Origin of the sequence: Celerinatantimonas diazotrophica (genome assembly GCF_004339545.1) — a bacterium.
In the GTDB taxonomy this organism is placed as follows: Bacteria; Pseudomonadota; Gammaproteobacteria; order Enterobacterales; family Celerinatantimonadaceae; genus Celerinatantimonas; species Celerinatantimonas diazotrophica.
Genome location: NZ_SMGD01000014.1, coordinates 235,877 through 293,547, shown reverse-complemented (window position 1 = coordinate 293,547; position 57,671 = coordinate 235,877). Strand labels below are relative to the sequence as shown.

Here is a 57,671-nt window from a genome sequence, read left to right as displayed (position 1 = left end):
ATTTTCAATCTCAAGGGGATGCTCGATGTAAATATTAGCCATGGGATTCCCCGCTTTTTATCTTGGACTTTAATCTAAACGGGGTTTTATCTGCGAAAAAAGATATAGCTCACAAATTCAAATACAAAGTCGGATTTGTCCTGTTTTTATGTTGATACATTCTCTATCTGAATTTCCAAAGACAAGCCACACTCGTTCTAAACAATAAAAACTAGACCCCTACAATAAGAATGAGGCAACATTATGTCCCAAACTGTAAAAGACACTTTAGTATTGGGTGATACACACAAAGTTGACCCTGCAACAGTACACATCGGACCGGGTGAAAAATTCGGTTATGGCTTAGGGGATGCGGGCGGAACAATTATTACCGCCTTAATCGGTAACTTTCTAACATTTTTCTATACCGATATTTTTGGTTTAACACCTGCCATTGTCGGTACGCTGTTTTTAGTATTAAGAGTATTTGATGCGGTTACTGACCCTATGATGGGCGTAATTTCGGACAAGACTCATAGTCGGTTTGGCCGATTTCGCCCGTGGCAGCTATGGATGGCCATCCCCGTCGCAATAGTCGGGATAATGACCTTCTCTGTCCCCGACGTTAGTTACACCATGAAGGTTGTTTATGCCTTTATCACTTACATGATGCTCTCTATCAGTTACACAGCGATTAATGTTCCGTATTGCGCACTTATCAGCACCATGACGACGAACCCTAAAGAAGTCGTGCAATGTCAGGCATGGCGATTCGTGTTAACAGGAATCGCCGGAGCAATGGTGTCTGTAGGGTTACCATGGTTTGTTGGGCTTTTTGATAAACAACAGACCGCTCTTGGTTATCGCTATGGCGTGATGATTCTCTGTGCACTTGCAGCTGTCATGTTCATTTGGTGCTTTGCCGCCGTTAAAGAGCGTGTGTCAATCAGTGCGATGGGAAACTTTTCGTTTAAAGAACATATTCACAATATTCGTAAAAACGACCAGTTGTTATTGATGTTATTCATGTCTTTTTTTCTGATCAATATCTTCAACGTTCGCGGCGGCGGATACATGTACTTTATCCATTATGCATTGCAAGGTAGTAGCTCATATACCGCCATCTTTTTTGCCATGGTCACTGCCGGTGGCGTTATTGGACCACTAACGGTCAATTATCTAACCAAAATGATTGATATTAAAAAGCTGTACATGTACCTGAATTTATTTTTGGCTCTCTACTCAGCAGCTATGTTTTTATTGCCGGTCGGTGTACACAGTCAAATGTTGTGGTTGGGGATCATCTTTATCTACCACATACTATTAGGCATTACCTTACCTTTACACTTTTCACTAATGGCATTCGCTGATGATTATGGTCGCTGGAAAACTGGCATTAGTTCATCAGGGCTTACCTTCGCTTTTAATCTGTTCTTTATCAAACTGGCCTGGGCATCTAGCGCCGCAATTATCAGTTTTACGCTCGTGATTATCGCTTATCACCCAGGGTTAGCGAACCAAACATCTAAGTCCATCACGGGAATCGTTTCTATTGAAACCTTTATCCCTGCGATTATTCATTTGATCTTGGCTCTTATCATTGCCCGAAGCAAATTGGATACTCATCTGATGGATAAAGTTTCTCAACAAATTAAACCACAACAAGCATAGAAAGAATAACGATATGAAAACTGATCATACAGAATCTCAATTTACTCATATTGCCATTACGGATTCATTCTGGATGCAATATCAAAAGTTGATTACCGAGGTTGTCATCCCTTATCAATGGTGTGCACTCAATGACACAATTGATGATGCCGAACCCAGCCATGCGATCGATAATTTCAAAATTGCAGCCGGTCAAATGCAAGGAGAATTTTATGGCATGATTTTTCAAGACAGCGATGTAGCCAAATGGCTCGAAGCTGTAGCATACTCACTCTCAAACCATCCTGATCCACAGCTTGAATCCATCGCCGATGATGTCATTGATCTAATCGGCAAAGCACAACAACCCAATGGCTATGTAAACACCTATTTCACGGTTAAAGCCCCCTCTGAAAAATGGACCAATGTTTGCGAGTGTCATGAGCTTTATTGTGCTGGACACTTGATTGAAGCTGGCGTGGCTTATTATTGTGCGACTGAAAAGACAAGGTTGTTAGATATAGTCTGTAAATTTGCAGACCATATTAACGAAGTCTTTGGTAAAAAACCGGGGCAATTACTAGGGTATCCAGGGCATCCTGAAATAGAGCAAGCATTGATGCGTCTTTATGAAGTAACGCAAGATACAAGATACAGCCAATTGAGCCAGTTTTTCATTGAACAGCGAGGTCAACAACCCCACTATTACGACATCGAATACGAGCGACGTGGCCAAACCTCATATTGGCAAACGCATGGCAGCGCGTGGATGATTAAGGATAAAAATTACTCTCAAGCGCATGCCCCAATAACTAAACAGTCCACCGCAACAGGTCATGCAGTCCGATTTGTCTATTTGATGGCTGGCGTTGCCCACCTAGCACGCATCAATCACAGCCAAGAAAAATTAACGGCTTGTCGAACCTTGTGGCAGAACGTCACTAACAAACAAATGTATATAACTGGAAGTATCGGTTCTCAGAGCCAAGGCGAGGCATTTAGTTGTGATTATGACTTACCCAATGATACAGCTTATACCGAGACATGCGCCTCGATTGGTTTAATCATGTTTGCCAATCAGATGTTACAACTTGACCCTAATAGCAATTATGCCGATGTCATGGAACGTGCTCTTTACAATACAGTTCTGGCAGGTATCGCACTGGATGGTAAACATTTCTTTTATGTCAATCCGCTTGAAGTCTACCCTAAAGCAATTGCTTATAATCATATTTACGAGCATGTCAAACCCATTCGACAACAGTGGTTTGGTTGTGCTTGTTGCCCTCCAAACCTGGCTCGTTTGATTGGCTCAATTGGTAATTATATCTATACGGTTAAAGATAATACGATATATACGAATTTGTACATTGCCAGCGAAAGTACCTTATACCTATCTGATGGTAATATGACGCTCCTACAGAAAGGGAACTATCCGTGGCAAGATACGATTACCTTTACAGTTAAAATGGCACAACCGTGTCAGGCTGATATCGCCCTGCGTGTTCCAAATTGGTGCCAACAACCACAACTAAGTATCAACCAAACTGGCTTTGCTGCTGAAAACATAGCTAGCGATGGGTATATTCATATCAAACGGCAATGGCAAAATGATGATGAAATCATTTTGCAACTCCCCATGCAGCCGATACTGGTTCGGCCAAATCCACTATTGCGCCATGATATGCGCAAAGTTGCCATTCAACGAGGACCGTTAGTCTATTGCATTGAACAAGCCGACAATGGTGAAGAGCTACATAATTTATTATTAGATTCAAGCAGTGAACTTAAATGCATTGCGGGCAGTGGCATTTTTGCCGGGAAAACGTTAATCAAAGCCACAGCCTACCGCATCGATTCAATTCACGCGCACAGCCAACCTTTATATTCATTTAATAGTGAAAAACCTGCGATGACAAAGTGTGAATTAACACTTGTGCCCTATTTTAGTTGGGCAAATCGAGGTGAAGGCGAAATGCGAGTATGGATTAACGAACTGTAATTATTCATAGAAACCTAAAGGTACTCTGTAGAGTACCTTTTTAATATTGCACTGCGTTTATTTTTTACGGCAGTAAGCTGCAATAACATACATAGACTGCCCGTTGACTTTTCCTGAGACTAGCGTTGGATCATCAGATAAATTGATCCCTCGGATCACTGTCCCTTGTTTAATCACCTGCTTAGTGCCTTTTACTGGCAAATCTTTAATGACGGTAACACTGTCACCTTTACTAAGTTCCGCACCATTAGCATCTAAGGTTTTTTCTTGATCATCGCCTAGGCCTAATTCAGCCCATTTTTGCACATCATCTTCCATGTACATCATATCCACGAGATCTTGTGCCCAGCCATTTTCAGCACTTAAGTGCTTTAACTGACGCCAAGCTAATACTTGAACCGGAGGGTGCTCACTCCACATGCTTTCATTTAAGCAATGCCAATGGTTGACGTCGGTTTGTTCTGGGTCTTCGAGTTGCACTTTGCAGTAGTCGCAGAGCATAACGCTGTGATCGACACTCAATTGCGTATGTGGTGGAACCACATAAGGACTTAGAGAAGTTTCAGCAGAGCAAAGCTCACATGTTGAGTTGCTGCGCGCTAATAAAGTTGCTTCGGTAGACATTATCGTGTCACTCAATACATAAGTTAAATGAGCCGCGTATTATCCATTTAATCCACAAAATGGAAAGGGAAATTTCTTTGATCATGCAGCTAACATAAGCGTTAAATCCCAAAAAAGCTGGAATTAGCACACTTATCAGTGCATTTTTGGTAGAAACAGCCTTGTTCGAGAACTGACTAATGAATAGTGCAGCTGATCTTCAAAATTCTTGTAATTTATGGATAGGTTGTTGGTTTGAGTGTCCATAGAAGCTAGTAATAATGGCCGTTACGTTTATATTCGTTTGAGTGGACCGTGAATATAGTGGCAGATAATACATTGCCCGCCTCGATATTGATATATCCTCTCGCGACCATTGTACTTGGGGAATCAGGAAGTCGGTAAATTAATTGATATTTATAGAGTTAAAACCACAACTTGCATTTGTCATTATAATTGTTTTAGTTAGCAGCTGTGTAGATAGGAGTTTATTATGGGAGATCTGATCGATCTCCCATAATCTAAAGTTTAGTTTAGTTCGGTCATCGTTGGTAATGCCGTCATCGCCCCTCTTTGGGTGACAACATAGCTGCCTACTTGGTTGCCGCGCGCTAAAGCTTGCTCGAGTATATCTTGTTTTCGCCAGTCAGGAGTACTCGCTAATACACTCAACATGCCTCCGACAAAACCGTCTCCAGCTCCTGTACTATCAATCACATTGACCTTTTTAGATAGCGAGCAGTGTAGCGCGATATTCTTGTCAAAAGCCTTCGCACCATCGGCTCCAAGAGTGACCACTAGTAAGGCATCTGTGTATGTTTTTAACTGTTCGAGCGCTAGTGTAACATCATCGTATCCTGTTAAAATTTGTGCTTCTTCTTCACTCACTTTAACAACGTCACATAAAGGCAACACGTCTCGAATGGTCTCGATCATGGTCTCATGGCTCGACCATAACGTAGGTCGAATGTTAACATCGAAAAACACAGAGGCTTGATTCGCTCTTGTGCGTGTCATTGCTTCTTTAGCGGCTTGTCGAGTCACAGGCCCAGCCAGAGCAATGGAACTCAATTGTAACCACTGACCCGCGACAAAATCAGGTAATTGGTCACTCGATAAAAACATGTCAGCACTCGGGTTCACCAAAAAAGTAAAACTACGCTCGCCGGTATCATCAAGTGTCACTAAAACAGTGGAAGTATGATGTTCATCATCTTGGAAAAGATAATCAGTAGCGATCTGCTCGTTGGCTAATACCTCACGCATATAGTCGCCCATCGGATCGGCCCCACATCGGCCAATAAATCCCGTTTTCACACCTAAACGACTCAGAGCAACCGCCACGTTAGCTGGGGCACCTCCAGGACATTTTTTATAATACGAAGACCCTTCTTCAATCAGGTCAACAACAACATCACCGAGACACCAAACTTGCGTATTCATCACTAAATTGCTCCTTCATTAACGTATTGATACAGGACGTATCCAAAAAGCGTACCTTTAACTCTCCAGCAACACCCAAGACTGTTGCATGAGTGACAGAGGTATTCGGAAATATTCGTCCCGTCATGACGGCTTCGCCATCATTAATGAACAACTCAAAACTGGAGTTATCAATAAACAGTTGCAGCTGCTTAATACAACCATCGCGACTTTTATATTGGCGTATCAAATCCATGCCAACGGTACAGAACTCGGTTCTATCAACAGTCGCTTCCCCATTTTCATCCCACGTAATCACTAACGATTCTTTAGGGTTGTCTACCGTCAACTGACCTGCACCTTTTAAGTTATCGAGCTCGATGTAACAGGTATTTGTACACTCAAACGATGCCATTTTAAAAGTGATCGGCAAAACGGTATTCGGTTCAGAAAAGGCGGCGAATAACTCGGCCAAAGGTCGCTGACGTAATGCGCCATTTTCCCATTGACAGACGCGGGGCATCGTTAACTGACCACACCATTGTTCATTAGCTACAGAAGGTTGCTCTGGATCATCAGGTAATCCCATCCATCCGATTAGGATGGTTTGCCCTTGTGGATCAACAATACTTTGTGGCGCATAAAACTCAAACCCATGATCTAATAGTAAATAATCACTAGTAAATCTAATTTCGCCATCCGCATCTTCTTCAATCTGAAAAAAGCCACTGAGATTTTCATTAGAAGAATAAGGATCGGAGCAATTAATCCCTTGTACACAACAAACTAATACAACTTGGTCACCAAACTGCAGTCGATCTGGACATTCCCACATATAACCGAGCTGGTCATTTGCCCAACCAATAGGGTTAAAATAATGCCCCCTTAATTGCCATGTTCCTTCTGCAGTTTCATCGAGTACGGCAACGCCCCCTTTTAAATCTCGGTTCTGAGCCGCAAGCCACATTCTTCGCTGCTGATTAACATAGAAAACCTTCGGATCTCGAACATGGCCTGTAAAATCTTCTAGTTGCTTAGTCCATAGCGGCCCTTGATTTAAATACTGCTGCCCATCTTCTGTGGTTACTAAGCATTGGTAACTTTCCCGAAGTTCTCCATGGCGAACATTCCCGGTATAAAAAAGAGATAAACCGCCTTTCTCTACTAGACCGCTTCCAGAATAACAACCATCTTTGTCAAACCAATGTGTGGGGGCCATTTTAAAGGGTTGCTGTTGCCAGTGAACTAAATCCGTACTTGTCATTAAGCCCCAGTGCTTATTGACATGTTCACAACCGCTTGGATTCCATTGAAAAAACAACCAATATTGATGATTAAAATAGCTAAATCCATTTGGATCATTCATTAACCCATAGGGCGGAGCAATATGGTAGCTGGGACGCCATGAAAAAGGTCCCTTGTGATTATCAGATTCAGAGTTTATCGACATAGAACAATCCAGAATAATACGAAAGAAAAATCGCACCTCGAAGTTTAATAAATTCTCCTAGATATGCAATCGGTTCCATCCTGACATTATTAATTCAGTGATATGCATCACAAAATACGTGATTAACTGCAGTTATATCTCCCGCAACATCACATTTTTCCACTGTTCTTTTTTACCAATTCAGATATTTCGAGCATCATTATGGAACCGATTCCAACTATAGTTTCCCCTCACAAAAAGGAACTTTATGATGCAACTAAAAAAAACCATACTCGCTTTGGCAATAACATTACCTTTTGCAGCTCATGCTGCTGAGGAAAATCCGCAGCTTACGACTAAAATTCAAGCAATTCAAAAACAATTACATGAACTAGAGAAACAACTGCAACAAACTAAAGCGGCTCAAGAAGCGGCATTTAAAGCACAAAAGCAGCAAGAGCAAAAAGAAGCTCACTCACATCACTTTGAATTTCATGGCTATGCACGCTCGGGCATTTTAACCAATGACCATTTTTCATCCACCTACGGACAAAAAGATCTAACCCCTGCCGGAAGCACCGGTGGTTACTTGGGACGACTTGGCGTTGAACAAAAGACGTATGTCGAAATGAACTTTGAAGACCACCAAAATTTAGTCAATGGCGCTCATGTCCGATACAAAGTGATGCTTGCCGACGGACAAACTAGTTACAATGATTGGACCGCGAAGACATCTGAATTAAATCTAAGACAAGCTTTTGTCGAAATGTCTGAACTTCCTTCATTTTCAGGACCATTTAAACACGCTTCTTTGTGGGCTGGGAAGCGATTTGACCGCAACAATTTTGATATCCATTGGCTTGACTCAGATATCATATTTTTAGCCGGAACAGGTGGCGGGATTGATAATGTGCAATGGAATGACCATGCCCACTCTAGCTTTTCGATCTATGGGCGAAGTTATGGCGACCTAGATAACAGTGGCATTGATAATTTTACCCTCACGGCCAATAACTATTATAACCATTGGCAATGGATGGTTAATGTCATGCGGGCGCAAAATAATAAGAAACGCTTAAACACAGGACTGTCTGAACACTATGCCACAGACAAAGGGATCCACACCATGCTCGCCTATCATGGCAGTAACTTTTACGGAATATCTAAAGGGACCTCCAAAATTGCTTTGTTATACGGCCATGGTTTAGGTGCTGAAGTTAAGAATATTGGCTCAGATGGTAATTTGATCAATCAGGCCAATACTTATCGATTAGCGACATACGGGACAACAAAACTCAATAAAACATGGGCAATCGCTCCTGCATTAATGGCTCAACGCAGTCACAACCGCTATCTTAAAAGTGACAAATATGACTGGTTAACGACCAATATTCGCTTAAATCAACAGATTACCTCTAACTTTTCAATGCAGTATGAAACGACCTACATGTATATGGATATAGACCCTCAAGGTTTAAAAGGTGATCAGGCCGTCAAAGGAAACGTCTTTAAATTTACGATTGCCCCGACGTTCCGTCCTCAGGCATTTACAAGTTTCTTTGAGCGTCCAGAAATTCGGTTCTTTGCAACCTACATGAACTGGTCTTCGGCACTGGATAAATATTCAACAACAGATGCCTTTGGCTCGGCAGGTTTCAAAAGCGGCGGAACAGTCAACCTAGGTGTACAGATGGAAACATGGTTTTAGAAATCGATTTCATGTCAAACCTCTTCCGAGGTCTGTTTTAATGTGATTTTGATCACAAATGACCTTATTTTTTATAATAAAAGTCAAAATAGAGACCTGATTTATGGTTATAAAAACCTTTATTACGTATTATTGCAAACCAAATGTGGAACCGTTACCAGTCAATCAAACTCATCGACATTGTGTGATGGCAAAGAGGAGTAATCCAAATGTCTGAAAAAAGTACAGCCCAACAAATATTAAAACTCATTGGGGGCAAAGAGAATTTAGCCAGTGCTGCTCATTGCGCGACACGCTTACGCTTAGTCCTTAATGATACGGATATCGCAGATACAGCAGCAATAGAAGACTTAGATCTGGTAAAGGGGGTCTTTACCAATAGTGGTCAGTATCAAATTATTATTGGTACAGGCATCGTCAACCGCGTATTCGAGCATTTTGCGGCTGCCGCAGGTATAACTGAAGCTTCAACAGCTGAAGTTGCCACTCAAGGGGCAAGTAAAAATCCAATTCAAGCCGTTGCTCGTACTTTGTCAAACATTTTTGTTCCGATTATTCCTGCGATTGTGGCCAGTGGTTTGTGTATGGGGGTCTTGGGTTACCTAAAAACAAACCATCTGATTGATACCCATAACTTCTGGTATTACCTACTGGATATGAGCTCGAGTGCAGCTTTCATCATTCTACCAATTCTTATTGGCTTCGTTGGAGCCAAAGTCTTTGGGGGAACCCCGATCTTGGGAGCTACATTGGGTGGGATCCTCACCCACCCCGATCTGGTCAATGCTTGGACCATTGGACACGGATTCCCTTCTGTCTCGCTTTTTGGCTTTCATATCGGTTTAGTGGGGTATCAAGGCACCGTGTTCCCAATGCTCATGGCCGTTTGGTTCATGTGTAAGATGGAAAAATTAGTTCGGAAGGTTGTCCCCAATACCCTCGATATTATACTCAGCCCATTTTTAGTCTTGACCATTACCGGGTTTGTATCCCTAGTCGCTATCGGTCCTTTTGGGCGTTTACTAGGGAATGGAATCTCAACTGGATTGATGTATTTATATACTCATGCCGGGGTTTTAGCTGGCTTTGTATTCGGTGGCACCTATTCAATGATTGTGATCACAGGGATCCACCAAAGTTTTCATGCAATCGAATTAGGGCTGCTAGGGGATCCTAAAATCGGATTCAACTTCTTACTTCCAATTTGGTCGATGGCCAATGTCGCTCAAGGCGGAGCTTGTTTCGCTGTGATCTTTAAAAAACGAGATAAAAAAGTAACTGCTTTAGCACTTCCATCTGCTATTTCGGCGATTCTTGGTATTACTGAACCCGCTATTTTTGGGGTTAATCTTCGCTATATGCGTCCATTCCTAGGTGGATTAGTGGGTGGAGCCATTGGTGGCGCCTATGTCGTTTATACCAAGGTTGGGATGACATCTGTAGGATTAACGGGAATTCCAGGACTTGCAATTGTCCGTAACGGTTCAGTTGTCGACTATATTACTGGCTTTGCCATTGCTTTCTTAGTTGGATTTATTGCCTCTTACCTATTAACCAGTAAAAAAACAGCGCCAGCTAGTTAACTCTCCTTTCCTGTCAGTGAGTCATTAATGGTGACTAACTGACAGGATGGACGCCAATGGAAAGAACCTTGATGAGTAAACGCAATTTGCTCAGATTTTTTTCCTTTGATCTGTGCGATCAATACACGGGCAGCTTCTCGGCCCACATCATGGTAATTGTAATGAATCGATGCCAATGAAGGTGTTAACAATTCACACAGTTCATCATCTCCGACCCCGACAATAGCAACTTGTTCTCCAACCGCCAAACCTGCATTACTCATCGCTTTACTCGCCCCCGCAGCAATTCGGTCCGTTACAGCAAAAATACCATCGGGTTGATAACCTGATTCGAGGACCGCTTGAGTTTGCTTTAAGCCCGACTGTGCATTAAGCTCACAGTCAGCAATAAATTGACACTCTACGTTAGCGAGGCTGATTGCATCTTCAAACCCCCTCCGGCGCTGTTTTCCGAGCGCAACATCCATTGCCGAAATTCCTAAAAATAACAACTTCGAAGCTCCGACTTGCAGCAATTGCTGCCCGGCCATATATCCACATCGGTAGTCATCGAAAAAGACACTCGGAACCTGATACATCGACAGATCTTGTCCAACCACAACCACTGGACATTCAGATTCATTAAATGCGCGAATCAATTCCTGATTATACCCTGCAACCAGCACAATCATGCCATCAACGCCTTTAGAATTGAGGGTTCGTACGTTCACAGAGGCCTTTCGAGTATCCATATTGGCATTCATTAGTAACAACTGAATACCATTTGATTCAAACTCAACCGACATACCATGTATATAACTCGCCACCGTTTTTGATGTCATGAGCGGTACGAGAACTCCAACCGTATCTGAATGGCCGGCTTTGAGATTCTTAGCGGCGATATTCGCCGTAAAATGACTTTGGTCAATTAAGGCTTGTATCTTTTCGCGAGCTTTAGGATTTACACCTGGACGATTGTTTAATACTCGAGAAACAGTTGACTTAGATACGCCTGCCGCATTAGCGATGTCCGAAATGGTTTTCATTGCTATCCTTTAGAATTTCTATAGCAGAATATTATCATACCATTGAAATAAAAGAATATGCGTTAAACAAGGCCTTATCTAAGGTACTAAGAGGGTGCTACAAGTTTAGGAGGTGTTTGGCTTGAACAAAATTCAACCACAAAAGTTCAACAATCCCGCAGAACTTTGCGCAACAATGAAATGAATTTAACAAGGAGAACGGTAAACGTTATTTTCTATGGCCTGCCCCGATGCCTCAAAAACGAAAGTCCCAATTTTTGTAAAACCAAGGTGTTGATAAAATCCATTAGATGCATTTTCAACCCAAGTATATAACCAAAATGGGTGACCAAATCGTTGCTCTACTTCACTTAGCAAGGCTTTCCCTATCCCTTGTTGTTTAAAGCGACTATCTATATAAAGCTTTTTGATTTCAAAACCGTTGGAGGGCGTTTCAAAATGAGAGTTGAGATCTAACAGCACATACCCTTGTAGAGCACCTTGGTGTTCACAAACCAAAACTCGGCAGCTTGCTTGATTCAGGATTTGCGTGAAGTGAGCTTCAGTGAATGTCGAAAAAATATATTCGGAAAACTCTCTTCGAATACCAACTATCGCATAGTTTTCCAGCCATACTTTAATTGATAATGCCGCCAAATTAATGCAATCACTTTCTTTTGCTTCTCTGATCACCTTTCCCCCAAATTCTATCGTGTCTTAACCTGATAATTTTACTAAAAGTAGATAACCGATAAAACCAAGAGCTGTCTAGACGATTACTAGAATATTAAAGAAGAACATCTGTAAACTAGCATCAACCATACAAATAAGGGTGTTACCTGTAACATATCAAGAAAGTGTTATGTTTTTGATTTGTAACGCTAAGAACAAAATGCTATTGGTTCAATTAGCAACCAAACCCATTGTTTACCGACTAAACAATAAAGCATGATGCCTATACACCTTGCTAATACAATACCTGCGGTTTTTCACCCAGATACTGGGTAAAACGTAGCAGATAACCATCCGGATCTTGGACTAAAAACTCACGCTGACCAGAAAGAACGTTACCTTCATCATACCAATTCTCGTTTGGCTCTCGATAAAGTACAACATTAGCAGCGTTTAAACGCTCTAGTATCGGTGAAATGTCCGTTAACTCAATTTGAAAATTAACACCTCGCCCTAGCGGGTATTCCAACTCTCCAGTTACCCAGCCTGTATCGTGAATTTGCTCAAGCATGATTTGAGCCTTTTCGTTTTCCAAGTATGCAAAGTCTGGATTCGAGCGTTGGTTCCTAATTTTAAAGCCAAGTAAATTTTGATAGAAGTTTAACGATTCTTCGAAATTGCTCACTGATAATTCAGGAACCATCGGATTCCAATATTCTTCCATTTTGTTCCTTTCTAATCGATGTACTCAAGTGTGTTATAATGCCCGCTTCAGCTGCACCAAAGCCGGAGTGTTTTTGTGTTAATGTTTGAGCGTGGCGAGTGACATAAAAACGTGGGGGTTTTGGCGTCAGACTGGAAGCGCTTGTTAGCCCTGTGCACAACTAGTACATGTAACCTAACCAGTCTACATGCCCAACTGACCAAGACTTGCCACTGATTGATTTCACAAATAGCTCATCAATATGGTCGACCGCTACACCATAGTTGGTATGCTCATGAATTCTTAACCACGAATTAATATCCTCTATTTTGGTGTAGCCTCTCTTTTGGTAAAAGTCCTCTAGTTCGGAAATAAGTATAATGAAATCAACATCTGTCCCCTCTGCGAACGAGGTAACTTCAGACAGCATCAACGAACCAATGCCTTTTCCTCGGTGCTCTTCGGTAACGCAGAAATCAATAATACCCAATACGCTATATACTTCGTTACTGACTTTAACCGCACGATAATCTAAACCCAAATAACCAACAAGGTTGTCACCCTCATATTGCAAAGCACGCATATGAGGTTTTTGTTTATAATAGGAGTAATCTGATTGGTGCTCTGGAAATGACTGATTTCTCAGAAGTTTGATTGACTCGTGCTGTTCTTTTGTCAGCTTAATTTCATACACGATATCCATATTCTTCCTTGTAAGGGCTAACGTTCGTATTTGCGGCTGGTTTGAAGCGCAGCTTAAAACCAGTCCGGCAACATACGCTCGTTAGATGAATTTCTATCGCATGATCAAGCCACCATCAACAGGTATTTCACTTCCCGTTATATAGGACGAATGTGGGGAAAGTAAAAAAAGGGCAACATTAGCAGCTTCTTGGGCAGTACCTGAACGCCCAAGTGGAACTTGATCAATTACGAATTTCTCGAACCCAGACTTTGCTTCTTCGGGCAGAAAGCGCCTAAAATTTGTCTCAATTGGCCCAGGAACAAGTGTATTGACCCTAATATTCCTTGGGGCCAGTTCTCTGGCCCAAGCTCGAGCTGCTGCTGATACAGCACCTTTTGAGGCAGCGTAAAGACTGGTTGCTGCTGCACCTTCATAAACTGAACTTGAGCTTGTAACAATAATGGAAGCACTATTGTTTAAATGCTTACTCAACGCTGCAACTTGCAATATCGGACCTTTTACATTGATGTCCATAACTTGAGCATATATCTCATCTGTTATTTCATCGAAATTACCCAGCCTTGCAATAGCAGCATTAAGCCATAAACCATCTAGACGTCCATGTTTCGCAACTGTTTCAGCAAGTATAGTCCCTGTTTCTGGGCTAGCTGAATCATTTTTCAAAGCAACTATATTCTGACCATATTTCTTTGATAACTCGGATAGCTTAGATTCATTTCTTCCTGTAACAATTACTTTTCCACCAAACTCAATTATATTTTCTGCTGCCACCAACCCCATTCCGCTGGTTGCACCAGTAATTAAAATAAGCTTGTTTTGAAAGTTATACATCTTAGCTCTCCTAAACATCTAACGTCAAATTAAGGGGTGAACAACGCCACCACCATACATTAAGAATTACACTTTAAATCACTAAATTTGATTCAAGCTAAAATTGCCGCGCGTTGTGAATCTGCTTGAATTGCTTGTTATAGACGTGCCAACTGGTTCCAAAACTTTTCAGCACTTGCTCTGGCACGTTTTTCTGAATCAGATATTGGATAACTAATACGTTGGAATAGCTTATTCAAACAAACCAAGATTGCTCTCATATGTGATAAAAGACTAAATACATCTTGAACTGTATGCCCATTATCAGCTACATCATAGCTGCCATCTTTATGCGCAAGTAGGCGATCCCTTAATAACTTAACTCTATCGACTATACCTGAGGAAAGTAATTCACTAATACATGTTACACAGTCGCTAAAGGTCTTATTAAACTCAAGCTTTCGGTCTTCAATGTATTGTTCATTCCACCCCCCACTTTCTCCACCAAGAGCAATAGTTGATGGTGGTTTTACATATTCCTCTAGCAAGTGCTTTGATTGGAAATTTCCGTCAACCAACTGGTCTAACAGTTGATGTAAGCTCAAATTCGATGATTTATTTGATTTATCAAATAACCAAGTATGAGTTTCAACAATCAAAGAGGCATACATTGTATCTTGTATAACAAGAATGCTCCTTTTAACCTGTGGATCCAAATTTGTAAAAGATTCATGTAAATCAATTGATGTTGATAAAAGTTCTTTTCGTTCGAGTAGATTGATATAGCCAATCATCGCTGCATTAACTTGCTTTTTAAACTTCGAAAGCTGTTCTTTTCGCATTTTACCCTCAAAGTACATAACGCCCGCGTAATAGGCGCGAGCTTGCAAGCGTCCTAGTTGACGCGTTGTTATAACGCTGTTTTCATGACTTAGACTTTTCACCAAGATATTGCGAAAACCTCAAAAGGTAACCATCTGGGTCTTGCACTAAAAACTCGCGCTGCCCAGAAAGGCTAAGGCCAACGTCATACCATGTATCTTTCTGTTCTTTGAACAATGATACCCCAGCTAACTTGAGACGTTCATAAACAGGCTCGATGTTCGATAGTTCAATTTGAAAATTTACACCACGCCCGAAAGGCGCTTCTAAGCTTCCAGTCACCCAACCGCTATCTCCAACATGATTTGTACTTGTTCAAATTCGATGTAAGCAAAATCTGGTTTTGTTCTTTGACTTCTAACCTTAAACCCTAAGATTTCACAGTAAAAATTCAGTGATTTTGAGAAGTCTGATACCGATAATTCTGGCACCATTGGATTCCAATATTCTTCCATACAATCCTTAATATGTGTGATGAACTCTACTGCGTTATAACGCTGCTGTTGCTTGCTTTTGTTATGTATTTATTTGTGGTTCTTCGTATTTTCCTTTGGACCCAAAGTAAATTTAGACTTTTTCCCTTTTCTAACTTTGTTTGCATCGGGAAATAATTCAACCATTTTGTCTGTAGAAATGTTTAGCCAATGAGCAGCCTTAATTAAAGAGAGAACTATATAAGATAAATCCGTTCGGTTTTGAACACCTGTACCTCGCCCATTAGCTTCGCTTCTATAGTAAGAAATTGGCAGTATATGCGTGAAATTTGAAACTAGATCATAAAACGCATTAAACTCGCCAATATCTAATCCTAATTTCTCTAGTAGCTCGTCTCGCGACGGGATCATAAGTGCATTTCCTTTTAATAGCTTTTTTTGAAGCTTAGACGGGAGTCCGTGAAAAAAACCAGAACCTTTTAAGCGCTCTTTCAGCTTGGTTTGCTGTTCACGGAAACCCGCTTCATCTTCCGTGCTTCTTATATTTTGATGAAGTCTTATTCTGCGAGTACAGTCATTGAGGTGCATGACGTTGAGTTTTACGTACCATTCATCTTCACTAATAGGGGCTTCAGACAAATAAAAGAACAGAAGATACCCCTCCATTAATGCACGAACATGAGGAGCTATAAGACTAAACTCCCAGCACTCGTAATCTCGTTTCGCCCATCGGGTTTTCGGTAATGCAGAAATAAGAGCCTGTGAATGTAAACACATTCTCGTAAAAATATTAGAAGAGTATCCTTTATAGTGAACAACATAGCGGCTTCCCGTAAAGTTACTTACAGCGCACGCCTCGCAAACAGCTTTATCAAATGTGCTTAAAGCAATATGAAAGTCGTCCATGTTGTAGCTAACTGATTCAGTTTCCACAGAACGTCCTCATAAACACATAACGCTTAGCTCAATGGTGCCCCACTGAACTTACAGCAAAATAGTAACTTCAAGCCGCGAACGCCGGACGTTAAATGCATCCATTGCAGCGCCTTGTTAGCTGCTTTGCTATAGAATATTTTTTTGAGCATCCTTTAATGCTTTTATTTTATTAACTGTATCCTCACCAATTCTACTCCATTCAAACCCTGATAGATTGATAGAAATTGTTTGATCAAGAATCTTCAGTTCATTTATTAAATTTATGGTTGAGTTATCATCGAAAGTCATTTCCTCGAAAAACTCAATGAACTCATTATCATTCATCGATTCAGGGTTTTTCTTAACAGATTCGTACAAAGAGTGTCGCTCTATTAACTGCGCAAGGATGATCAATTCCCTTTTCTTTAGAATCGAATACTTACTAAATTTGTATATTCGTTGGGCTGTAAACCATGAGCCAAAAGCTGCAACAGCGGCTAACCCAGTCGATACAGCAGCTGCTATTGCTGCCCAATTACTAGGAGTAAAACCTGTTCCACTCATATTGTACCTACCAGTAATAATAATATACATGCTTAAATATGTGCAGCTAACGCCGCTAGCACACGCGACTTTGTAGTGAAGGCGAAGCCGCAACGGAAAAGACGTCGCCGTGCCTAGCCTTGTTATAACAACTTACTTCCAATCGAGCTCGACGAAACCGACATCATCTACACCCGTAAGAAAACGAATAAATAAAGAATGTTGATAGCCTAACTGCTCTCTGAATGCTGCAAGCTTGGCCTGATCTTTAAAGCTATGCTCTTGATTAGTCGATTTCTTGATTTCAACAGCTAGTAAATTATCGTTTGTCATGCGTCTATGAATAATAATATCCGGAACTACATTTCGCTCGCGGGCCTCTCCGGTAGGCGAAACCGCATAAATCAACCTTTTCACTACTTCCATTTTTCGACTGTATTCGCAGTCAATGTCCCAAACAGGAAAATACGAAGCAAATTTCATCGCCAGCAGATGCGATATTGCTTGCTCGCTTACGTCATTCCTAAAAAGTTGAGCTTGTTCGTCCACAAACTCATCAAGCAAGGTTTGAATATTCACTTCGCCGATTACCACATGCTCTCCAGAGTTTTATAACGCCGCCATAAGTGGCGAAAAATAGTTGGCTACAATTTGTGAGGCACGAACAATAGCCAACTGTTTTTTGTCCGTTTTAATGGCCTTGTTAAGTGTCTACTCGATCAAACTTTCGCCATGAATTGCATACAAAACAAACAGGAACATCGAGAATACTTTTAGAGCATTAGCCTTAGAAGCATATTCTTTATGCATTCCATGTAATACACCGTGCCTATTTGGTGTTTTAAGAGCACTTTCAGGATCTGCTGGATCAATATTTTTCATAGGATCTGCCCCTATGACAGAGAACATTTCTTTGTATACTTCATTGAACATACGACGAAGCACCGAAGCATCTTTAAACTGACTAATTAGTTGTTCTAAAGACTCTCTTGCTATGACATCTTTTAAATGAACATCAGCTTCTGCCTTAGCTCTTTCACCTTCTTTTTTGTATAAACTCTTTCCGAAGTGGTCATGGAACACGCCATCAGCTTGGCTGAAAAATAGATGTATAGACGCACCATATAAACCAGACTCAAAGCATTCTTTTGCTTCGAAAAGCAATGAATATTGGGAAGGCTCAGCTTTGAAAGCTGCATCCCAAAAATCATCCCAGTTTTCAAGTAACAAAGACTCAATCATACTGGGAAAATCATCGTAATCTTCTATTTGGCTATAAATCCCAAATAGTAATACTTCATTTAAATACCAACCTTCAGATATAGCTGCTTTTGAAATCAGAGACATCTCATCGGTACGTTCTTTAGGCCAATGCTCGACCCAATTTTGGATATTATTAATAATTGTACTGAAATCCATATCACTCCATGACACTTAACATTTGTATATTGTGCACGCTCAAACACCACCTGCACATTTTCATCCTAAATTTCTATAATGTTTATTATATCAGATAGATATATGGTGCTACTTAAATACACCTCAAAATAAAGTTTGCGTGCACAATATCTTCCCAAGGTGATTTCATAACATTCTGTTTTACTTGATTTTATCAATACAAAGAAAAATAAAGTGTGCATATAAAATCAAAATATCCGCAATGTCGTCGCTTAGGGCAATAATACTGTTCATATTTACATATTTCTTTATTGACTCTACCGGGATTCATAAGCTATTTAGGTAGATGCCCTTGGCGATAGTCACCAATCTAATATGGCTAGTTTCCCAAGCTAGATGATTTTGGAGCATACCTGATGTATTAAAACACAACAGGTAACATATCCAACTCAAGAGATAATCACATCGATAATTGCTTTAGTGGCAACAAACTTACTCTTATATCGAACAATTTCTATGGAAGAACTTGATATTAGCGAGTGCCGCACTTCGAAGTTGAATTCGGGTTTATTGAAAAGATAAATGTAAAAAGCCAACTCATTGAATTGGCTTCTTGAAAGATGGCGCACCCTACAGGATTCGAACCTGTATATTAGGTTAAACGTTTCCAAGAATTTAATAGCAAATAAAGAATTACTATATCATATTGTTTTATAATAGAAAAATTTAATTTCAGATTAGATAACAACTTAGAATAGCCAATGCACCATTGGTGCATATATATAATATTGCAGATTATAAATTTCCAGCAAAATACCTCACCAACACAATTGAGACCAATCCATAAAATACATTTCTTACATAGGCATTCGATGACTTTGTCCACTTCCCCATTCGGCAATAGACCCGATAGACTCGCTTATGATTAAACGGATAGCCCTTGTATCGGAGTCGGCCAAAACACTTCCAAAAATCAGCTTGGTGTTTTCATCTTCTAACTCTTTCATTCGTCGCAGTTCTGATGCGTCCATTCCGCCGTATTTTGATTTCCATTTATAATAGGTGGCCGAACTCATGCCATGTTTGCGACAAATGTCTTCCACTTTCATCCCCGCATCCGCTTCTTTGAGGATATTGACGATCTGAGTTTCAGTAAATCGAGATTGTTTCATGGTTCTCTCCTACATCTATTAGTGTAGAAAACTCCATTTAATTTTGTGTCAGTTTAGGGAAAGTGGACATTAGGAAATCCATATTCCTCCCTGAATTCACTAAAATATAAAATTGTCTTAAATTTACCTACAGAATAGTTCAATGAACAGCGAAGCGAAGCAAGTGTAACTTGAAATGGGGCAGATTTAGTTAGTCCTAATTGATTAACTAAATTATGGACATAACTTACTTAAAGTAGATCGCCCATAATTCTGCTTTTAGATAACGTCTCTTATGCCAAAATATCAACGACTACCGTCGATATCTGTGGTCAATTTGCAAAGAAATGGTCAATTTCGTTCATCCCCTAACGTTAAGTATCAGATCTGATTTATGCAGAAGTTGGTAAAAAGTATTCGGTATTCCTTTCATGCCTGAAACGTTTGCCCACTATGTGTCAACATCGATTCACCCCCATATTTTACCAGGCAGTTATTTAGCCAAATTTTTACAGTCCTGTTTATGATATAATGTTGTATCTAATGACTAGTTTTGAATATCAGATAACACAAAGCATGAGTCGGCGTGGAAACTGTTGGGATAATTCGCCGATGGAGCGCTTCTTTAGAAGTTTGAAAACAGAATGGATGCCAGAGCAAGGCTATCGAACTTTTTTAGAAGCCAAGCACGTGATAACGGATTATATCGTAGGATATTTCAGCCAAGTTAGGCCACATCAACACAACAACATGTTGCCACCCTGTGAAGCTGAAGAGCTGTACTGGAAAAACTATAAAACCGTGGCCAGTTTTACTTGACCACTACAGAACTAATATATGAAAGAAAAGAAATTTCAACGTTATGACGCAGATGAACGGAAGAGTTCACTAATTAAAAGTACTTTAAACTGTTTAAAGTTAGATGGTTATGCTGGATTATCTGTACGTAAAATCACACGAGAAGCAAATGTTTCACAAGGAATGATCAATCATCATTTTGGTTCAATCGATTCACTTGTCATTAATGCCTATGATGCTATTTCGAATGAATTTTTTGATCAGACCAATGCCCTTATTGACTCTCACAAAGGTAGTGCATCAGAAAAGCTGATTATTTTCTTTCGCTCTTACATATCTGAAGACAACCTTGACCCTGATTTAATGAAAGCATGGTTAGTCTTTTGGAGTCTAATTAGAAATTCTCAGGATATGGCTAGCACATATGAATATGTTAATGAAAAAATTGAGACTTTACTAAATAACTTGTTGCTTAATATTAGTAAGGAAGAAGGCCTTGATATTACTGACACATCTTTAGCTGCTCAAAGCTTAATAGCTTTGCTAGATGGTGCTTGGGTTAGAACTTGTTTATCTGAAAAGAATTTGCCACCAGAAAATACAATGAAAATTTTTATGAAGTGGTTAGAGGCATATAAATTAGGCGTTTTCTCATAAAATAAAAGCCATCCACTATATAGAATGGCTTTTTTATAAGCATTTTTAAATTTATGCTGTAACAGGTTTCCTTTCGTTAAGTTGATTTTTTTTAACAAGAACAGTAGCTAGTATTAGTCCTAACAAAGACATTCCACCCAAGAAGCTAAATATCATGCTGTATCCACTATTACTGTAAGTATCGAGCCAATGGCCAAACATCGTAGAAAGGAATAGGTCAGGCGTATAACCTATAATAGAAGCAATACCAATAGCTGTACCAGCAACTTTCATTGGAATTCCGGTCTCACGTACAATAGAGAAAACTAAACCGTAAAGCATAAGACCAAACGCACCGGGAAGTAACGTATAAATACTAATCGAGGTTGCACTCATTGTTGATGGCAAGAACATCACACCAATAAATGTACCCGCTAGCAATGCAAATAAAACAACAAATAGCTTAGATGTTGATTTAAACACTTTGTCAGCCAAGTAACCACCAAAAGGAGCAATTAAGTAAAATAAATAACTTCTAATGATAGAGAACATACCTGAGTCATGTACTGATATACCAACAACATTTGTTAGATACGGGTTAAAGTAAGTCGTACTACTGAAAATGGAGTAACCAGTGAAAACGATGATAGAAAGACACCACAACATAGGGTCTTTGAGCAGTTCTTTCACATGAGAAAAATTAATTTTATCATCACTTGATGTTTCGTCAGATTTGTCAGATTTGTCTTTGAGTACAACAAACACCAACACCCCTGACAACAGAATACACCCAGCCATGACAATTACTGCGTAAAATAGGCTTTGTTTTGGATCCAGACCAAATGATGCTGCTTTTAAGGCTAATCCGTTGATTGCCGCACCTGCTAAGCCATTACCAGCATAATAGATACCATATAGCCTAGCATTCTCGCTACTATCACCGATTATGCTTATTGCTTTTAATAGTGATGTCCAAAAGACAAATGCTGTGGTTATAGCAAACAAGAACCAGAGAACCAGAGCCATACTGTATGACATTGTGTAGGCGTAAATTAAGCCTAAAATGGCAGTTCCAAACAGCGAGTAACTAATTGCTTTTCTGGGTGAAATTCTATCTGTAAGAATTCCTCCAGGAATATAAGTTAACATACCACCCAAAGCATACATTGTAATTAGAAAGCCTGATTGCATGTTATTAATATTCATCACCTCTATCTGTGTATCGTAAAATACATATTTGAGATATGGAAGTGTGTAAATTGATCCCCCTGCAAGCGATAAGACTAAAATCGTAAAGTATTTATAAAGTGTTTTATTCATAATTGTTCTCAATCATCCTTGTTAAAAAACATTGAAGGTCTACCTTCCTACTTGAAGTTGCAGCGGTGTTGTCAACGTCCATTATTCCCAGCCATATAGTTCTCTATGCTCATGTGGTCTCATTCACTTGCTGCCTGCCTGTAACTCCAAGTAGTTTGGGTATAGACGTTATGGTTCAATTAACTACAGGAATATCAGGGAAAGTAGATGGCTCGGGTTTGAATAGCTCTTTGGCTACTTCTCTAGTAGTTTTCCCACTAGTCAAAGCTTCTTCAAAAACTTTACGTGTCTGACGTCTAATAATGCTCATGGTATCTTCAGCAATTGCTTCTGGCTCTGGTTTAACCAGACCGAATACAACTACTTCATAAATGCGTATGCCGCCCATATTAGTAATGAAATCAACACAAATATCAACTCCATTTTCAGCAAGAATTTTATCTGCTTCTGGAGTCACAGGGATGTTTGCGGCCTCAACAACTAACGACGCTTTTACCTTATGCGCATTATCTTTATTAATAACGTCTTCCAAGGCCGCGGGAACTAGGATGTCGCAGTCAATATCGAGCCATTCAACGTTATCGTGAATACGGTATGAAGATTCGAAACTATCTGGATTAAGCTCTCCTTTAGGTTTACGAGTCTTAATTAGCTCTTTTACATTAAGTCCATCTTCACAAGTAACCAAGCAATTCGCATCAGCGATACCAACTACTTTGTAACCCCAATTATCCAGACAATTTGCCATGCTAGCACCGGCACAACCGAAACCTTGTAAAACAACGCGACTACCTTCTGGTATGTTTCCTTTTAACTTCCATGCCTCATCTAGTGCTGCTGCACTACCATAGCCAGTGATCATGTCGTACATTAAAAAGCCATCGTATTTCATAGAACAAACATCATCATGATCCTTGATTCGTTGCTGTTGTAATGGATCATTACGCATAGCTTGTGTTTGCGGAAGTCCAATACCGATTTCATCTAGAATTTCTAGCACATCGTTATAGTCGACACCTAGATCCCCACCAATAGACACACCACTGTTAATGTACGGACTCATTGCCTTAAGGTAGCGTCTTAGTACATCCTTTGCATCAGGAGCTTTATAGTCATACGCTATACCGCCTTTACACCCACCGGTAGTAACGGATTCACAGGCTTTGTATTTGTAACCCATAGCAGTAGCTAGTCGCACGACTTCTTCTGCAGTAACTGTTGGGTGCATACGTGTACCGCCACCACAATAATTATTTACGAAATTATATGCACACAGCCATCCTTTTGCATCCGTCTCTGTGTCATTCCATTCTACTAAAATATATGGCTTACTCATTTTTTCGTATCCTTATTTATAATCAAATTATGAATTAGTATTCAGCCTACAATACAATCATACGATCGTTCAATAGTAATTTTTTTATTTTAACAATAATAAATATTTGATTATTTTTGGTGCAACGAACCAAATTTGGTCACCAAAAAAGGACAAATGAAAAGAAAATAAATATCTTGCCCAGATAATCATACAATCGTATAGTTACATATATTGTTAACTATGAAATTTTCAGATAACTAATAAGGCGTGATTTTGAAAGTTGTTATATCAGATTATAAAGCATCACTGAACTTTGATACAAATTATGCAGTATCTTACTTAAGAGACACCTTAGGAAGTGATACTAAAATTATTATTTATGAATTTGATGGGAATAAGAATGAATTAATTAATGTATTAAAGGATGCAGATGCATTAATAACAGGATATTTAGAGGTTGATAAAGAAATAATACAAAGTCTAAATAATCTAAAAATAATTTCCATAATGGCTACGGGCTTCAACTTTATCGATATTGAGCAAGCAAATCATTCAAATATCGGCGTTGCTGTCAATCAAGAATATTGCACCCAAGAAGTATCGGAACACGTTATGTCACTCTTGCTTGCATTAAATAGAAAGTTAAAACACTATACAAATAATGTTGATACAAAAGGAATTTTTGATTATGGGACAACTAATAATCTGATCCGACTAGATGGTTCCACATTAGGTATTTTTGGCCTTGGAAAAATAGGACGCGCTGTTGCGAAAAAAGCTCAGGCTTTCGGAATCAAAGTTATCGCATATGATCCTTTTATTTCTGAGGAGCTAGCTAATGAGTACAACGTAAAATTACTGACAATTGACGAAGTATTATCAAATTCAGATAACATTAGTATAAACATGTTACTAACTAATGAAAATATAGGTTTTTTAAATATGGAAAAATTTGAAAAAATGTCTAAAAGACCGTATATAATAAATGTATCAAGAGGTGCATTAATTAACGAGAATGATTTAGCTGAAGCTCTAGATAAAGAATTAATAAAAGGGGCAGGTCTTGATGTATTAGTATCTGAATCACCTGTTTTAGATAATCACCCATTAGTTCAGCGCGATAATGTAATCATAACACCTCATAGTGCTTTTTATTCTGAAACATCTATCCTTGAGTGCCAGAGAATAGCTTGTGATAATGTTGTTAATTATTTAAATGGGAGTTTTAATAAAATGTTCAGGCTTATTAATACTCAGGTTTTGGAATGAAAAATTGTTGATAAAGATCGAACATGTATTATAGTAAAATTAATATGTTAAAACTAAGAGTCCCGATTGTTAAATGACAATCGGGATTTTTACTTTCTAACCCTAGAACCAGATATACTCTCACTCATACCCTGTTGTGAATCAAAGGTTTCAGCGTACTTGCATAGCAATGCAGTAACGACATTACTGATTATCAACATCATTTTTGAACGATAATGGGAGAAAGTGTGCATTGCCTCTTTGTTTCCAGCCATGAGTAAAAATACTGCGATTTCAGTGGCACGATCTGCCACTGATTAATTGCGTTAAATTGTTTAATGGGGCATTTTCGTACTAGCTAAGATCAAGCTGACACGTTGATGGACAATAAACGTGATAGAACTTTTCCACTAATTAGTCTATTCCGGATTAAAATTTCTATGGCTTAACGCTTAAATCAACCGCGCGATTTTTTTGCGGCGGCTGAATTTATTTGTTAAGTCGTTTTTTTATGTTAAACAACATACCTACTGGCGACATATTGACCTCTTGTTTTCGTTAATAAGCTCTTTGATTGAAGAAGGTAACTCCTTTAACTTTGGAGCGCCCAGAATCTGGTCAGCCCCTAGAGCAGCTAAAGCCCATACGAGAATATACTGTGCCAGCGCGTACTGTAGTTCCTTGCTTGGTCTCATCTCTGGTCAAAAAATAAGGCTTATAATCCTCATTTTTTATTGTAAGAACATCCAATTCTTTACCATCAACTATAATTGAATCCAATTTTACATTTGGTATTTTGTGGTATGCAAAACTCTTAGTTCTTAAGAAATTAAGAATATCCGCCTGTGTATAGCGCACATCGTTTTCGCTGAGGCCAGTTATCTCATAATCGTCACTCACTCCAAATATGATAAAATGGTCGCAGTCATAGATGATATTTGCTAAACACAAAAGATCATGAAGGTTAGAATGGTGTTGTTTTTTTGAAGTCCCACCAATCCCTCTCTCTCTTTTGCTTCACTAACTGTTCAACTAATCCTTTCATGTAACCTCAGAGCCAGGCATGTAACAGTGTCTTTATAAGATTTTTAAAAATACAGACACCATAGCAATAACATACTGTTCTGTATGTCTTATCCATTCTTACGCTCACAAATTGCAGAGCATTCAGTATAGTCGTAAGAACTTAATTAGGCTCATAATCAGCCATGCATAAAAGTAGGTCAAGAACTGAATTAAGACCGTGATCAAGAAGCTCGTGCTAAACGATTTTGGGGCAACTATTTGCCCCAGAAGGACAAGTCAGTGTCCACTTGTAGTGATGTGATGGACATCCCTTATTCAGCGCAAGTTCTGCCACACTTATGCTGAGTGTAATTTTTCCGAGGTACTACATCATGAACTCGATAAAAGTCATTGGTATCGACCTGGCTAAATCTGTCTTTCAGGTTTGCGTCTGGATGAACGATGGGAGCATTGCATTTAACCGCAAGGTCTCCCGGGCTAAATTGATGGATACCGTTCGTCAGTTTCCTGCCTGCTCGATTATTGCTATGGAGGCCTGTGCTACTTCGCATTATTGGGGGCGTACTTTTCAGTCAATGGGATTTATCATTCGACTCATCCCCACTCAACACGTAAAAGCGCTCACACATCACCAAAAAAACGATGCCAATGATGCGCTGGCAATTTGTGAAACTGCCCTTCGCCCGGGTATTCATTTCGTTGCCATCAAAACGGTTGAGCAGCAGGACATGAAGGCTCTTCGAAGTGCTCGTCAGTTGATGGTGGAGCAGCGGACTGCACTGGCAAATCAGGCCACATCAGTATAACGGTGGCCTAACGCCCAATGAATCGGAACGATTATATTGGGAAAACTCTAAAACCGTGGCCAATTTTAGTTGACTATTACACCACTACAGTTTTCATTGCAATGATACCAAAAACAATGAATATAGAAGCTACCCACCTCCAAACATTTACTTTTTCTTTCAAAAAGAAAACAGCAATAAATGAAGCAAATAATATGCTACTTTCTCTCAATGAAGCTACTAAAGGGATTGGAGCTATGGTAAATGCCCATACTGTAAGCCAATAAGCCCCCAGAGACATAATTCCAGCAAGTAAGCCAGGTTTCCACGAAGAATATAAGGTAGTGAACCACTTAGTACCATTGAACCATATTCCGAATATGATCATACCGATAGCATCGAAAACAACCATCCAAAGTATAAAACCAGATACACTTTCAGCCAATTTTGCACCATATCCGTCGACTAAAGAGTAACTTGCGGTAAAACACGCCGTTATGATGGCAAAGAATATACCTTTTAGATTAAATACTTCCAAATTATTTCCTTTAAACGTCAATAGTACAATACCAAAAGATATAGCAACAATGGCAAGCAATTGTTCGTTAGAAAATGATTCACCTAGAAAAAAAATTGAAATAAAAACCAGTAATAATGGTGCTGTTCCCCTAGCGACTGGGTAAACTTGACTCAAATCCGCAACTTGATATGCTCTTATTAAGAAAATTTTGTAACCTGTATGTAATAGTGCAGCGAAGATAATAAGATGCCAAGATTCCAACTTTGGTGGTGTAGCAAAAAAAAGCAACGGTATAGCTATTGTCGCTTGTACTATAGCTAACAGAATAACAGTAGAGAACCTATCAAGTCCTAGTTTTAAAATACTATTCCATCCAGCATGCAGTAATGCACCTAATAGAATTATTAAATAAACATTACTATCCATATTTACTTTTATTCCTTTCTAAATAATGATGTTGTTGACATGGCATCCTAGGACGGGTTGCTCATGTCAAAATATGTTCGTATTGTGTCTGTTTTTTATTCGAGAAACACTCGACTTTTAGATAAACTTATTGTTCCTTTAAGTAACAAAGGCAGGATGCTGTATTGAAAAGACGAAATATTCCTCTAAATGCACTACGTGCATTTGAATCAGCCGCAAGACATGGGAAAATGCTTGACGCTGGCAATGAGCTATGTGTGTCACACAGCGCGATTAGTCGCCAAGTAAAGCGACTTGAAGAGATCCTGGATACCAAGTTATTTTGCGGCCCTAAAAATAATATTAGATTGACACCAGAAGGGGAGCGATTACTTTTAGACCTGACCTCAGCCTTCGATATGTTAGAAGCATCTATAGAGACATTTGACCGTTCCAATGGTCAAAGTATCAATCTTTCTTGTTTAGGTACATTGTCTATGAAATGGTTAATACCTAAATTAAAAGATTTTTATCTCGAATATCCCGATATTAAGATTAACTTGACTGCTGATGATAACCCAGTCAACTTAGCCAAAGATAATATAGATATCGCTATAAGAATCGGACGAACGCAAAGCGATAATCAAGATATATTGATTGAGATGTTCGATGACTATGTTGGACCAGTGTGTAGCCCATCACTTATTAACCCAAATGAAACGTTTACAGAATGCCTATTATCGAAACCTTTACTTCATACTATAACTCGGCAAAATGCATGGGATGATTGGTCGTCACATACCTATAAAATTAAATCAAAACAACAACAAATAGTATACGAGCATTTTTACTTTATGATTGAAGCAGCTATGAGCGGTTTAGGTATTGCAATAGCCCCTTATATTCTCGTTAAAAATGAACTAAAAATGGGTAATTTAATTGCACCATTGGGGTTTAAAAAGAATAATCTCAAATATCACATTTTACATAAAAGTACCGTAAATAAGCCAATTCAAAATCTCATAAATTGGCTTATTACTCAGTCTCAATTGGAAAGTGATTTATTATTCAATGAGTTATCGAATTCTAACTGATTTAGGCTCCCTATCCTATCAATTAATAATGTTGTAAATTTTATTGTATCTAGTACGCCACCAAGATCCTGAGTTCTAGTACTTTTACTAGATAATTGAATATTGGTTGCTTTAGATAAAATTTCAGATGCGATGGTATATTTTTTATCATGTGAAGAACCATACAATTTAAGCAACATTACTGTAGAAAGTATGAGTGCTGTGGGATTTGCAAGACCTAGAACTTCTTCATATTACAGTTGGATACTATTTACTAGTATTTCCAACCTCATTCAGAAATAATCCATCAGATAACATGCCAATCGGAAAAGACAAGTTAAGGTCTACTTTTTAGGCTTTTCCTGCTAAAAGTTCTAGCTCATGCGTTTGACTCTTGGTGTGAGTGTCGCACTTCGAAGTTGAATTCGGATTTATTGAAGAGATAAATGTAAAAAGCCAACTCATTGAGTTGGCTTTTTGAAAGATGGCGCACCCTACAGGATTCGAACCTGTGACCACCGGCTTAGAAGGCCGGTGCTCTATCCAGCTGAGCTAAGGGCGCGAAGCGTGAATATCTCACTTAGTGCGGCCGCATATTACTGTTATTCATCCAGACGGTCAAATATTTTTAACCTAATTTATTACTCATGATAGATATAACTGACTGTTTTGGCTAAATTATGAGCGAATGATTCAATATAAAATCAACAGCCGATCATAACAAAAAGCCATTGGCCTAATGAGCGCTTCATGCGACAATATTAATCATAAAATCATAACCCCCATGAATAGGTATGTCAGCTCAAATCATTGATGGTAAAGCAATCGCTCAATCTCTTCGTCACGAAGTGGGTGAAAAAGTAAAAGCTCGTTTAGCAAAAGGACTTCGAGCCCCAGGTCTTGCGGTGGTATTAGTCGGTAGTGATCCTGCATCTAAAGTGTATGTAGGTAGCAAACGACGTGCTTGTGATGAAGTTAACTTTGTCTCACGTTCATATGATCTGCCGGTTGAAACAACGCATCAACAGTTAATCACGTTGATTGACAAACTCAATGATGATAGTGAAATTGACGGGATCTTGGTGCAATTACCGCTCCCAGAACATATTGACGAAACTGAAGTAATTGAACGGATCCGTCCAGACAAAGATGTTGATGGATTTCATCCTTATAACGTGGGCCGTCTCGCGCAACGTATCCCTGCCCTACGCTCTTGCACACCCAAAGGCATTATGACCTTAATTCGCTCCACGGGTGTTGATACTTATGGCATGCATGCGGTCGTTGTTGGCGCATCAAATATTGTCGGGCGGCCAATGACCTTAGAATTGCTGCTTGCCGGATGTACTACGACTACGTGTCATCGCTTTACTAAAGATTTAGAAAATGAAGTTCGCCGCGCCGATCTGCTAGTAGTTGCAGTGGGTAAAGCTGAGTTTATTCCTGGCGAATGGGTTAAAGAAGGCGCAGTTGTCATTGATGTAGGTATTAGTCGTAATGAAAATGGCAAACTGATTGGTGATATTGAATTTGCCACCGCTAGAGAAAAAGCTAGTTGGATCACCCCTGTTCCCGGCGGAGTTGGACCAATGACCGTTGCCAGCCTGATTGAAAATACGCTGGAAGCTTGTGAAAAATACCACGATGCTTAAATAGCGTTCGGAGATGGTTTAAAGCGCTCTTGTGAGCGCTTTTTTATTTCTGTTATTTTTTAGGGCAACTGATTAACTCGAAGCGCTTATCAAAACAGATCCCAAATTCGCTGCCTTGTCGACTAAGCCATTTATTTTTTAATTGGGGATTATTTCGTTTCATCCACTGAATTGCTTGAGATGCATTTAAACTAGCAGGTGGCAATTTAAACTGTTGGTAAAGTGCTTGTTCTTGGGCAAAGTAACTTTTGGCATTCGGGAAATCACAAGCGCCATGTTTTTCCCATTCGCCTTGCAACAGGGCTGTCCCTGGACTCATGCACAAATAAGGTTTAATCGTGCTCAGCGCCAGTTTGGGCAAATCACCTTGGCAAAAACGAGGGTGTTGATGAATATTCCCAGATAGATATGCCGCTTTAGATTCGCCCCACAACCCATGCACAACCCAACCAAATTGATGACCTGAGTCACATTGGAACTTAAACTTAGGTTGGTTCTGGCGGCCCCTACAAAAAATACTTGAATTGGAAAACACCAGCATAAAAAAATCAGTTTTGATATGGGCATTTTGATAATCGAGGGTTTGATCATAATTAAGGTTAAGATTGCTATCATTAACTTGGCATTGCTGGGCCAAGGCTACTAATGGTAACGCGGCTAACACTAGAGCATAAAAAATACCTTTCATCATAATCTCCTAGTTTTTAATACACTCAACTGCTGTTTGAGCATGAATCACCATGGCATCCCACTGCAGATGGACCGATATACCAATAATCATCTGAGCCAGTTCATGGATAATCTCTAAATAGCGCAGTGGTGATGGCTGAAGCATATTGCCAAGGCAAAGTTCTTTGAATATACGCATCCATTGCTGTTCACTTGGAATCATCACATCCAATGCAAATTTACCTAATCCTTATGATCACAAATCTTTTACGCAGTACCATCGGCAATATGCAACCGGGATTGAGATAAAGCTGTCGATCGCTGCGACTACCTTGTGCATGGTCTTAATACAAATCACCAGACATGGGGTGACAGCAAGCTCTAATTGATGCGCTTTTTAACCGAGCAATGGCATCTTCTTGCCAAAGATTATTACGCTGCATCTGTTCGATTGACGCAACATTAACACTGGCCATCACTCATTCAATCCTATGCAGACCACCTCACTGCGCTTTCACTTGTTCTTTAATCAGCTGGTAATAATTGGGCATCGACTCTCAACTCATGTCGCCTAATCATCCAATGATCCCCTCGTTATCTTTTCTTCAAAACTCATATTCTGCAAATCGGCTCAACGCCTCATCACTAAAACGAAAATACTCTTTATCTGTGACATGTGTAGCACCGATTTTACGATAAAACGCCCCTGCTTTAGGGTTACTTTGCTCTGCAGTCCAATCAAGGCGCGAACAACTATTCTCAAGCGCGAGTTTAGCAAGATATTTTAATAGCTTTAATCCTAAACGCTGAGCACGATATTGTTCGCTAATGAACAAATCTTTAATAAACATTTGGCCACTTAATGCTGGCGCGGGAAACAGAATTGTAAACGTTGCAAACCCAACCAATTTATCATCACTAAAAATACCCATAACTGTCATGGGTGAGTTGTCACTTAACACCCGTTTGCATAAATAGGGTTCGATATCGACAAATTGAGGTGGCTTAGCAAAATAAAACTGATACATTTCATCAAAAATGACAGCGGCCTCATGAACATCATCTAGGGTTAACTGGCGAATAAGAATACTCATTATTAAATTATAATTAATCCATCGTGCTATTAGTTATACCTAAATGGTTGATAATTAGATAGTCGTTAATTGCCGATAAGTTTGTTTAAAAATATTAAATAACGGCTCATCAAACAGATAAAAGTAGATATCGAAATGATTCACATATTCAAGAGCCACGTTTAATGCAATCTCCGCCGCCTCATGATGCGGGTACATATATACGCCGCATGATATGGCTGGAAATGCAATGCTCTGACAGGCATGCGATAAAGCCAATTTAAATGAATTCTCATAAGCATTGATCAAGTGCTCTCTTGGTGCTTTATCAATATTGTAAATCGGCCCCACGGTGTGAATGACATAACTGGCACTAAGGTTTCCTGCAGAGGTGATGCGAGCTTCCCCGGTTGGACAGCGTTGCCCGTTCACGGATGGCACATTTTTGCACTCAGCTAGCAGCTTGGGGCCTGCTGCACGATGAATCGCGCCATCAACACCACCGCCGCCGAGCATTCTTGAATTAGCCGCGTTGACAATAGCATCGACCTGCGCGGTGGTAATATCGCCTTTAAGAATATGAATTTGTCCCATCAATGGCTCCTTGATACTTAGACATGACAAACTGCTTCTATATTATTCTCGTCGGGGTCAATTAAAAAGGCGGCATAGTAATTCGGTTCATATTCACACCTTAATCCAGGCGCGCCATTATCAATAGCACCGTGTTCTAGGCCAGTTTGATAAAAGGTATCGACCAGTTCGCTCGTATCAGCAGCAAAGGCAAAATGGCGGGGAGTAAACGGGCTTTGCGTCTCAACAATCCAGAGTGAATCAGTACCTGGTACACCAAATGAACAGATCCACTGACACGGAAACTCTTCACTGATATATTTGCTAAATTCATAATTAATTTCATAGCCAAACGGCTCAAACAAAGCGGCGTAAAAGTCCCGGGTACGAGGATAATCAACAGCGTAAGTACTTAGATGATCAAAAAACATGACAGATCCTTTTACTGTTAAAAGGATCTCTACTTAATCATTTTTAACTCAATAAAAGCGTGATTACAATCACATTGTAACTAGCCATAAGTATGGACAAGAGCACTGATAATGCAAACCATTGCAGCAGGCACACCAGAAGCAAACAAAACTAGTTCACTAGTATAATCAACACGTCCTTTGTGGTTGATTTGTGTGGCTTTTTCCTGCTCAGCATCCACCAGCGGTAATTGACGATTTTTACGAATCACTTTCATTTCGTTGGCTCGACGTATAAATGCCCCGCCCCGCCAACTAACCACTGCAATTCCCCAAAGGATAATCACCATTTCGAAACAAAAATCACTAATGGAAGCGACTCGCAGTGCAATAACAAAATGCGATAGTATAGCGACAATAATCGCTGTAATGAGATTGGCGATTATGATTTTTTTTAAATATTGCATAGAGTAAACCACTGCGTATAAAAGCTGCTCATCCTAACCTAAATAGATGCATTGTGAGCAAAACTCTTTTTATGAATGATAAAAAAGCGACTATTATATAGTCGCTTTAAGCAAAGTAAATTATGCTTTTCGCCAAGTGGTCCCTTGCGGACCGTCTTCAAGTACAACTCCCATGGCATTTAGTGCATCGCGTGCTTGGTCGGCTGCCGCCCAATCTTTAGCATGACGGGCATCATTACGTTGCTGGATCAACGCTTCAATTTCTGCACTCTGCTCATCATTACTACTATCGCCTTGCAGATAAACTTCCGGGTCCTCAGTGCAAAGGCCAAGAACAGATCCCAGTTCAACCAAAACGCTAGCATATTGCCCAGCATGTTCTGGCGCAGAATCTTTGGCTTTGTTAATGGCTTTGGCCAAGTCAAACAGCACAGTCAACGCTTCTGGGGTATTAAAATCATCATCCATCGCTGCAACAAATGCATCACGATACGATTTAACCAATTCAACTGAAGGTTCCACCAACACAACGCCACGTAGCGCGTTATAAAGGCGTTCAACCGCCGCGCGAGCCTGCTTCAAATTATCTTCTGAATAGTTCAGCTGACTCCGATAATGGCCTGAAACCAAGAAATAACGAACGCTCTGACCATCGTACGCATTAAGCACATCGCGAATGGTGAAGAAATTTCCGAGTGATTTTGACATTTTCACTTTATCAACCTGCACCATGCCACTATGGATCCAGTAATTGACATATTGGGTGTGGTGAGCACAGCAGCTTTGAGCAATTTCGTTTTCGTGGTGCGGGAATGCTAAATCAGAACCACCGCCGTGAATATCAAATGTTGAGCCTAAGTGCTTCATATTCATTGCAGAACATTCAATATGCCAACCTGGCCGACCTTCCCCCCAAGGGGAACTCCAGTGCGGTTCACCCGGTTTAGCCATTTTCCACAATACAAAATCCAATGGATTGCGTTTATGTTCGCTAACATCAACCCGAGCACCAGCCTGTAGCATTTCCAAATTTTGCTGGCTAAGCTTGCCATAATCAGGGTAACTGTCCACCGCAAACATCACATCACCATTATCACCAACATAGGCATTACCGTTTTCGATAAGCTGTTGAACAATTGTGATAATTTCCGGAATATGCGTAGTAACAGTCGGCTCAATATCTGGTTTTTGAATCCCCAACGCAGCAAAATCTTCATGCATAGCATTCGTATAGTACTCTACTAGTTGGTCGCAACTTTCATTATTGTCAGCAGCCCGTTTAATAATTTTATCATCCACATCAGTAATGTTACGGACATAAGTTAAATCGTAGCCGCTCCAGCGTAGGTAACGAGCAATCGTATCAAAAGCGACAAAAGTTCGTCCGTGGCCAATATGACAGAAATCATAGATGGTTATTCCACACACATACATGCCGATTTTACCTGGCTCGATGGGTTTAAACTGCTCTTTTTGGCGTGTGAGTGTATTGTAGATTTTTAACATTCGGCCGACTCTTCTTAAATCCGTTGTTAGATGAATAACTGATTTTACCATCGAAGTGCCACAAAAACAGCTTAGAGGATGATTGAGAAATCTATTTGATTAATTGACAACCTATTAGTTTAAGTGGTCTTAAAAACAACCGTTAAGCGGGTATCATCCTGCCTAGTTTCTCATTTATACTGAACAGACTGGCATCTGTCATCACAACTCGCTAGAATTTAGCGATTTTTAATTCAAGGGTATATCCAATGGTTACGTTACATACCAATTATGGCGATATTACATTAGAGCTATATGCAGACAAAGCTCCAGAAACTGTCGCAAATTTCTTAAAATACGCAACATCCGGCCATTATAATGGAACCATATTTCACCGTGTTATTGATGGTTTTATGATTCAGGGCGGTGGCTTTGCCAGTGGCATGCAAGAAAAAGACACTGACACTCCGATTAAAAACGAAGCCAAGAATGGTTTATCGAATGAACTCGGCACCATTGCTATGGCGCGGACGATGGAACCTCATTCTGCGTCAGCGCAGTTTTTCATCAACATTAACAACAATAGCTATCTGGACTTTAAATCAGAAACACCTCAAGGCTGGGGTTACTGTGTTTTTGGAAAAGTGACAGAGGGTATGGATGTCGTTAATAAGATCAAAGGCGTTCCGACCGGTACAATTGGTTATGTTCATCAGGATGTGCCACTTGAAGATGTACTCATCGAATCAGTGACGGTGAGCGAATAACCTTTAATGGTCAGTTATTTTATTGCCGACCTGCACTTAAGCGACGAACGCCCTGATATTCTTGGGGCGTTTGTGCGTTTTATCCGCTCCGAAGCAGTGCATGCTGATGCACTCTATATTCTGGGCGATCTATTTGAAGTATGGGTGGGTGACGATATCACAAATCACACCAGCCAAACCGTTGCAAGCGAACTGAAAAAGCTCACTGATACAGGCGTGCCATGCTATTTCATCTGTGGTAATCGCGATTTTTTAGTTGGCAAACGCTATTTAAGCGAGTGTGGAATTCAATATCTGGCAGATGAAACGATCATCAATCTGTACGGCCATAAAACTATGCTCTTGCACGGTGACATTATGTGCACGCTTGATGAGGATTATCAAAAATTCCGTCGTAAGGTTCATAATCCAATCATTCAATGGCTATTTCTATGTTTACCAAAATTTGCGCGGATAAAAATAGCTAAAAACATGCGGATGCATAGTCAAGCGCAAAATCAGAACAAAAGTGATTCGATCATGGATGTCACAGAACAGGAAGTAACTCACCGCTTTGAGCAACACAATTTAGAATGGATGATTCACGGTCATACGCATCGTCCAGCTATCCATTCCCCTTTTAATGATGAACGCCAGCGTATTGTACTTGGAGACTGGTATCAACAAAGCAGTGTTTTATCTGTCACTGCCGAAGAGCTTCTCCTTGAAGGTGATAAGCTTTAATCAATTCCCCAAAATCTAGCTAGTCTCATTTCTGTTCATTCCATTATCACAAATAGTTGTTTAGATAATTTAATAAATAGGGACATTTATCTAGACACTATGCCAACACAAATATATGTCGCAGAATAGCTTCTGCTGTTTAAATGACTCTTTATCGGTTAATGGGTGGTGTAGCGGTAATCTCGCACCACGCCTTCATGAAATAAAATCACTAACGTTTTAGCAGGCATTCTTACATCTACCCAAGAGTACGGCTTTTCCCCGGCGGCACGATAGGTCCATCGCTGCCAATCATTACCCATTATGGTCTTTATATAAGGTTGACCAAACATCGATACAATATCATCTTCACTGGTATATCCGCGTTCAATCTGCGAGACCTTACCATCAGTGATCGTCGCAGAACTTAATACTTTATATAGCGCGCAGCTACTCAGTGACAGACTGATGATTAAAATAAGTCCTAACTTAGAAAACCGATCCCCCGTGAATCGTTTTTTTAGCCAATTTAATGCCACTTTTTGTTTGCAATTGATCATCCACAATCCATTGGAAAATAGCCTTAATAATCATTTCGATTGTACTACATATCCTGAAAAAATGAGGTAAAATAACTAAGTTGTATTGAGCATAATCAGCTCAGGCAGCATCTCTATCGCTGGTAATTTTCGGCAAGCAAAACATATCGCCAAGCCATCAACCACATCTACCAGCACCCATAATTAGGTCGATATATATCTGAGGTTTTATGCGAACTTCGTACTGGCGCCAGATGTATCAGGCGCAAACTGGTGTGCTATTGTCATTTATGACTCTGACATTTTTTACTGGGCTTGGTGGCGCACTATTTATTCCAATCTTAAGCTTATTCTTAACGACGCAAGTCCATGTTCAGCCCTTCGCGGTTGGCGCTTTTTATACGGTAAATGCAATCGGTGGAATTTTCTTTACCCAAATAGTCGCACGTTATTCAGATAATAAAGGTCACCGCAAGCGCATTATTTTGATGTGTCTGGTTATGGGCGCTTTAAATTGTGCACTTTTTGATTGGTGCCGTAATTACTGGATACTCATTTCTCTGGGGATCTTTTTATTAGGCATGGGGGCGTCTGCCATGCCTCAAGCATTTGCGCTGGCTCGCGATTATAAAGATCAGTCTGGTAGATCCTCCATAATGTTCACTTCGATTATGCGCGCTCAGTTATCGCTAGCTTGGGTCGTTGGCCCCGCGATTGCTTTTGGTATTGTGACCGCTTATGGATTTCGCACACTCTTTTTATTTGGCATGGGAATTTATGTCATCGGTTTTTTTATTACTTTATTAAAACTACCCGATCTACCCAATACTAAAAGTGCTAAACAATCCGAGCAACAGCCGACCACAATGCGGCATCGTTCCGATGTCATTAAACTGTTTATCTGCTCTACCCTAATGTGGGGCTGTAATAGTATTTATATTATCTCGATGCCCCTTTATGTCAGCAAGCAACTCCAGCTGCCTCAGGAACTAGCCGGGTGGATGATGGGAACCGCAGCCGCTCTGGAAATCCCAGTCATGTTAATTGCTGGCTATTTAACTAAATACTGGAAGATGAAATGCATGCTGCTCTTTGCTGGAATTGCAGGCATCGTTTTTTACATCGGTTTACACTGGTTGCACTCTCCTCACGCATTGTTAGCTTTACAACTTGGCAATGCTGCGTTTATCGGCATTTTAGGAGGGCTTGGCATGATCTATTTTCAGGATTTAATGCCCGGGCGAGCAGGTCAGGCAACAACGTTATTTACCAATAGCATTTATACTGGCTCAGTAATTGCCGGAGCAATGGCCGGTAGTATTGCCCAATATTATAGTTATGGCGCAACTTTTATTGTTTGCGGCATTTTTGTCTTAATCGCCACAATACTACTCACACTGGTTAAACCTATTTAACTACCCTTAACCTGAGTGGCTAACACTTAATGCCAGTCAATGATGGCTGGCATTTTTATGTATCACGCCATCGGCAATAATCTTTTACCTAAAGCCTAGGATTAGACAGACAACTGCATGGTTCAGCTAAAAAATGAGCATTGTTTGAAAACAGATATAGACACGAATACCATAAAAACCACGACTCAATCTAAATGAGCCGCTATGTCTGCAAACTCATTTAACACATTGAGTCGTTTATCCATGTCGTAGATTGGGATGGTAATCATAATCTCATCGACCTCAGAGAGTCGAATAAACTGCTTTAATTGATGCGCCACAGTCGCTTTATCACCGACTAACGAATAATGAAGGGTCCGATCAACCATCATTAACTCAGTATTGCTAGCATGCTCTGCTAAGCTTGCATCCGGTTTCGGGAACGCTTCATTGAGTCCTCGGCGCAAATTCAAAAACTGCTGTTTAGCTGAACTGAATAGATATTGCGCTTGCTCATTTGTTTGTCCGATCACAACCGCAACGCCAGCCATCGCATAGGGACTATCAAGCTGTTCTGAGGGCTTAAACTGGTTGCGATAAATATTCAGAGCTTGCGTCAGAAAATCTGGTGCAAAATGTGACGCATACGCATACGGCAAGCCAAATTCAGCTGATAGCTGAGCACTGTATAAACTTGAACCAAGTAGCCACAATGGGACTTTCGTTCCACTACCCGGAATTGCCAATACATCGCTCGCGTTGTCTGAAAGATAACTTTTAAGCAGTTGTACATCATCAGGGTAACCTTCTACAACATCCATTGTTGGCCGACGCAAAGCGTGTGAGGTTTTCGGATCCGTCCCCGGAGCTCGCCCTAACCCTAAATCAACCCGATCGGGAAACATTTCGGCCAAAGTGCCAAATTGCTCTGCCACCATTAAAGGCGCATGATTGGGCAACATAATCCCACCGGAACCAATACGAATCGATTGTGTAGCCATACCTGCCTGGGCAAGCATAACAGCAGTTGCTGAACTAGCTATCGCTCGCATTCCGTGATGCTCAGCCAACCAATAGCGCTTATAACCAGCATTTTCGGCCGCCTCAGCCAATTTGCGACTATTTGCTATCGCTTGGCGAACGCTTTGTGATTCTCCAATTGGGGCCAGATCTAAAAGCGAGATTGGAATCATAACTACTCCATATTTGAATGATTGCTCAAATATGCCTTAGCCAAACTGAAACTTCAACCTTACACCACTTTGTTACGAACAATTACGCCATATTGACAAATATTAACTATGCTCAATAAAGATTTCTGAATGAAAACAGACAGGGTTAACCAATGAGTCAATTAGAATCAAATTCACCCGATACGCCGAAGCGATTAGATGAAAAGGCTCGACTTCATAGCTTTGCACAATTGAGCTTATTCAACTTGCAACCCGAAGAACGGTTTAATCGGTTAGTTGAGCTGGCTCGACATATCACCCAATCTCAAGCGGCGATGTTTTCACTCATCGATGAAGATCGTCAATGGATCAAAGCGCAGGTTGGTATTGCCATACCACCGCTCCCTCGAGAGTGGTCAATTTGTTCACATACACTCAATCAACCTTCTGGGATTTTAATGGTGGAAGACACCCACAAAGACGATCGCTTTGAGAACCACCCTTTGGTAACAAAAGATCCCCATATTCGTTCCTATTTAGGATGCCAAATTAAATCACATTCAAATTATGCTTTGGGAACGCTATGTGTATTCGATCAAAGCCCGCGAACATATAGTCAGGCCCAGATTCATGAACTCACTATGTTAGCGGATATTATTAGCTCAGATATCTGGCGTGACCAACAGCTCATTGAAGCTCATCGTGATTTGCTACAAAAAACGCTCTATGATCCGCTTACTGGCCTCCCCTGCCAACAGTTGTTTATTCAGAAGCTCACCACTATTTGCGAGCAATATAGCGCCCAGAATTATCAATTGTTAATGCTAAATATCCAGCGTTTTAGAATCGTTAATCGAATATATGGGCATTCTCGAGGGGACAAAATATTACAGATTTTTAGTCAGATCTTAGAGCAGGTTAGTCCTGAACACGCGTTCATTTCGCGCCTAAGAGATGATCGATTCACCATTTTATATCGATTAGATGAAGAACAAGACGAGTCAATGTTGCTGATTCGATTGCGGACGTTTTTAGAGCATCCCCCTATTGAAAATGAGCCTTCATTAACAATTTGTGCCTCTGTTGGAGTAGCTAAAATAACCCCTGAATTTAATATTCCGGATGAACTGATTAATCAGGTCAGCACAGCAATGCATGCAGCGCCGGATTTATCTAAAGGGATCAGTGTCGAAAGTTTTGAACCATCACAAGAAACTCATCTCGCTCGCAGCTTCGAAATAGAAAATAAATTAGCCCAAGCCATTGAAAAAAATCAGTTCGAGATGCTGTATCAACCCATTGTACGATTAAAAGATGGACAGATGAGCGGATTTGAAGCTCTCATTCGCTGGCCATGGAAAGAAAACGAATATATCTCCCCCATGGAATTTATTCCGGTTGCGGAGAACAGTGGCTTGATAAAATCACTCACACGTTGGATTATTCGTAAAACCTGTACAGATTTTGCCCGAATCCACGACAAGTTACCAGAATCCGTTTATATGTCAGTTAATATCAGCAGCGCAGATTTACTTGATCCTAGATTTACTGATGATGTCCTTGATGTCTTGAGAAAAAACAACCTTCCGGCGCAGAATTTAAAGCTTGAGGTCACAGAACACTCGGTAATTAGCGATCTCAAAACAGCCATCGAGCAGATGAAGATCTTGCAACAATCAGGGATCCGTTTTGCCATTGATGACTTTGGAACGGGTCATGCTTCACTACGTTATCTGCAGTTGCTGCCTGCTGCATACTTAAAAATTGATCGTTCATTTATTGGTGGCGTCACCGAACTAGAACGCGATGCGGCCATTACTAGAGCCACTATTGCGCTAGCTCATAGCCTCAATAAAAATGTGATTGCAGAGGGCGTCGAAAAATGGGAACAAGCTGAGTTTTTGCGTGCCCATCAGGCAGAATATGCACAAGGCTGGTTCTACGCCAAGCCAATGCCAATTGAAGAGCTGGCAAACTATCGCCCCCCACAGTTCCCTGAAGAAAGCGACTAACCGAATGCTCTTGGATCAAATAAACTATAATAGGGCCGATTCACAGTGAGGCGCATGATACCTCGGAATATTCGCCAAGCGGCCCACAGCCATAACAAGCCGAGAATGAAATAACCGATTAAAATAATGGAGAGTGCAAAACCAATAATCGACCACCCCAGTCCCCACCAGAAAACAGTAATAATATTTTCATAGTGATCCTCAAACAGACTCCCTCTGGCATCATTGATTTTAACCATTGCCCAAATCGCACCAATAAACCATAACACACCCGTAAAACAACCTAATATCATCAAGATATAGGCTATCAATGCATGATTTTTGGCATCAAGCTCAAATTCGCTGAGCTCTTCAGGTGATGTAAAAGATGAATGATAGGACCTCATACTTGTCACCCTCTTTGATTTCATTACTTAAATTATATAACGTATACAAAATAGTGCACGTTCAGATAACATTGTACTAACTATGTTATCGTTACTTTAACAAAAATAATGAGGGTAAAGTGTTTAATTTAAAGTCTGCATCACATCCTAGGGGTTATCCATAGTATGTGGTTGGATTTTGTTCAAGTCTTTAAAAGAGCTCCACAGTCCCTAGCGATTAGCATTAGCCAGACCGATACCAAAACTAATAAAGATAGCACCACTGACTCGATTGAGATATTTCTGGCTTTGCGCTGAATCAAGCGAGCGTTTTGCAAAGCGGGCCAAATTAGCATAACCAAAATGGATAAATAACACGAGCGCTACGTAACTTAGCACTAGCGCAGAAAACTGGATGGCAAAGCCCTGCGAATAGTTTACAAATTGCGGAAAAATTGCCATAAAAAAGAACACCGCTTTAGGATTGGTCACTTGAATGAGAAACCCTTCAAAAAAATGACCTCGTTTGCCCTCTCTTTTGGGCTTAGAAAACGCAAAACTTTTGGTTCCCGTACGCCATTTTTTAACACCTAAATAAATAAGGTAAGCCGCGCCAACCCACTTCATAATGCTAAAAGCCACCGTAGATGTTGCAAGCAACAGTCCTAGACTACTCGCCGACACGAAAGAGACGAGCAACGTCCCAAGAACAATACCTGCAATTCCCGATAGCGCACCCGTTATGCCATCACGCAGTGAGTTGCTCAACGTCAGTAACACGCCAGGTCCTGGGCTTAGTACAGTCAATGCAGCAATCAATAAAAATACACCGTAACTTGTCATATCGTTACCTATGTAATAAACCAAATTAACCTTATTCAATAATAAGGTATTGATAAATAAATTAATATACAACACAAATTATGGCATTCAGCAAATTTTTACTGCCAATTTGAACGCTTCGCGTATACCATAACCGAACCTCTTTTTGCATGCATTTAATGTCAAAGGATTTGCAATGGCGACGCAACCAGCAACCATCACAGTGAAAGCCAGTGATGCTTTATTAATTATCGATCTGCAAAACGATTTCTTACCTGGTGGAGCATTGGGAATACCCAGCTCATATCAGGTGATTGAACCGATTAACCGCTATACTCAGTATTTTGAGCGTTCTCAGGCCACTATTATTTTAAGTCGTGACTGGCATCCTGAAGAGCATTGTTCATTTATACAACAAAATGGCCCATGGCCACCCCATTGCATTCAAAATACTCAAGGCGCTCAAATTAGTGCTGATTTTGCATGGCCAACTCAAGCCTGGCTTGTCTCTAAAGCAACATCTGTTGAAAAAGATGCCTACTCAGCGTTTGATGGCACTGAGTTATCGGTACAGATGAAACATTGTGGAATTAAGCGTTTATTTATTTGTGGATTAGCAACTGATTATTGTGTATTGCAGAGTACATTGGATGCACTTGCTAATGGCTTTGAATGTTATTTGTTAACAGATGGGATCGATGCAGTTAATGTCAATGAACATGATGGTCAACAGGCTATCGAAAAAATGTGTGCACATGGGGCAACCCCAATTCAATGGCAGACATTAGCCCCACTCGCTCACTCATAAAACGATAAAAAGCCACCTGAATACTCAGGTGGCCGAAAGCAACGGTTAATGAATTTCGATATGTTGTGTTTCAGGTGTGCTCACTTTGGTCTTTGGTAAACTCAAATACAGCATCCCATTTTCAAAACGGGCATCAATTTCATCAGTCTTAACATCGCTAGGTAGTTGATAGCGACGTGTAAACTGACCATAGAAACGTTCATTCAGCTGTAGTTTTTCATCGTTTTTTTCATGGCTTCGTTCACCAGACAACACCAAGTAGCCATCTTCTAGAGAAACTTTAATATCCTCTTTACGAATTTCTGGCAATTCAACTTTTAATTCATAACGATTCGCTGCTTCAACAATATCAGTTGCCGGCATCCAACGTCTTTTCTGGTCAGCAAACGGCATTGGCCAGTTCATCAGGCGATGGACCATTTCGTCAAAATCTTCGGTCGGATTCCAAGGACGCAATTTCATGTTCATGATAAAACCCCCTCAGTTTATGTAAAAGGTAAATTAAACCTCAAACCATTAAGCTTGGAACTTCTTGCTTACACTACTGATATTAGTGCTACTAAAATAATTTCAATGGCAAAAATTAATAATTTTTAAGCATAAAAAATGGCCACTATATAAGTGGCCATTCTTAAATATAAACATTATTTTTGTCGTAAACGAATTTGATGTTTACGAACAGAACGGCGGATACGTGCCGACCGAGTCCGATCTTTATCGCCTACTTTTAATAAAGTTTTTTCTTCTGCGGGTAATTGCACCATTGAACGCAAATAATTCACTGTTTGCAGATCAACTTCTTTCCAAGCACTACGAGGTAACTGTTTAGGCAGAATAACTTGACCATAACGGGTACGAATCAATCGGCTAACCTGGACTTCTTGCGACTCCCACATCCGTCTAACTTCGCGATTGCGTCCCTCGTTTAAGGTCACTTTTAACCATTGATTCAGCCCCTCTCCTCCCTGACGTTTAATACTGGTAAATTTAGCAAGACCGTCTTCGAGTTGAACGCCAGTGCGTAAACGCTGCATAGCATCATCACTCACTTGACCAAATATTCGAACCGCATATTCACGTTCCACCTCAAAGCGTGGGTGCATTAAGCGATTTGCCAGTTCGCCATCATTGGTAAACAATAATAGCCCCTGCGTGTTAATATCCAGTCGGCCCACAGCAATCCAACGCCCGACTCTAAGCCTTGGCAGACGAGCAAAAACGGTTGGTCGTCCCTCCGGATCACTACGTGAGCATATTTCACCATCAGACTTATGATAAATTAGCACGCGGCATGGTTCATCAGCCGCCAGCTGCGTATTTACTTTATTCCCATCGAAGCGGATGAGATCCTCGGCTTCGACACGATCACCCAGTTTGGCAGTTGCTCCATTGATACTGGCACGACCGGCATCGATGGCCGCCTCCATCTCACGACGGGAGCCTAGGCCACAGCGGGCAAGGACTTTTTGTAATTTTTCACTCATTTAATATCTATCCGCTAAAAAGTTGCGCTAAGTCTGAAAGTCCTGAGGAATTTTTTCAAGTAAAGATTGATCTAATTCTGGCAGATGACTGAGACTTTTTAAATTAAAGTAATCCAGAAATTCTTTGGTTGTTGCTAACAATGCCGGTCGCCCCGGAACTTCTTTATGCCCAACCTCTTTAATCCACAAGCGCTCTTTCAATGTACTGATAATCGAGGAACTAACGGCCACCCCTCGGATCGCCTCAATTTCGCCACGAGTTACCGGTTGGCGATAGGCAATAATAGTGAGCGTTTCAAGTAGAGCTCTGGAATATCGTTGCGGCTTTTCTTGGAATAAATAGGAAAGATACTCTGCCAATTCAGGGCGTGACTGAAAACGCCAGCCACTGGCGACTTCGGTTAAAATAATACCACTATTGTGATACTTCGATACCAGCTCTTCTAAAATCATCAGGACTTGCCCCCTAGCCATCTTAAAATTAGCCAATACCGTCTGCTGTAGATCGTTAATCGTCAGGGGACGTCCGGCAATAAATAAAGCCGCCTCGACTAACTGGATTAAATTAGGCTTGGAAGGTTGATCCGTCACTAATTAAATTCCTCATCCGATTCACTGGGTTGTTCATAGAGCGTGACTTGAATCGGTGCTAACGGCTGACTTTGTAAGCATCGAATCAAGCGATTTTTAGTCAATTCTAAAATGGCCATGAAGGTAACAATAACCCCCATTCGCCCCTCTTCTGGTATAAAAAAACTCTGAAAATCGGTTAACACCCCCACTTTAAGTACACTTAAAATATCACTCATACGTTCTCGAGTAGACAGCTGTTGACGGCTAACTTCGTGATGTTCAAACTGCTGAGCTCTTTCTACAACCCCAGCAAAAGCTGCAATTAATTCAGCTAAATCAACATCAGGATGAATGACTGCAGTAGGCATTGATTCAGATTTTGCTACTTTCGCTAAATAGATATTACGATCGATGCGAGGTAATTCATCAACTTTCTGCGCTGTATTTTTATATAATTCATACTCCTGTAGCCGTCGAATTAATTCAGCTCGAGGGTCTTGCTCCTCCTCATCTTCACTCGGTGGCTTAGGTAGCAACATTCGTGACTTAATTTCCGCTAACAGAGCCGCCATTACCAAATATTCTGCAGCCAATTCCAACTTTAACACCGCCATGGTTGAGACATAACTCATATACTGCCGAGTAATTTCAACAACAGGGAGCTCGACAATATTCAACTTTTGCCGACGAATGAGATAAAGCAACAGATCTAAAGGCCCTTCAAATCGCTCTAATATTACTTCCAAAGCATCAGGCGGAATATATAGATCATCAGGGATGTCTAGCCACGGCTGTCCATCAACCGTGGCTAGAACCAGTTGCTTTGGTATCGATTGACTATCCACAACAGAGCTAGAGGTCAATGATTATTGCTCACAAAAATACTGAAACATCACCACTTCCTTGACGAAGCACCTGAACCGTATCATCCGAGAGATCGATCACTGAAGTTGGCTGTTCCCCCACAACTCCGCCATCAATGATCAAATCGATCTGCTTCTCGAGCTTATCGCGAATCACCTCTGGGTTTGATTCAGCAACGTTATTACCAGGCAAAATAAGTGAGCCAGATAGCATGGGCTCCCCAAGAGCATCAAGTAGTGTCAACGCAATACGCGAATCAGGGACACGCAGTCCAATCGTTTTTCGTTTAGCGTTTAATAACCGCCGAGGAACCTCTTTTGTGCCGCGCAAAATAAAGGTATAAGAGCCAGGGGTGTTGTTTCGTAACAGCCGAAATGCACTATTTTCAACCCGAGCATACACAGATAGCTCAGATAAATCTCGACACATCAATGTTAAATGATGGTTTGGATCAAGCTGCCTAATCTGCAATATCCGCTCTAAAGCTCGCTTATTCCCGGCCAAAGAGCCGATCGCATAACCTGAGTCGGTAGGATAAACTACGACACCCCCCTCACGAATGATGGCAGCCGCCTGACTCATTAAACGAGCTTGCGGATTTTCTGGATGAACTTGAAAGTATTGACTCATAGGCTTACCTCCTAATGTTGGAGTTCAATATCTGGCAGAATCTGATGCCAAATCGGTAAAATATTATCCGGTAATGCTAGGTATCGTCCTAACTCTCGCCAAGGCATCGGTTTATGAAAATCAGAGCCGACCGATGCCAATAGCTGATGTTCTTGAGCTAGTGTAACCAACCAGCGCTGATGATCTCGCTTCAACTGAGGCATGCCAATCTCAATGCCATCGCCCCCATCTTGAGCAAAATCGTTAACCAAACGACGTAGCCACTTATTTGATAACTGATAACTCAATGGATGAGCTAATACCGCTACACCACCTGATAAATGAAGTAATTCAACCGCTTGTTTAATACTCATCCATGGACTTGGAACATAACCCGGATTTCCCCGAGTCATATATTTATTAAAGACCTTAACAAACGAGTTCTCCACACCGCGGTCAATTAAAACCTGCGCAATGTGCGCTCGTGTGATAGTGCCCCCATTAGCAAGCACTGCCGCATCTTGATACACAGGATCAAGACCACGCTTACAAAGTCGATCGCTTATTTCTTGAGCACGCCAGTTACGCGTTTCTCGCTGTACTTTAAGCGCATTTTGCAGTGATTGATCAGTGAGATCAAATCCAAGCCCAACGATATGAATATCAAACCCTTGCCAAGTCGTTGAAATTTCGACACCGTTGATAATTTTAACTCGGCTAGCAAGCTCTCGAGCAGGCATTATAGCAGCAGTTGTATCGTGATCAGTGATCGCCAAATAATCAATTTGCATGTTTTCAGCGCGTAAGATCAATTCTTGAGGATTCAATACACCATCTGAAGCAACGGTATGGCAATGCAAATCGATTTTCATAAGTCTCCACAAATTTTTCTTGACTTTCTTGGGGTATTTCCGTTTTACTAATGCTATCAAATTGTACGAGGTTAATCATGACAGCGATTCAAATCATCAACACAAAAAATTGGTGGTGGCACTCTCCATATCGGCGGGTGTGATTTGTCATGCATAATTAACAAGCAATCAAATTCATAAAGCCCGCATTCATGCGGGCTTTTTTGTTATCTAGGCTAGGAGATAAAATTAATGACGGGGCAATTACCATCGTTGGTGAATATCATCGAACGAGTCAATTATGTCGATGATCCACTAGCACTTTATGAGAGTTTCCAACAAAATAACCGGGAAAGTATTTTGCTTGAGTCAGCAGAAATCGACAATAAGGTTGATCTGAAAAGTCTGCTGCTTATCGATTGCTGCGTGAAAATAGTCTGTCATGATAGAGAGGTTCGCTTCACTGCTCTATCAGACAACGGTAAACAAGTGATTCGAGTCTTAGAGCAACACTTTTTATCGACTCTAATCAAAGAGTCCAACAATACTGACCTACTCTTGCACTTCCCGTTGCCTGACCCACAATTAGATGAAGATTCTCGATTAAAAGCACTCTCGCCAGTAAGTGCGTTGCGCGAGCTCATTAAGCTGTACGGCTCACAAGCAACTCACCCAGAAGGTTTATATTTAGGTGGGGCATTTAGTTTTGACTTTATAGCAAGCTTTGAAACGCTCAATGAAGTGGCGCTTAGCGATAACACCTTACCTGATTTTCAATTTTATCTCGCTGAAACACTCTTAGTTATCGACCATCAACATCAAACCAGTGAGCTTATCGGCAGTTTATTTGGCGATCATCCTGAGTTTCGTTTAACTCTGAATAGCCGCTTTGCCCAAATTCGTCAGGCTTGTCAGGATCTCCACTCAACGTGCCACCACTACAATCAACCATATCAAGGACGTGTTACTAGTGATTTAAGTGATGATCAATATGCCTCAATGGTTACACAACTCAAAGAATCTATTATTAATGGTGACATCTTTCAGGTGGTCCCTTCACGAAGTTTTTATTTAGATTGCCCTGATAGCCTGGCAGCCTACCGTCAGCTCAAACAGACCAATCCCAGCCCTTATATGTTCTTTATGCACGATCCTCAGTTTGCGATATTCGGAGCATCTCCAGAAAGCGCGATTAAATATAGCGCCAATAGTCGAGATATTGAGATTTATCCAATCGCAGGCACGCGACCACGTGGACGCAATGCAGACGGCTCAGTAAATCTTGATTTAGATGGTCGGTTAGAGCTTGAGTTGCGGATGGATAAAAAGGAGCTGGCCGAGCATCTCATGCTGGTTGATTTAGCCCGTAACGATGTTGCTCGTATCAGCGAACCAGGGACACGCCACGTTGCCAATCTACTCAAAGTTGACCGTTACAGTCATGTCATGCATTTGGTTTCCCGGGTGGTAGGCACACTCCGTAGCGATTTAGACGCATTACATGCCTATCAGGCCAGTATGAATATGGGAACCTTAACGGGCGCTCCTAAAATTAGTGCGACACACCTACTGCGCCATTACGAAGGGAAGCGACGTGGCAGTTATGGTGGCGCAGTTGGGTATCTTACCGGTGACGGCAGTATGGACACCTGCATCGTGATTCGCTCAGCTTTTGTCAAAGATAATGTGGCACAAATTCAGGCAGGTGCTGGTGTTGTTTTTGATTCAGACCCAATTGCTGAGGCAAATGAAACTCGCACTAAAGCTGCCGCAGTGATCAATGCCATTGCCCGGGCTCATGGTTCAACTTTAGCGGAGGTTTCTCGTGGCTAAGACTATTTTTTTACTCGATAACTTTGATTCATTTACCTACAACCTTGTGGATCAATTTCGTTCAATGGGTTATCCGGTCAAAATCTATCGCAATAATTTAAGTGCGCAGTTGATTAAACAGCAGTTGGATGAATGTGAAGATCCGGTCTTGGTGCTCTCCCCTGGTCCAGGAAATCCTAAACAGGCCGGATGTTTATTAGAGCTTATCGGCTTATGTAGAGGCCAGATCCCTATACTCGGGATCTGTTTGGGGCAACAAGCTTTAGTTGAGTATTATGGCGGACACATTGGCAGAGCAACCGAGGTAGTCCACGGGAAAGCATCGACTATTGAACACGATGGTCAACGAATGTTCCATTCGTTTGCGAACCCGTTTCCAGTGGCTCGTTATCATTCATTAGTTGCAACTGAGGTCCCTGATTCATTAGAAGTTTGTGCACATTTTCAAGGAATGCCGATGGCTGTTCTTAACGAACAAGACAGAGTTATCGGATATCAATTTCACCCAGAATCCATTCTCACCAGCCAGGGAGAAAAACTCCTGCAACAAACACTTGACTGGCTCACAAGCAGCTCACAGGAGGACAATGCTGCATGAAAGAATTAGAACTGTTATATCAAGGAAAAGACTTGACGCTTGAACAAAGTCAGCAGATTTTTGCAACGATCGTCACCGGTTCGATGGACCCGATTGTGATGGGCTCGCTTTTAACAGCACTCAAAATTAAAGGCGAAACACCACAAGAAATCGCCGGAGCTGCGCAAGCCTTACTAAATAATGCTGCAGATTTTCCAACACCGGATTATGAATTTGCAGATATCGTCGGCACTGGCGGAGATGGCTATAACACCATTAATATCTCAACAACTTCAGCATTTGTTGCTGCCAGTTTAGGGGTAAAAGTGAGCAAGCACGGCAATCGTGGTGTCTCTAGCAAATCAGGTTCATCGGATTTATTGCAGGCATTGGGCATTAATATCGAAATGAGCCCCGAGAAAGCACGAGAGTGCTTAGATGAACTGGGCGTTTGTTTTCTATATGCCCCACAATATCATCAAGGGATCCGCCACGCCATGCCAGTGCGTAAGGCTCTTGCAACTCGTACATTATTCAATGTGTTAGGTCCATTAATTAACCCAGCGCATCCGACCATGGAAGTGATGGGGGTCTACGACAAGGCACTGTTAAAACCAATTGCCGAAACATTCCAGCAAATGGGAATGAAAAAAGTGATGGTGATTTATGGCGCAGGACTTGATGAAGCAGCCGTTCATGGCCCAACCGATGTTGCAGAAGTCAACGGCAATCACATTGAGTATTATCAGATTACTCCAGAGGAATTTGGCGTAGCTAAAGCAAGCATTGAAGAACTTGAAGGCGGAACGCCAGAGGAAAATTGCCACATTAGCGAACAGCTTTTACAAGGTCAGGGAAAAGAGGCTCATCTTAATGCAGTGGCAGTCAACGTCGCATTACTCTTAAAACTCGCAGGAAAAGTTGCTAATGTGCACGAAGGTGTGGAACTGGCTCTTCGTGAAATGCGCTCTGGCCGACCACTGCAACTGGTTCATAAACTTGCGGAGAAAAGTCAGTGATTATCCGAGAAACCGGCACCATTTTAGATAAAATTGTAGCCGACAAAATCAAATGGGTGGAACAGCGAAAGCTCTCTCAGCCATTAGCAAGCTTTAAAGATGAACTCACCATAAGTGACCGCAGTTTTATCAAAGCACTCTCACAATCTGATACTCAGTTTATTTTAGAGTGCAAAAAAGCATCGCCTTCCAAAGGCCAGATCCGTGAGGAATTCGATCTCGCCGCAATTGCGAGCGTCTATAACAATCATGCGGCTGCGATATCAGTCTTGACCGACGAAAAGTATTTTCAGGGGAATCATGAATTTTTGCTGACAGTTCGTGAGCATGCGCATCAACCAGTATTGTGTAAAGACTTCTTTATCGACCCGTATCAGGTCTATTTAGCTCGTTATTACCAAGCAGATGTCATTTTATTAATGCTGTCTGTGCTAGATGATGAATTATACCAAACGCTTGCTCAAACAGCTCGTTCTCTGGGGCTTGATTATCTAACCGAAGTGAGTAACCAAGAAGAGCTTGATCGAGCTATTGCTTTAGACGCGCCGGTTATTGGCATTAACAATCGTAATTTACGCGATATGTCGATTGACTTAACTCGGACCGAGCATCTAGCTCCCCAAATACCGGCAGATCGGATCGTTGTCTCTGAATCAGGGATTTATACTAATGCCGATGTTCATCGTCTAAGCCATCTGGTCAATGCCTTTTTAGTCGGCAGTTCAATTATGGAACAAACCGATATTGAAATGGCTTGCCGAAAAATGATCCTTGGAGAGAATAAAGTCTGTGGTTTAACGCGACCAGCCGATGCAATAGCGGCTTATGAAGCAGGTGCTGTCTTTGGCGGCCTTATTTTTGTTGAACGCTCCCCACGCTTTATTGAATTAGCTCAGGCCACAGCTATTTGTAAAGCGGCACCACTTCAGTTTGTTGGGGTTTTTGCTAATGCCTCCATTGAAAAAATTGCCAACATCGCAGAACAGTTAAATCTATATGCCGTGCAATTGCATGGCAATGAAAGTGACGCTGAGATAGCAAATCTCAGGGGGCTATTACCGAAAGGGACACAAATTTGGAAAGCAGTCGGCGTCAGTCATCGTACTCCCGAGCTGCCAGAAAATGTTGATCGCGTGCTATTTGATGCACAAATTGCCGATCTTTGTGGGGGTACCGGACAGACATTCAATTGGCAATTGGTAAAGGAATTTCTACCCAAAGCAATGCTAGCTGGTGGCCTTGGTCCTAACAATGTTGCCAAAGCAGCTACGTTAGGCGCATTAGGATTAGATTTTAATTCTCAGATAGAAAGCCATCCGGGAATAAAAGAACCTGCGCTTATTCAAGAAGTATTTACTCAATTACGCCATTATTAGAATTAGAGAATAATTATGAGTCAACTCGATCGTTATTTCGGTGAATTTGGCGGACAATATGTTCCGCAAATTCTACTCCCTGCACTGGATGAGCTTGAGCAAGCCTTTATTGAGGCTCGACAAGATCCGAAATTTATCAGTGAATATGCATCGTTACTGAACAATTATGCAGGTCGACCAACACCATTAACGTTATGTCAGAATTTAACGGATGGCACGAATACCAAACTTTATCTAAAACGAGAAGATCTGCTCCATGGCGGTGCCCATAAAACAAATCAGGTTTTAGGTCAGGCGCTGTTAACTAAACGGATGGGCAAAAAAGAGGTCATCGCCGAAACAGGCGCGGGCCAACACGGGGTAGCAACCGCGCTAGCATGTGCACTGATGAACCTTAAATGCCGGATTTACATGGGTGCAAAGGACATGCAACGCCAGGAACCCAATGTATTTCGGATGCGTTTAATGGGGGCTCAGGTCATTCCTGTGCATAGCGGCTCTGCTACCCTAAAAGATGCCTGTAATGAAGCGCTACGTGATTGGTCAGCAACTTATGAAACGAGCCATTATATGCTCGGTACAGCCGCTGGCCCTCACCCGTTCCCAACCATTGTTCGAGAATTTCAAAAAATGATTGGTGAAGAAGTAAAACAGCAGCTTGCTCATGATGAAGGTCGCTTGCCTGATGCCTTGATCGCCTGTGTGGGCGGTGGTTCTAATGCAATTGGCATGTTTGCCGATTTTATCCCCGATGAAAGTGTTCAGCTCATTGGTGTCGAACCTGCTGGTAAGGGCATTGAAACAGGTCAACATGGAGCACCACTGAAACACGGCCGTGAGGGCGTTTTCTTTGGCATGCGCTCCTTGCTGATGCAAGATGACGAAGGCCAAATTGAAGAATCATACTCCATTTCCGCTGGGCTGGATTTTCCCTCAGTTGGGCCACAACATGCCTATTTAGATAGCATTGGCCGCGCGAATTATGTCTCAGTCACTGATGATGAAGCACTCGAGGCATTTGAGCAGCTATCTCGACACGAAGGGATCATTCCCGCACTGGAGTCATCTCACGCATTAGCGTATGCACTCAAAATGATTAAACAAGATCCACAAAAAGAACAACTGCTAGTCGTAAATATCTCAGGGCGTGGTGACAAGGATATTTTTCAGGTTGCGGATATTTTTGCTCACCGGGAGGAATTTAAATGAACCGCTATGAAACGATGTTTGAACACCTAGATGCAGCGAATCAAGGGGCATTTGTTCCTTTCGTAACCTTGGGTGATCCAAATTTTGAACAATCCCTAGCCATTGTCGATGCGTTGATTGCAGGCGGTGCCGATGCCTTAGAACTAGGTTTTGCATTTTCCGATCCCGTTGCTGATGGTTCAACGATTCAAAATGCCAATGTTCGGGCACTGCGGAACGGCTCAACCCCATCACGTTGTATTGAAATGCTCCACACCATTCGGCAACGTCACCCAGATATACCGATAGGGCTATTACTGTATGCGAACCTAGTCTATAGCACCGGAATTGATAACTTTTACCAAAAACTAGCAAATGCTGGCATCGATTCGGTGCTGATTGCCGATGTTCCAACTTTGGAATCAAAACCTTACCGAGATGCAGCCACAAAATATGGTATCAAATCGATTTTCATTGCCCCACCCAACGCCGATGATGCCACACTCAAAAACGTCGCTCAATTAGGTTCAGGTTATACCTACCTAGTTAGTCGCGCGGGAGTCACGGGCACTGAGAGCAAAGCCGGAAAACCAGTGGATCATCTACTGGATGTGCTCAAAGCCAACCATGCGCCACCGACCTTATTGGGATTTGGCATTGCCGAGCCAGAGCAGGTTAAAGCTGCGATAGCTGCTGGTGCAGCCGGTGCAATATCAGGCTCAGCGGTGGTCAAAATTATCGAGCACAACCTTGAATCACCAAAAACGATGTTAGCTGAACTGAAGGCATTCGTATCAAAAATGAAAGCTGCAACAGTTAAATAACTGACACTAAGGCCCTTTTTATTGGGCCTTTATTTTATGTGTGGCAAACTAGTTATCACATCGCTTGTGAGTTGACCTTTTATAGAGACACGCTATGATGGCAGCAAGACAAATTGGTAATATTTAACAATTATATTATTACCCATATTTAGGCCTTAGTATGAAACAATTACTTGAATTCTTTCCGTTAATTGTCTTTTTTATCGTGTATAAAATGTACGATATTTATACGGCAAGCGGCGCTTTGATCGCAGCAACTGCAGTGATGTTGGTTATATATTACTGCATATATAAACGGATTGAGAAAAGTCACTTAATAACCTTTCTAGCTGTTGTGGTCTTTGGTGGACTCACCGTTGCGCTACACAATGATGTGTTTATTAAGTGGAAAGTGACCGTTATTTACGCCCTATTTACCATTATTTTATTGGTGTCACAATTTGGATTTAAAGCTCCGGTTATTAAGAAAATGCTTGGCAAAGAAATTGTTTTGCCTGAAAAAATCTGGAATCGAGTCAATCTCGCTTGGGCGTTATTTTTTGCCGCTTGTGCCATATCCAACCTTTACGTTGCGTTTTGGTTAAGTCAGCAAATTTGGGTTGATTTTAAAGTATTTGGCCTATTTGGGGCGACGTTATTATTTACCGTTGGGACTGTCATTTATATTTATCGGTATATTCCCAAAGAGACAGTCGATCAAAATAAGGATTAACTATGTTTTATGTAATTTTTTCTGAGGATGTCGACCAGAGTCTGGCTGCTCGAAAAAGTGTACGCCCTGCTCACTTGGCCCGTTTACAGCAGTTAAGAGATGAAGGCCGTTTACTGACAGCCGGACCAATGCCTGCTATTGATAGTGAAGATCCGGGTCCAAACGGGTTTACGGGTTCAACTGTAATCGCCGAATTTGCGTCGCTTGAAGAAGCGGAAAAATGGGCCGGTCAAGATCCCTATGTTGAAGCAGGTGTCTATGCCTCAACGGTTGTAAAACCGTTCATTCAGGTTTTCTAAGCCAAAAAGCCGATAAACCAAGTTTATCGGCTTTCCTTCATGTGCTATCGCCGCTATAAAGCCTAACTTTTTTGTTTAGCACGCTGATAGGCAGGCAGCCGTTCGACTCTGACTAAATAATTGCGAATTTGTGGATAATCCTCTAAATCACCTAACCGAGATTTGGCTAGGAGCAATGAAGTCGCCATTTGAATGTCTGCTCCACTTAACTCATTTCCGGCAAACCAGCCTTTATCTTGTAAATGTGCTTCAATCATCGCAAGCTGGGGGTCTAATCTAGGCTGAGTGAAATTACTATTAATCGCTGCAACTACTTTACGAACAATAGGACGCACAAAAAACGGCATTGGGGCCTGGACAACCTTTGACAATACCAACCCCATTACTAATAGTGGCATTAACGAGCCTTCTGCAAAATGTAACCAGTAGCGATATTCTAAGAAAGCTTCAGGTATTTGCGGACGCATTTTCCCATTACCATAACGATCAATCAGATATTCAATAATGGCGCCAGATTCTGCGACAGTAATATCACCATCAGTAATCACTGGTGATTTACCTAATGGATGCACCTGTTTCAGCGCTTCTGGGGCCGCTTGTGTTTTTGGGTCACGCTGATAGTGAACGACCGTGTATTCGATCTCTAATTCTTCTAACAACCAGAGTACTCTGAATGAACGCGACTGTTCTAGGTGGTGCACTCGGATCATATTGATCTCCTTAGCTATATGTCTTAACTTTCCAATGATCTGGTCGAATATAATACTGGACCATATGAGCTTGCATGGTTGTTAATATAGGTGCTTTTGCTGTATTTCACAGTACGGTTTACATTCTTTTAAGTTGCTTGAACTTAAGTGTTATTTTTCTGATATAAAAAACCCCGGAAAACCGGGGTTCGTTTTAATAATGATTCATCTTTTAACTGTGTTCTTCTTTTTTTAACCAATCATCAATATAGATAATGCGCTGATTACTGCTCCCTCGCCATGGTAGCTGAGCTGACAACTTATCTTGTTCAAAACGGCCATCAATTAGAACATCAATTAATTTAACAAGCTGCCACTGCAGTTCACTGAGTTGCTCAATCTCGTAACCAGTCCAACACCAGATATCTTTTCCAGGGCATTCCTGACGAACCCGTTTGACTAACTCTAATACCACCGGAACGTTATTTGGGTGCAATGGATCGCCACCACTTAAACTGAGTCCTCGTCGTGGAATATCAGTATCACTGAGATCATCAAGAATCTGCTGTAAGATAGCTTGATTAAATGGCATACCAGCATCAAATCGCCAAGTCGACTGGTTGTAACATCCTCGACACTGATGCGTGCAGCCAGAAACAAACAATGTGCAGCGAGTTCCTGGACCATTTACCACATCGACGGGATAGTAGCGACAATAATGCATTAGAGATGTTTCACTCGACGTTGAACTTCTTGCTGTTTTCCATAATTAAATGGTCGAGTATCTGGGCTGCCGAGATAACCACAAACCCGTCGAATCACGGATGCTTTAGCACTATCATGGTTGCCACATTGTGGGCACTCAAATCCTTTACTCGTCGGTGTAAATTCACCTTTATAGCCACATTCATAACATTCATCAATCGGTGTGTTAGTCCCATAATATGGCACATGCTGATAGCTATAATCCCAAACGTTTTCTAACCCTTCAATGTTATGACGCATATTCGGATATTCGCCATAACAGATAAAGCCGCCGCTGCTAAGAGGAGGATAAGCTTGTTCAAACTGCAGTTTTTGATATGGATTTACTTTTTTCTCAACATCCAAGTGGAAGCTGTTGGTATAATAACCTTTATC

Annotated in this window: 60 protein-coding genes, 1 tRNA gene, 4 pseudogenes and 1 other annotated feature (2 of these 66 running past the window's edge); of the genes and pseudogenes, 23 read left to right on the top strand and 42 right to left on the bottom strand. The window is 41.1% G+C overall.

Translation table 11 applies throughout. The features are described 5' to 3' along the window. Positions 1-42, bottom strand: the start of a protein-coding gene (locus tag EV690_RS12745; RefSeq protein ID WP_131913383.1) for a helix-turn-helix domain-containing protein. The gene continues 771 nt to the left of window position 1, outside the view; the window shows 42 of its 813 coding nt (coding positions 1-42); the start codon lies at positions 40-42; the stop codon falls past the left edge of the window. A 201-nt stretch (positions 43-243) separates the two neighbouring features. Between EV690_RS12745 and EV690_RS12740 the strand changes: the two genes are divergently transcribed. Next, a complete protein-coding gene (locus EV690_RS12740; protein WP_131913382.1) occupies positions 244-1,650 on the top strand; it encodes an MFS transporter in 1,407 nt (468 codons plus the stop codon). Positions 1,651-1,663: 13 nt separating this feature from the next. Continuing rightward, complete coding sequence (locus tag EV690_RS12735; RefSeq protein ID WP_131913381.1) at positions 1,664-3,631, top strand: glycoside hydrolase family 127 protein; 1,968 nt, start codon at positions 1,664-1,666, stop codon at positions 3,629-3,631. A 57-nt stretch (positions 3,632-3,688) separates the two neighbouring features. Here EV690_RS12735 and EV690_RS12730 read toward each other — a convergent pair whose 3' ends face one another. The 3 genes from EV690_RS12730 to EV690_RS12720 all read right to left on the bottom strand — a co-directional run bounded on the left by EV690_RS12730 (position 3,689) and on the right by EV690_RS12720 (position 7,106). After that, positions 3,689-4,255, bottom strand: a complete 567-nt coding sequence (locus EV690_RS12730) for a PhnA domain-containing protein (RefSeq protein WP_131913380.1) — start codon at positions 4,253-4,255, stop codon at positions 3,689-3,691. 507 nt (positions 4,256-4,762) lie between these two features. After that, a complete protein-coding gene (locus EV690_RS12725; RefSeq protein ID WP_131913379.1) occupies positions 4,763-5,677 on the bottom strand; it encodes an aminoimidazole riboside kinase in 915 nt (304 codons plus the stop codon). Further along, positions 5,649-7,106 carry a glycoside hydrolase family 32 protein gene (locus tag EV690_RS12720; protein ID WP_131913378.1) on the bottom strand — a complete coding sequence of 486 codons (1,458 nt, stop codon included), beginning with the start codon at positions 7,104-7,106 and terminating at the stop codon, positions 5,649-5,651. The genes EV690_RS12725 and EV690_RS12720 overlap by 29 nt, the downstream gene beginning before the upstream one ends. Before the next feature lie 247 nt (positions 7,107-7,353). Between EV690_RS12720 and EV690_RS12715 the strand changes: the two genes are divergently transcribed. Both EV690_RS12715 and EV690_RS12710 read left to right on the top strand, forming a co-directional pair. Next, positions 7,354-8,793 carry a carbohydrate porin gene (locus EV690_RS12715; RefSeq protein ID WP_317986167.1) on the top strand — a complete coding sequence of 480 codons (1,440 nt, stop codon included), beginning with the start codon at positions 7,354-7,356 and terminating at the stop codon, positions 8,791-8,793. A 209-nt stretch (positions 8,794-9,002) separates the two neighbouring features. Then, positions 9,003-10,376: a sucrose-specific PTS transporter subunit IIBC gene (locus EV690_RS12710; protein WP_131913377.1), complete on the top strand. Its 1,374-nt coding sequence runs from the start codon at positions 9,003-9,005 to the stop codon at positions 10,374-10,376. On the opposite strand, the gene EV690_RS12705 is transcribed toward EV690_RS12710, so the two are convergent. From EV690_RS12705 to EV690_RS12650, 12 genes and pseudogenes are all read right to left on the bottom strand, one after another. Beyond that, complete coding sequence (locus EV690_RS12705) at positions 10,373-11,401, bottom strand: LacI family DNA-binding transcriptional regulator (protein WP_131913376.1); 1,029 nt, start codon at positions 11,399-11,401, stop codon at positions 10,373-10,375. The two genes, EV690_RS12710 and EV690_RS12705, sit on opposite strands and share 4 nt — an antisense overlap. Before the next feature lie 186 nt (positions 11,402-11,587). After that, complete coding sequence (locus EV690_RS12700) at positions 11,588-12,073, bottom strand: GNAT family N-acetyltransferase (RefSeq protein ID WP_131913375.1); 486 nt, start codon at positions 12,071-12,073, stop codon at positions 11,588-11,590. A gap of 274 nt (positions 12,074-12,347) precedes the next feature. Further along, positions 12,348-12,776 (bottom strand): bleomycin resistance protein, encoded by a 429-nt coding sequence (locus tag EV690_RS12695; protein ID WP_131913374.1) that lies wholly within the window; start codon positions 12,774-12,776, stop codon positions 12,348-12,350. Positions 12,777-12,936: 160 nt separating this feature from the next. Continuing rightward, entirely contained in the window at positions 12,937-13,458 is a 522-nt protein-coding gene (locus EV690_RS12690; protein WP_131913373.1) for a GNAT family N-acetyltransferase, read from the bottom strand. 93 nt (positions 13,459-13,551) lie between these two features. Then, positions 13,552-14,292 (bottom strand): SDR family oxidoreductase, encoded by a 741-nt coding sequence (locus EV690_RS12685; protein ID WP_131913372.1) that lies wholly within the window; start codon positions 14,290-14,292, stop codon positions 13,552-13,554. Between the two features lie 137 nt (positions 14,293-14,429). Continuing rightward, on the bottom strand, positions 14,430-15,113 hold the full coding sequence (locus tag EV690_RS12680) for an AbiU2 domain-containing protein (RefSeq protein WP_131913371.1): 684 nt from the start codon (positions 15,111-15,113) through the stop codon (positions 14,430-14,432). 82 nt (positions 15,114-15,195) lie between these two features. Then, positions 15,196-15,608: pseudogene (locus EV690_RS12675) on the bottom strand (bleomycin resistance protein). A 69-nt stretch (positions 15,609-15,677) separates the two neighbouring features. Further along, a complete protein-coding gene (locus EV690_RS12670) occupies positions 15,678-16,493 on the bottom strand; it encodes a hypothetical protein (RefSeq protein ID WP_396022827.1) in 816 nt (271 codons plus the stop codon). Positions 16,494-16,649: 156 nt separating this feature from the next. After that, complete coding sequence (locus tag EV690_RS12665) at positions 16,650-17,066, bottom strand: hypothetical protein (protein WP_131913369.1); 417 nt, start codon at positions 17,064-17,066, stop codon at positions 16,650-16,652. 132 nt (positions 17,067-17,198) lie between these two features. After that, positions 17,199-17,639 (bottom strand): hypothetical protein, encoded by a 441-nt coding sequence (locus EV690_RS12660; RefSeq protein ID WP_131913368.1) that lies wholly within the window; start codon positions 17,637-17,639, stop codon positions 17,199-17,201. A gap of 117 nt (positions 17,640-17,756) precedes the next feature. Continuing rightward, the gene (locus EV690_RS12655; protein ID WP_131913367.1) at positions 17,757-18,464 is read right to left on the bottom strand and encodes a hypothetical protein; all 708 of its coding nucleotides are present in this window, start codon (positions 18,462-18,464) and stop codon (positions 17,757-17,759) included. 953 nt (positions 18,465-19,417) lie between these two features. After that, positions 19,418-19,615 (bottom strand): annotated as a pseudogene (locus tag EV690_RS12650) (transposase); the annotation flags it as partial. A 537-nt stretch (positions 19,616-20,152) separates the two neighbouring features. On the opposite strand from EV690_RS12650, the pseudogene EV690_RS12645 reads away from it, so the two are divergent. Both EV690_RS12645 and EV690_RS12640 read left to right on the top strand, forming a co-directional pair. Beyond that, a pseudogene (locus EV690_RS12645) lies at positions 20,153-20,413 on the top strand (integrase core domain-containing protein); the annotation flags it as partial. An 18-nt stretch (positions 20,414-20,431) separates the two neighbouring features. Then, positions 20,432-21,049 (top strand): TetR/AcrR family transcriptional regulator, encoded by a 618-nt coding sequence (locus tag EV690_RS12640; RefSeq protein ID WP_131913366.1) that lies wholly within the window; start codon positions 20,432-20,434, stop codon positions 21,047-21,049. A 51-nt stretch (positions 21,050-21,100) separates the two neighbouring features. On the opposite strand, the gene EV690_RS12635 is transcribed toward EV690_RS12640, so the two are convergent. Together EV690_RS12635 and EV690_RS12630 are read right to left on the bottom strand one after the other, a co-directional pair. Next, the gene (locus EV690_RS12635; protein ID WP_131913365.1) at positions 21,101-22,348 is read right to left on the bottom strand and encodes an MFS transporter; all 1,248 of its coding nucleotides are present in this window, start codon (positions 22,346-22,348) and stop codon (positions 21,101-21,103) included. A gap of 175 nt (positions 22,349-22,523) precedes the next feature. After that, on the bottom strand, positions 22,524-23,684 hold the full coding sequence (locus EV690_RS12630; RefSeq protein WP_131913364.1) for a Glu/Leu/Phe/Val family dehydrogenase: 1,161 nt from the start codon (positions 23,682-23,684) through the stop codon (positions 22,524-22,526). Between the two features lie 255 nt (positions 23,685-23,939). Between EV690_RS12630 and EV690_RS12625 the strand changes: the two genes are divergently transcribed. Then, positions 23,940-24,935 (top strand): C-terminal binding protein, encoded by a 996-nt coding sequence (locus tag EV690_RS12625; RefSeq protein WP_165872753.1) that lies wholly within the window; start codon positions 23,940-23,942, stop codon positions 24,933-24,935. 597 nt (positions 24,936-25,532) lie between these two features. Here the strand turns inward: EV690_RS12625 and EV690_RS12620 are convergent. Further along, positions 25,533-25,865 (bottom strand): RNA-binding domain-containing protein, encoded by a 333-nt coding sequence (locus EV690_RS12620; protein WP_233458707.1) that lies wholly within the window; start codon positions 25,863-25,865, stop codon positions 25,533-25,535. A gap of 446 nt (positions 25,866-26,311) precedes the next feature. Here EV690_RS12620 and EV690_RS12610 point away from each other — a divergent pair. Continuing rightward, positions 26,312-26,743: pseudogene (locus EV690_RS12610) on the top strand (IS110 family transposase); the annotation flags it as partial. Between the two features lie 79 nt (positions 26,744-26,822). Here EV690_RS12610 and EV690_RS12605 read toward each other — a convergent pair. After that, on the bottom strand, positions 26,823-27,671 hold the full coding sequence (locus EV690_RS12605; RefSeq protein ID WP_131913362.1) for a DMT family transporter: 849 nt from the start codon (positions 27,669-27,671) through the stop codon (positions 26,823-26,825). A gap of 164 nt (positions 27,672-27,835) precedes the next feature. Here EV690_RS12605 and EV690_RS12600 point away from each other — a divergent pair, with 164 nt between their 5' ends. Then, positions 27,836-28,744: a LysR substrate-binding domain-containing protein gene (locus tag EV690_RS12600; RefSeq protein WP_131913361.1), complete on the top strand. Its 909-nt coding sequence runs from the start codon at positions 27,836-27,838 to the stop codon at positions 28,742-28,744. Positions 28,745-29,208: 464 nt separating this feature from the next. Here EV690_RS12600 and EV690_RS12590 read toward each other — a convergent pair. After that, a tRNA-Arg gene (locus EV690_RS12590) sits at positions 29,209-29,285 on the bottom strand. Between the two features lie 232 nt (positions 29,286-29,517). Here EV690_RS12590 and folD point away from each other — a divergent pair. Beyond that, a complete protein-coding gene (gene folD, locus EV690_RS12585; RefSeq protein ID WP_131913359.1) occupies positions 29,518-30,375 on the top strand; it encodes a bifunctional methylenetetrahydrofolate dehydrogenase/methenyltetrahydrofolate cyclohydrolase FolD in 858 nt (285 codons plus the stop codon). A 52-nt stretch (positions 30,376-30,427) separates the two neighbouring features. On the opposite strand, the gene EV690_RS12580 is transcribed toward folD, so the two are convergent. The 8 genes from EV690_RS12580 to cysS all read right to left on the bottom strand — a co-directional run bounded on the left by EV690_RS12580 (position 30,428) and on the right by cysS (position 35,073). Continuing rightward, entirely contained in the window at positions 30,428-31,066 is a 639-nt protein-coding gene (locus tag EV690_RS12580) for a ribonuclease T2 family protein (RefSeq protein WP_131913358.1), read from the bottom strand. A 6-nt stretch (positions 31,067-31,072) separates the two neighbouring features. Next, positions 31,073-31,270, bottom strand: a complete 198-nt coding sequence (locus tag EV690_RS12575) for a hypothetical protein (protein WP_131913357.1) — start codon at positions 31,268-31,270, stop codon at positions 31,073-31,075. A gap of 118 nt (positions 31,271-31,388) precedes the next feature. Continuing rightward, the gene (locus tag EV690_RS18580) at positions 31,389-31,520 is read right to left on the bottom strand and encodes a hypothetical protein (protein WP_263433795.1); all 132 of its coding nucleotides are present in this window, start codon (positions 31,518-31,520) and stop codon (positions 31,389-31,391) included. A 129-nt stretch (positions 31,521-31,649) separates the two neighbouring features. Next, a complete protein-coding gene (locus EV690_RS12570; RefSeq protein ID WP_131913356.1) occupies positions 31,650-32,138 on the bottom strand; it encodes a GNAT family N-acetyltransferase in 489 nt (162 codons plus the stop codon). Positions 32,139-32,192: 54 nt separating this feature from the next. Further along, positions 32,193-32,711, bottom strand: coding sequence for a macro domain-containing protein (locus tag EV690_RS12565; protein ID WP_131913355.1), 519 nt, complete (start codon positions 32,709-32,711; stop codon positions 32,193-32,195). A 17-nt stretch (positions 32,712-32,728) separates the two neighbouring features. Then, positions 32,729-33,121 (bottom strand): VOC family protein, encoded by a 393-nt coding sequence (locus EV690_RS12560; protein ID WP_131913354.1) that lies wholly within the window; start codon positions 33,119-33,121, stop codon positions 32,729-32,731. An 80-nt stretch (positions 33,122-33,201) separates the two neighbouring features. Then, entirely contained in the window at positions 33,202-33,567 is a 366-nt protein-coding gene (locus tag EV690_RS12555; RefSeq protein WP_131913353.1) for a hypothetical protein, read from the bottom strand. 120 nt (positions 33,568-33,687) lie between these two features. Beyond that, positions 33,688-35,073: a cysteine--tRNA ligase gene (gene cysS / locus EV690_RS12550; protein ID WP_131913352.1), complete on the bottom strand. Its 1,386-nt coding sequence runs from the start codon at positions 35,071-35,073 to the stop codon at positions 33,688-33,690. A gap of 248 nt (positions 35,074-35,321) precedes the next feature. Here cysS and EV690_RS12545 point away from each other — a divergent pair, with 248 nt between their 5' ends. Both EV690_RS12545 and EV690_RS12540 read left to right on the top strand, forming a co-directional pair. Continuing rightward, the gene (locus tag EV690_RS12545) at positions 35,322-35,819 is read left to right on the top strand and encodes a peptidylprolyl isomerase (RefSeq protein WP_131913351.1); all 498 of its coding nucleotides are present in this window, start codon (positions 35,322-35,324) and stop codon (positions 35,817-35,819) included. 6 nt (positions 35,820-35,825) lie between these two features. Then, positions 35,826-36,542, top strand: a complete 717-nt coding sequence (locus tag EV690_RS12540) for a UDP-2,3-diacylglucosamine diphosphatase (RefSeq protein WP_131913350.1) — start codon at positions 35,826-35,828, stop codon at positions 36,540-36,542. A gap of 158 nt (positions 36,543-36,700) precedes the next feature. Here the strand turns inward: EV690_RS12540 and EV690_RS12535 are convergent, their stop codons facing one another. After that, on the bottom strand, positions 36,701-37,081 hold the full coding sequence (locus tag EV690_RS12535) for a hypothetical protein (RefSeq protein ID WP_131913349.1): 381 nt from the start codon (positions 37,079-37,081) through the stop codon (positions 36,701-36,703). A 209-nt stretch (positions 37,082-37,290) separates the two neighbouring features. Here EV690_RS12535 and EV690_RS12530 point away from each other — a divergent pair, with 209 nt between their 5' ends. After that, entirely contained in the window at positions 37,291-38,475 is a 1,185-nt protein-coding gene (locus tag EV690_RS12530) for a sugar efflux transporter (protein WP_224054870.1), read from the top strand. Between the two features lie 185 nt (positions 38,476-38,660). Here EV690_RS12530 and EV690_RS12525 read toward each other — a convergent pair whose 3' ends face one another. After that, positions 38,661-39,647: an LLM class flavin-dependent oxidoreductase gene (locus EV690_RS12525; RefSeq protein ID WP_131913348.1), complete on the bottom strand. Its 987-nt coding sequence runs from the start codon at positions 39,645-39,647 to the stop codon at positions 38,661-38,663. A gap of 152 nt (positions 39,648-39,799) precedes the next feature. Between EV690_RS12525 and EV690_RS12520 the strand changes: the two genes are divergently transcribed. Next, positions 39,800-41,638: a putative bifunctional diguanylate cyclase/phosphodiesterase gene (locus EV690_RS12520; RefSeq protein ID WP_131913347.1), complete on the top strand. Its 1,839-nt coding sequence runs from the start codon at positions 39,800-39,802 to the stop codon at positions 41,636-41,638. Here the strand turns inward: EV690_RS12520 and EV690_RS12515 are convergent. Both EV690_RS12515 and EV690_RS12510 read right to left on the bottom strand, forming a co-directional pair. Continuing rightward, positions 41,635-42,024, bottom strand: coding sequence for a DUF4870 family protein (locus EV690_RS12515; protein ID WP_131913346.1), 390 nt, complete (start codon positions 42,022-42,024; stop codon positions 41,635-41,637). The genes EV690_RS12520 and EV690_RS12515 overlap by 4 nt on opposite strands. 210 nt (positions 42,025-42,234) lie before the next feature. Beyond that, positions 42,235-42,846, bottom strand: a complete 612-nt coding sequence (locus EV690_RS12510) for a LysE family translocator (RefSeq protein WP_131913345.1) — start codon at positions 42,844-42,846, stop codon at positions 42,235-42,237. Positions 42,847-43,021: 175 nt separating this feature from the next. Here EV690_RS12510 and EV690_RS12505 point away from each other — a divergent pair, with 175 nt between their 5' ends. Further along, positions 43,022-43,633 carry an isochorismatase family protein gene (locus tag EV690_RS12505; RefSeq protein ID WP_131913344.1) on the top strand — a complete coding sequence of 204 codons (612 nt, stop codon included), beginning with the start codon at positions 43,022-43,024 and terminating at the stop codon, positions 43,631-43,633. Positions 43,634-43,678: 45 nt separating this feature from the next. On the opposite strand, the gene EV690_RS12500 is transcribed toward EV690_RS12505, so the two are convergent. The 6 genes from EV690_RS12500 to EV690_RS12475 form a co-directional block, all read right to left on the bottom strand. Next, positions 43,679-44,101: an Hsp20/alpha crystallin family protein gene (locus tag EV690_RS12500; RefSeq protein WP_131913343.1), complete on the bottom strand. Its 423-nt coding sequence runs from the start codon at positions 44,099-44,101 to the stop codon at positions 43,679-43,681. Positions 44,102-44,277: 176 nt separating this feature from the next. After that, the gene (gene rluB, locus EV690_RS12495; RefSeq protein ID WP_131913342.1) at positions 44,278-45,117 is read right to left on the bottom strand and encodes a 23S rRNA pseudouridine(2605) synthase RluB; all 840 of its coding nucleotides are present in this window, start codon (positions 45,115-45,117) and stop codon (positions 44,278-44,280) included. Positions 45,118-45,144: 27 nt separating this feature from the next. After that, positions 45,145-45,708 (bottom strand): SMC-Scp complex subunit ScpB, encoded by a 564-nt coding sequence (scpB, locus tag EV690_RS12490; protein WP_131913341.1) that lies wholly within the window; start codon positions 45,706-45,708, stop codon positions 45,145-45,147. Further along, a complete protein-coding gene (locus EV690_RS12485; protein WP_224054871.1) occupies positions 45,708-46,553 on the bottom strand; it encodes a segregation and condensation protein A in 846 nt (281 codons plus the stop codon). The genes scpB and EV690_RS12485 overlap by 1 nt, the downstream gene beginning before the upstream one ends. Positions 46,554-46,563: 10 nt before the next feature. Then, positions 46,564-47,184, bottom strand: a complete 621-nt coding sequence (locus EV690_RS12480) for an L-threonylcarbamoyladenylate synthase (protein ID WP_131913340.1) — start codon at positions 47,182-47,184, stop codon at positions 46,564-46,566. An 11-nt stretch (positions 47,185-47,195) separates the two neighbouring features. After that, positions 47,196-48,035: a PHP domain-containing protein gene (locus EV690_RS12475; RefSeq protein ID WP_131913339.1), complete on the bottom strand. Its 840-nt coding sequence runs from the start codon at positions 48,033-48,035 to the stop codon at positions 47,196-47,198. A gap of 104 nt (positions 48,036-48,139) precedes the next feature. Beyond that, positions 48,140-48,242 (top strand) — a sequence feature (Trp leader region). A gap of 24 nt (positions 48,243-48,266) precedes the next feature. Between EV690_RS12475 and EV690_RS12470 the strand changes: the two genes are divergently transcribed. The 8 genes from EV690_RS12470 (at position 48,267) to EV690_RS12435 (ending at position 55,842) form a co-directional block, all read left to right on the top strand. Next, positions 48,267-49,847, top strand: coding sequence for an anthranilate synthase component 1 (locus EV690_RS12470; RefSeq protein ID WP_131913338.1), 1,581 nt, complete (start codon positions 48,267-48,269; stop codon positions 49,845-49,847). After that, complete coding sequence (locus tag EV690_RS12465) at positions 49,840-50,445, top strand: aminodeoxychorismate/anthranilate synthase component II (protein WP_131913337.1); 606 nt, start codon at positions 49,840-49,842, stop codon at positions 50,443-50,445. Before EV690_RS12470 ends, EV690_RS12465 begins: the two co-directional genes overlap by 8 nt. Continuing rightward, positions 50,442-51,443, top strand: a complete 1,002-nt coding sequence (gene trpD / locus EV690_RS12460) for an anthranilate phosphoribosyltransferase (protein ID WP_131913336.1) — start codon at positions 50,442-50,444, stop codon at positions 51,441-51,443. Before EV690_RS12465 ends, trpD begins: the two co-directional genes overlap by 4 nt. Then, positions 51,440-52,819 (top strand): bifunctional indole-3-glycerol-phosphate synthase TrpC/phosphoribosylanthranilate isomerase TrpF, encoded by a 1,380-nt coding sequence (trpCF, locus tag EV690_RS12455; RefSeq protein ID WP_131913335.1) that lies wholly within the window; start codon positions 51,440-51,442, stop codon positions 52,817-52,819. The genes trpD and trpCF overlap by 4 nt, the downstream gene beginning before the upstream one ends. 15 nt (positions 52,820-52,834) lie before the next feature. Further along, the gene (trpB, locus tag EV690_RS12450; RefSeq protein WP_131913334.1) at positions 52,835-54,028 is read left to right on the top strand and encodes a tryptophan synthase subunit beta; all 1,194 of its coding nucleotides are present in this window, start codon (positions 52,835-52,837) and stop codon (positions 54,026-54,028) included. Next, complete coding sequence (gene trpA / locus EV690_RS12445) at positions 54,025-54,831, top strand: tryptophan synthase subunit alpha (RefSeq protein ID WP_131913333.1); 807 nt, start codon at positions 54,025-54,027, stop codon at positions 54,829-54,831. The genes trpB and trpA overlap by 4 nt, the downstream gene beginning before the upstream one ends. 160 nt (positions 54,832-54,991) lie before the next feature. Next, entirely contained in the window at positions 54,992-55,543 is a 552-nt protein-coding gene (locus tag EV690_RS12440) for a septation protein A (RefSeq protein ID WP_131913332.1), read from the top strand. A 2-nt stretch (positions 55,544-55,545) separates the two neighbouring features. Further along, a complete protein-coding gene (locus EV690_RS12435) occupies positions 55,546-55,842 on the top strand; it encodes a YciI family protein (protein ID WP_131913331.1) in 297 nt (98 codons plus the stop codon). 62 nt (positions 55,843-55,904) lie between these two features. Here the strand turns inward: EV690_RS12435 and EV690_RS12430 are convergent, their stop codons facing one another. The 3 genes from EV690_RS12430 to nrdD form a co-directional block, all read right to left on the bottom strand. Then, complete coding sequence (locus tag EV690_RS12430; RefSeq protein WP_131913330.1) at positions 55,905-56,552, bottom strand: glutathione S-transferase; 648 nt, start codon at positions 56,550-56,552, stop codon at positions 55,905-55,907. A 211-nt stretch (positions 56,553-56,763) separates the two neighbouring features. Continuing rightward, positions 56,764-57,255, bottom strand: a complete 492-nt coding sequence (gene nrdG, locus EV690_RS12425; RefSeq protein ID WP_131913329.1) for an anaerobic ribonucleoside-triphosphate reductase-activating protein — start codon at positions 57,253-57,255, stop codon at positions 56,764-56,766. Continuing rightward, positions 57,255-57,671 carry the final stretch of an anaerobic ribonucleoside-triphosphate reductase gene (nrdD, locus tag EV690_RS12420; RefSeq protein WP_131913328.1) on the bottom strand. The gene runs 1,713 nt beyond the window's last position, so the window shows 417 of its 2,130 coding nt (coding positions 1,714-2,130); the start codon falls outside the window, past its right edge; its stop codon occupies positions 57,255-57,257. The genes nrdG and nrdD overlap by 1 nt, the downstream gene beginning before the upstream one ends.

What these genes read in the sequence shown, in the direction of transcription:
- EV690_RS12430 (WP_131913330.1), bottom strand. Translation starts at nt 56,552, where the DNA reads ATGATCCGAGTGCACCACCTAGAACAGTCGCGTTCATTCAGAGTACTC.
- EV690_RS12545 (WP_131913351.1), top strand. Translation starts at nt 35,322, where the DNA reads ATGGTTACGTTACATACCAATTATGGCGATATTACATTAGAGCTATAT.
- trpD (WP_131913336.1), top strand. Translation starts at nt 50,442, where the DNA reads ATGAAAGAATTAGAACTGTTATATCAAGGAAAAGACTTGACGCTTGAA.
- EV690_RS12710 (WP_131913377.1), top strand. Translation starts at nt 9,003, where the DNA reads ATGTCTGAAAAAAGTACAGCCCAACAAATATTAAAACTCATTGGGGGC.
- EV690_RS12735 (WP_131913381.1), top strand. Translation starts at nt 1,664, where the DNA reads ATGAAAACTGATCATACAGAATCTCAATTTACTCATATTGCCATTACG.
- EV690_RS12725 (WP_131913379.1), bottom strand. Translation starts at nt 5,677, where the DNA reads ATGAATACGCAAGTTTGGTGTCTCGGTGATGTTGTTGTTGACCTGATT.
- EV690_RS12560 (WP_131913354.1), bottom strand. Translation starts at nt 33,121, where the DNA reads ATGTTTTTTGATCATCTAAGTACTTACGCTGTTGATTATCCTCGTACC.
- EV690_RS12670 (WP_396022827.1), bottom strand. Translation starts at nt 16,493, where the DNA reads ATGGACGACTTTCATATTGCTTTAAGCACATTTGATAAAGCTGTTTGC.
- EV690_RS12540 (WP_131913350.1), top strand. Translation starts at nt 35,826, where the DNA reads ATGGTCAGTTATTTTATTGCCGACCTGCACTTAAGCGACGAACGCCCT.
- EV690_RS12565 (WP_131913355.1), bottom strand. Translation starts at nt 32,711, where the DNA reads ATGGGACAAATTCATATTCTTAAAGGCGATATTACCACCGCGCAGGTC.
- EV690_RS12630 (WP_131913364.1), bottom strand. Translation starts at nt 23,684, where the DNA reads ATGAGTAAGCCATATATTTTAGTAGAATGGAATGACACAGAGACGGAT.
- EV690_RS12690 (WP_131913373.1), bottom strand. Translation starts at nt 13,458, where the DNA reads ATGGATATCGTGTATGAAATTAAGCTGACAAAAGAACAGCACGAGTCA.
- EV690_RS12480 (WP_131913340.1), bottom strand. Translation starts at nt 47,184, where the DNA reads ATGAGTCAATACTTTCAAGTTCATCCAGAAAATCCGCAAGCTCGTTTA.
- EV690_RS12655 (WP_131913367.1), bottom strand. Translation starts at nt 18,464, where the DNA reads ATGGATTTCAGTACAATTATTAATAATATCCAAAATTGGGTCGAGCAT.
- EV690_RS12510 (WP_131913345.1), bottom strand. Translation starts at nt 42,846, where the DNA reads ATGACAAGTTACGGTGTATTTTTATTGATTGCTGCATTGACTGTACTA.
- EV690_RS12520 (WP_131913347.1), top strand. Translation starts at nt 39,800, where the DNA reads ATGAGTCAATTAGAATCAAATTCACCCGATACGCCGAAGCGATTAGAT.
- EV690_RS12605 (WP_131913362.1), bottom strand. Translation starts at nt 27,671, where the DNA reads ATGGATAGTAATGTTTATTTAATAATTCTATTAGGTGCATTACTGCAT.
- cysS (WP_131913352.1), bottom strand. Translation starts at nt 35,073, where the DNA reads ATGTTAAAAATCTACAATACACTCACACGCCAAAAAGAGCAGTTTAAA.
- EV690_RS12525 (WP_131913348.1), bottom strand. Translation starts at nt 39,647, where the DNA reads ATGATTCCAATCTCGCTTTTAGATCTGGCCCCAATTGGAGAATCACAA.
- EV690_RS12500 (WP_131913343.1), bottom strand. Translation starts at nt 44,101, where the DNA reads ATGAACATGAAATTGCGTCCTTGGAATCCGACCGAAGATTTTGACGAA.
- EV690_RS12570 (WP_131913356.1), bottom strand. Translation starts at nt 32,138, where the DNA reads ATGAGTATTCTTATTCGCCAGTTAACCCTAGATGATGTTCATGAGGCC.
- EV690_RS12475 (WP_131913339.1), bottom strand. Translation starts at nt 48,035, where the DNA reads ATGAAAATCGATTTGCATTGCCATACCGTTGCTTCAGATGGTGTATTG.
- EV690_RS12730 (WP_131913380.1), bottom strand. Translation starts at nt 4,255, where the DNA reads ATGTCTACCGAAGCAACTTTATTAGCGCGCAGCAACTCAACATGTGAG.
- EV690_RS12440 (WP_131913332.1), top strand. Translation starts at nt 54,992, where the DNA reads ATGAAACAATTACTTGAATTCTTTCCGTTAATTGTCTTTTTTATCGTG.
- EV690_RS12555 (WP_131913353.1), bottom strand. Translation starts at nt 33,567, where the DNA reads ATGCAATATTTAAAAAAAATCATAATCGCCAATCTCATTACAGCGATT.
- EV690_RS12530 (WP_224054870.1), top strand. Translation starts at nt 37,291, where the DNA reads ATGCGAACTTCGTACTGGCGCCAGATGTATCAGGCGCAAACTGGTGTG.
- folD (WP_131913359.1), top strand. Translation starts at nt 29,518, where the DNA reads ATGTCAGCTCAAATCATTGATGGTAAAGCAATCGCTCAATCTCTTCGT.
- rluB (WP_131913342.1), bottom strand. Translation starts at nt 45,117, where the DNA reads ATGAGTGAAAAATTACAAAAAGTCCTTGCCCGCTGTGGCCTAGGCTCC.
- EV690_RS18580 (WP_263433795.1), bottom strand. Translation starts at nt 31,520, where the DNA reads ATGGCCAGTGTTAATGTTGCGTCAATCGAACAGATGCAGCGTAATAAT.
- EV690_RS12535 (WP_131913349.1), bottom strand. Translation starts at nt 37,081, where the DNA reads ATGATCAATTGCAAACAAAAAGTGGCATTAAATTGGCTAAAAAAACGA.
- EV690_RS12505 (WP_131913344.1), top strand. Translation starts at nt 43,022, where the DNA reads ATGGCGACGCAACCAGCAACCATCACAGTGAAAGCCAGTGATGCTTTA.
- EV690_RS12640 (WP_131913366.1), top strand. Translation starts at nt 20,432, where the DNA reads ATGAAAGAAAAGAAATTTCAACGTTATGACGCAGATGAACGGAAGAGT.
- EV690_RS12720 (WP_131913378.1), bottom strand. Translation starts at nt 7,106, where the DNA reads ATGTCGATAAACTCTGAATCTGATAATCACAAGGGACCTTTTTCATGG.
- EV690_RS12580 (WP_131913358.1), bottom strand. Translation starts at nt 31,066, where the DNA reads ATGATGAAAGGTATTTTTTATGCTCTAGTGTTAGCCGCGTTACCATTA.
- EV690_RS12685 (WP_131913372.1), bottom strand. Translation starts at nt 14,292, where the DNA reads ATGTATAACTTTCAAAACAAGCTTATTTTAATTACTGGTGCAACCAGC.
- EV690_RS12470 (WP_131913338.1), top strand. Translation starts at nt 48,267, where the DNA reads ATGACGGGGCAATTACCATCGTTGGTGAATATCATCGAACGAGTCAAT.
- nrdG (WP_131913329.1), bottom strand. Translation starts at nt 57,255, where the DNA reads ATGCATTATTGTCGCTACTATCCCGTCGATGTGGTAAATGGTCCAGGA.
- trpB (WP_131913334.1), top strand. Translation starts at nt 52,835, where the DNA reads ATGAGTCAACTCGATCGTTATTTCGGTGAATTTGGCGGACAATATGTT.
- EV690_RS12635 (WP_131913365.1), bottom strand. Translation starts at nt 22,348, where the DNA reads ATGAATAAAACACTTTATAAATACTTTACGATTTTAGTCTTATCGCTT.
- EV690_RS12680 (WP_131913371.1), bottom strand. Translation starts at nt 15,113, where the DNA reads ATGCGAAAAGAACAGCTTTCGAAGTTTAAAAAGCAAGTTAATGCAGCG.
- EV690_RS12515 (WP_131913346.1), bottom strand. Translation starts at nt 42,024, where the DNA reads ATGAGGTCCTATCATTCATCTTTTACATCACCTGAAGAGCTCAGCGAA.
- EV690_RS12665 (WP_131913369.1), bottom strand. Translation starts at nt 17,066, where the DNA reads ATGAGTGGAACAGGTTTTACTCCTAGTAATTGGGCAGCAATAGCAGCT.
- EV690_RS12435 (WP_131913331.1), top strand. Translation starts at nt 55,546, where the DNA reads ATGTTTTATGTAATTTTTTCTGAGGATGTCGACCAGAGTCTGGCTGCT.
- trpA (WP_131913333.1), top strand. Translation starts at nt 54,025, where the DNA reads ATGAACCGCTATGAAACGATGTTTGAACACCTAGATGCAGCGAATCAA.
- EV690_RS12740 (WP_131913382.1), top strand. Translation starts at nt 244, where the DNA reads ATGTCCCAAACTGTAAAAGACACTTTAGTATTGGGTGATACACACAAA.
- EV690_RS12715 (WP_317986167.1), top strand. Translation starts at nt 7,354, where the DNA reads ATGATGCAACTAAAAAAAACCATACTCGCTTTGGCAATAACATTACCT.
- EV690_RS12695 (WP_131913374.1), bottom strand. Translation starts at nt 12,776, where the DNA reads ATGGAAGAATATTGGAATCCGATGGTTCCTGAATTATCAGTGAGCAAT.
- EV690_RS12705 (WP_131913376.1), bottom strand. Translation starts at nt 11,401, where the DNA reads ATGAAAACCATTTCGGACATCGCTAATGCGGCAGGCGTATCTAAGTCA.